49 protein-coding genes and 2 pseudogenes (1 of these 51 running past the window's edge) are annotated in these 57671 nt (G+C 72.2%); 17 read left to right on the top strand and 34 right to left on the bottom strand.

Translation table 11 applies throughout. The features are described from left to right. The 7 genes from ACFHWT_RS21755 to ACFHWT_RS21725 form a co-directional block, all read right to left on the bottom strand. Positions 1-850: the 5' portion of an FAD-dependent oxidoreductase gene (locus ACFHWT_RS21755; protein WP_416596510.1), read on the bottom strand. Its footprint begins 773 nt before the window's first position; only the first 850 of its 1623 coding nucleotides appear in the window; it begins with the start codon at positions 848-850; its stop codon lies off the left edge, out of view. A gap of 19 nt (positions 851-869) precedes the next feature. Continuing rightward, positions 870-1601 (bottom strand): hypothetical protein, encoded by a 732-nt coding sequence (locus ACFHWT_RS21750; RefSeq protein ID WP_416596509.1) that lies wholly within the window; start codon positions 1599-1601, stop codon positions 870-872. Beyond that, the gene (locus ACFHWT_RS21745) at positions 1594-1833 is read right to left on the bottom strand and encodes a 4Fe-4S dicluster domain-containing protein (RefSeq protein ID WP_416596508.1); all 240 of its coding nucleotides are present in this window, start codon (positions 1831-1833) and stop codon (positions 1594-1596) included. The genes ACFHWT_RS21750 and ACFHWT_RS21745 overlap by 8 nt, the downstream gene beginning before the upstream one ends. A 2-nt stretch (positions 1834-1835) precedes the next feature. Further along, positions 1836-3599: an FAD-dependent oxidoreductase gene (locus ACFHWT_RS21740; protein ID WP_416596507.1), complete on the bottom strand. Its 1764-nt coding sequence runs from the start codon at positions 3597-3599 to the stop codon at positions 1836-1838. A gap of 102 nt (positions 3600-3701) precedes the next feature. Further along, positions 3702-4496 (bottom strand): maleylpyruvate isomerase N-terminal domain-containing protein, encoded by a 795-nt coding sequence (locus ACFHWT_RS21735; RefSeq protein ID WP_416596506.1) that lies wholly within the window; start codon positions 4494-4496, stop codon positions 3702-3704. Continuing rightward, positions 4493-5323 carry a fumarylacetoacetate hydrolase family protein gene (locus ACFHWT_RS21730; RefSeq protein ID WP_416596505.1) on the bottom strand — a complete coding sequence of 277 codons (831 nt, stop codon included), beginning with the start codon at positions 5321-5323 and terminating at the stop codon, positions 4493-4495. The genes ACFHWT_RS21735 and ACFHWT_RS21730 overlap by 4 nt, the downstream gene beginning before the upstream one ends. Then, positions 5320-6411, bottom strand: a complete 1092-nt coding sequence (locus tag ACFHWT_RS21725; protein WP_416596504.1) for a cupin domain-containing protein — start codon at positions 6409-6411, stop codon at positions 5320-5322. Before ACFHWT_RS21725 ends, ACFHWT_RS21730 begins: the two co-directional genes overlap by 4 nt. A gap of 57 nt (positions 6412-6468) precedes the next feature. Between ACFHWT_RS21725 and ACFHWT_RS21720 the strand changes: the two genes are divergently transcribed. Then, positions 6469-7233: an IclR family transcriptional regulator gene (locus ACFHWT_RS21720; RefSeq protein ID WP_416596503.1), complete on the top strand. Its 765-nt coding sequence runs from the start codon at positions 6469-6471 to the stop codon at positions 7231-7233. Between the two features lie 217 nt (positions 7234-7450). Beyond that, positions 7451-9061, top strand: coding sequence for an ABC transporter substrate-binding protein (locus ACFHWT_RS21715; protein WP_416596502.1), 1611 nt, complete (start codon positions 7451-7453; stop codon positions 9059-9061). A 118-nt stretch (positions 9062-9179) separates the two neighbouring features. Here ACFHWT_RS21715 and ACFHWT_RS21710 read toward each other — a convergent pair whose 3' ends face one another. The 4 genes from ACFHWT_RS21710 to ACFHWT_RS21695 form a co-directional block, all read right to left on the bottom strand. Further along, positions 9180-9947: an SDR family NAD(P)-dependent oxidoreductase gene (locus ACFHWT_RS21710; RefSeq protein ID WP_416596501.1), complete on the bottom strand. Its 768-nt coding sequence runs from the start codon at positions 9945-9947 to the stop codon at positions 9180-9182. Then, the gene (locus tag ACFHWT_RS21705) at positions 9940-10869 is read right to left on the bottom strand and encodes an alpha/beta hydrolase (protein WP_416596500.1); all 930 of its coding nucleotides are present in this window, start codon (positions 10867-10869) and stop codon (positions 9940-9942) included. The genes ACFHWT_RS21710 and ACFHWT_RS21705 overlap by 8 nt, the downstream gene beginning before the upstream one ends. A gap of 3 nt (positions 10870-10872) precedes the next feature. Continuing rightward, positions 10873-12087, bottom strand: coding sequence for a flavin-containing monooxygenase (locus tag ACFHWT_RS21700; RefSeq protein ID WP_416596499.1), 1215 nt, complete (start codon positions 12085-12087; stop codon positions 10873-10875). Positions 12088-12280: 193 nt separating this feature from the next. Then, complete coding sequence (locus ACFHWT_RS21695) at positions 12281-12538, bottom strand: NAD(P)-binding protein (protein ID WP_416596498.1); 258 nt, start codon at positions 12536-12538, stop codon at positions 12281-12283. 180 nt (positions 12539-12718) lie between these two features. Between ACFHWT_RS21695 and ACFHWT_RS21690 the strand changes: the two genes are divergently transcribed. The 3 genes from ACFHWT_RS21690 to ACFHWT_RS21680 are packed head-to-tail and all read left to right on the top strand — an operon-like array spanning position 12719 to position 16730. Continuing rightward, positions 12719-13663 (top strand): ABC transporter permease, encoded by a 945-nt coding sequence (locus ACFHWT_RS21690; RefSeq protein WP_416596497.1) that lies wholly within the window; start codon positions 12719-12721, stop codon positions 13661-13663. A gap of 8 nt (positions 13664-13671) precedes the next feature. Further along, on the top strand, positions 13672-14604 hold the full coding sequence (locus ACFHWT_RS21685; RefSeq protein WP_416596496.1) for an ABC transporter permease: 933 nt from the start codon (positions 13672-13674) through the stop codon (positions 14602-14604). Beyond that, entirely contained in the window at positions 14601-16730 is a 2130-nt protein-coding gene (locus ACFHWT_RS21680) for a dipeptide ABC transporter ATP-binding protein (protein WP_416596495.1), read from the top strand. Before ACFHWT_RS21685 ends, ACFHWT_RS21680 begins: the two co-directional genes overlap by 4 nt. Before the next feature lie 30 nt (positions 16731-16760). Here ACFHWT_RS21680 and ACFHWT_RS21675 read toward each other — a convergent pair whose 3' ends face one another. The 19 genes from ACFHWT_RS21675 to ACFHWT_RS21585 all read right to left on the bottom strand — a co-directional run bounded on the left by ACFHWT_RS21675 (position 16761) and on the right by ACFHWT_RS21585 (position 36434). Beyond that, on the bottom strand, positions 16761-18134 hold the full coding sequence (locus ACFHWT_RS21675) for an FAD-dependent oxidoreductase (RefSeq protein WP_416596494.1): 1374 nt from the start codon (positions 18132-18134) through the stop codon (positions 16761-16763). Next, positions 18082-20172, bottom strand: coding sequence for an FAD-dependent oxidoreductase (locus tag ACFHWT_RS21670; protein WP_416596493.1), 2091 nt, complete (start codon positions 20170-20172; stop codon positions 18082-18084). Before ACFHWT_RS21670 ends, ACFHWT_RS21675 begins: the two co-directional genes overlap by 53 nt. Then, positions 20169-20936: an SDR family NAD(P)-dependent oxidoreductase gene (locus ACFHWT_RS21665; RefSeq protein WP_416596492.1), complete on the bottom strand. Its 768-nt coding sequence runs from the start codon at positions 20934-20936 to the stop codon at positions 20169-20171. The genes ACFHWT_RS21670 and ACFHWT_RS21665 overlap by 4 nt, the downstream gene beginning before the upstream one ends. 43 nt (positions 20937-20979) lie before the next feature. Then, positions 20980-22452 carry an aldehyde dehydrogenase family protein gene (locus tag ACFHWT_RS21660; RefSeq protein WP_416596491.1) on the bottom strand — a complete coding sequence of 491 codons (1473 nt, stop codon included), beginning with the start codon at positions 22450-22452 and terminating at the stop codon, positions 20980-20982. A gap of 117 nt (positions 22453-22569) precedes the next feature. Then, a complete protein-coding gene (locus ACFHWT_RS21655) occupies positions 22570-23172 on the bottom strand; it encodes an MBL fold metallo-hydrolase (protein WP_416596490.1) in 603 nt (200 codons plus the stop codon). Next, complete coding sequence (locus ACFHWT_RS21650; RefSeq protein WP_416596489.1) at positions 23169-23594, bottom strand: MBL fold metallo-hydrolase; 426 nt, start codon at positions 23592-23594, stop codon at positions 23169-23171. The genes ACFHWT_RS21655 and ACFHWT_RS21650 overlap by 4 nt, the downstream gene beginning before the upstream one ends. 120 nt (positions 23595-23714) lie before the next feature. Continuing rightward, a complete protein-coding gene (locus ACFHWT_RS21645) occupies positions 23715-25313 on the bottom strand; it encodes a polyamine aminopropyltransferase (protein ID WP_416596488.1) in 1599 nt (532 codons plus the stop codon). Between the two features lie 16 nt (positions 25314-25329). Next, positions 25330-25755 (bottom strand): DUF350 domain-containing protein, encoded by a 426-nt coding sequence (locus ACFHWT_RS21640; protein WP_123602248.1) that lies wholly within the window; start codon positions 25753-25755, stop codon positions 25330-25332. A 31-nt stretch (positions 25756-25786) separates the two neighbouring features. Next, the gene (locus tag ACFHWT_RS21635) at positions 25787-26212 is read right to left on the bottom strand and encodes a DUF4247 domain-containing protein (protein ID WP_416596487.1); all 426 of its coding nucleotides are present in this window, start codon (positions 26210-26212) and stop codon (positions 25787-25789) included. After that, positions 26209-26754, bottom strand: coding sequence for a DUF2617 family protein (locus ACFHWT_RS21630; RefSeq protein ID WP_416596486.1), 546 nt, complete (start codon positions 26752-26754; stop codon positions 26209-26211). Before ACFHWT_RS21630 ends, ACFHWT_RS21635 begins: the two co-directional genes overlap by 4 nt. 1 nt (position 26755) lies before the next feature. Further along, entirely contained in the window at positions 26756-27421 is a 666-nt protein-coding gene (locus ACFHWT_RS21625) for a DUF4178 domain-containing protein (RefSeq protein WP_416596520.1), read from the bottom strand. A gap of 110 nt (positions 27422-27531) precedes the next feature. Then, a complete protein-coding gene (locus ACFHWT_RS21620) occupies positions 27532-28119 on the bottom strand; it encodes a dienelactone hydrolase family protein (RefSeq protein ID WP_416596519.1) in 588 nt (195 codons plus the stop codon). Positions 28120-28278: 159 nt separating this feature from the next. Beyond that, positions 28279-30420: an aminodeoxychorismate synthase component I gene (pabB, locus tag ACFHWT_RS21615; protein ID WP_416596485.1), complete on the bottom strand. Its 2142-nt coding sequence runs from the start codon at positions 30418-30420 to the stop codon at positions 28279-28281. A 107-nt stretch (positions 30421-30527) separates the two neighbouring features. After that, the gene (locus ACFHWT_RS21610; protein ID WP_416596484.1) at positions 30528-30782 is read right to left on the bottom strand and encodes a hypothetical protein; all 255 of its coding nucleotides are present in this window, start codon (positions 30780-30782) and stop codon (positions 30528-30530) included. Positions 30783-30850: 68 nt separating this feature from the next. Further along, a complete protein-coding gene (locus tag ACFHWT_RS21605) occupies positions 30851-31801 on the bottom strand; it encodes a hypothetical protein (RefSeq protein ID WP_416596483.1) in 951 nt (316 codons plus the stop codon). After that, entirely contained in the window at positions 31801-33138 is a 1338-nt protein-coding gene (locus ACFHWT_RS21600; RefSeq protein WP_416596482.1) for a choice-of-anchor B family protein, read from the bottom strand. The genes ACFHWT_RS21605 and ACFHWT_RS21600 overlap by 1 nt, the downstream gene beginning before the upstream one ends. Positions 33139-33302: 164 nt before the next feature. Further along, positions 33303-34103, bottom strand: a complete 801-nt coding sequence (locus tag ACFHWT_RS21595) for an SAM-dependent methyltransferase (protein WP_416596481.1) — start codon at positions 34101-34103, stop codon at positions 33303-33305. A 115-nt stretch (positions 34104-34218) separates the two neighbouring features. Beyond that, on the bottom strand, positions 34219-34953 hold the full coding sequence (locus ACFHWT_RS21590) for a DJ-1/PfpI family protein (protein ID WP_416596480.1): 735 nt from the start codon (positions 34951-34953) through the stop codon (positions 34219-34221). A gap of 281 nt (positions 34954-35234) precedes the next feature. Then, complete coding sequence (locus ACFHWT_RS21585) at positions 35235-36434, bottom strand: helix-turn-helix domain-containing protein (protein ID WP_416596479.1); 1200 nt, start codon at positions 36432-36434, stop codon at positions 35235-35237. A gap of 195 nt (positions 36435-36629) precedes the next feature. Here ACFHWT_RS21585 and ACFHWT_RS21580 point away from each other — a divergent pair, with 195 nt between their 5' ends. From ACFHWT_RS21580 to ACFHWT_RS21560, 5 genes and pseudogenes are all read left to right on the top strand, one after another. After that, positions 36630-38894, top strand: a complete 2265-nt coding sequence (locus tag ACFHWT_RS21580; RefSeq protein WP_416596478.1) for an aminotransferase class III-fold pyridoxal phosphate-dependent enzyme — start codon at positions 36630-36632, stop codon at positions 38892-38894. Between the two features lie 4 nt (positions 38895-38898). Continuing rightward, positions 38899-40515 (top strand): xylulokinase, encoded by a 1617-nt coding sequence (locus ACFHWT_RS21575; protein WP_416596477.1) that lies wholly within the window; start codon positions 38899-38901, stop codon positions 40513-40515. A gap of 4 nt (positions 40516-40519) precedes the next feature. Then, positions 40520-41887, top strand: a complete 1368-nt coding sequence (locus ACFHWT_RS21570; RefSeq protein WP_416596476.1) for an NAD(P)/FAD-dependent oxidoreductase — start codon at positions 40520-40522, stop codon at positions 41885-41887. A 486-nt stretch (positions 41888-42373) separates the two neighbouring features. Next, positions 42374-42637, top strand: coding sequence for a hypothetical protein (locus tag ACFHWT_RS21565; protein WP_416596475.1), 264 nt, complete (start codon positions 42374-42376; stop codon positions 42635-42637). Between the two features lie 154 nt (positions 42638-42791). Then, a pseudogene (locus ACFHWT_RS21560) lies at positions 42792-43214 on the top strand (hypothetical protein); the annotation flags it as partial. 3 nt (positions 43215-43217) lie between these two features. Here the strand turns inward: ACFHWT_RS21560 and ACFHWT_RS21555 are convergent. Then, a complete protein-coding gene (locus tag ACFHWT_RS21555) occupies positions 43218-44600 on the bottom strand; it encodes an MFS transporter (protein ID WP_416596474.1) in 1383 nt (460 codons plus the stop codon). A gap of 280 nt (positions 44601-44880) precedes the next feature. Here ACFHWT_RS21555 and ACFHWT_RS21550 point away from each other — a divergent pair, with 280 nt between their 5' ends. The 6 genes and pseudogenes from ACFHWT_RS21550 (at position 44881) to ACFHWT_RS21525 (ending at position 53628) form a co-directional block, all read left to right on the top strand. After that, on the top strand, positions 44881-46380 hold the full coding sequence (locus ACFHWT_RS21550) for a pyridoxal phosphate-dependent decarboxylase family protein (RefSeq protein WP_416596473.1): 1500 nt from the start codon (positions 44881-44883) through the stop codon (positions 46378-46380). Further along, the gene (locus ACFHWT_RS21545) at positions 46367-47737 is read left to right on the top strand and encodes a lysine N(6)-hydroxylase/L-ornithine N(5)-oxygenase family protein (RefSeq protein WP_416596472.1); all 1371 of its coding nucleotides are present in this window, start codon (positions 46367-46369) and stop codon (positions 47735-47737) included. The genes ACFHWT_RS21550 and ACFHWT_RS21545 overlap by 14 nt, the downstream gene beginning before the upstream one ends. A gap of 47 nt (positions 47738-47784) precedes the next feature. Beyond that, a complete protein-coding gene (locus ACFHWT_RS21540; protein ID WP_416596518.1) occupies positions 47785-50166 on the top strand; it encodes a GNAT family N-acetyltransferase in 2382 nt (793 codons plus the stop codon). Between the two features lie 32 nt (positions 50167-50198). Beyond that, a pseudogene (locus ACFHWT_RS21535) lies at positions 50199-52196 on the top strand (penicillin acylase family protein); the annotation flags it as partial. 60 nt (positions 52197-52256) lie between these two features. Then, complete coding sequence (locus tag ACFHWT_RS21530) at positions 52257-52838, top strand: GNAT family N-acetyltransferase (protein WP_416596517.1); 582 nt, start codon at positions 52257-52259, stop codon at positions 52836-52838. Beyond that, positions 52825-53628: an FkbM family methyltransferase gene (locus tag ACFHWT_RS21525; RefSeq protein WP_416596471.1), complete on the top strand. Its 804-nt coding sequence runs from the start codon at positions 52825-52827 to the stop codon at positions 53626-53628. Before ACFHWT_RS21530 ends, ACFHWT_RS21525 begins: the two co-directional genes overlap by 14 nt. Here ACFHWT_RS21525 and ACFHWT_RS21520 read toward each other — a convergent pair. The 3 genes from ACFHWT_RS21520 to ctaD form a co-directional block, all read right to left on the bottom strand. Next, positions 53617-54330 carry a CDP-alcohol phosphatidyltransferase family protein gene (locus tag ACFHWT_RS21520; protein ID WP_416596470.1) on the bottom strand — a complete coding sequence of 238 codons (714 nt, stop codon included), beginning with the start codon at positions 54328-54330 and terminating at the stop codon, positions 53617-53619. The two genes, ACFHWT_RS21525 and ACFHWT_RS21520, sit on opposite strands and share 12 nt — an antisense overlap. A gap of 183 nt (positions 54331-54513) precedes the next feature. Then, complete coding sequence (locus ACFHWT_RS21515; RefSeq protein ID WP_416596469.1) at positions 54514-55023, bottom strand: hypothetical protein; 510 nt, start codon at positions 55021-55023, stop codon at positions 54514-54516. 124 nt (positions 55024-55147) lie between these two features. Continuing rightward, complete coding sequence (gene ctaD / locus ACFHWT_RS21510) at positions 55148-57145, bottom strand: cytochrome c oxidase subunit I (RefSeq protein ID WP_416596468.1); 1998 nt, start codon at positions 57143-57145, stop codon at positions 55148-55150. Positions 57146-57312: 167 nt separating this feature from the next. Between ctaD and ACFHWT_RS21505 the strand changes: the two genes are divergently transcribed. Then, on the top strand, positions 57313-57671 hold a 359-nt coding region (locus ACFHWT_RS21505; RefSeq protein WP_416596467.1), incomplete at its 3' end, for an RNA-guided endonuclease InsQ/TnpB family protein.

Below are 57671 nucleotides of genomic sequence, written 5' to 3'. Positions count from 1 at the left end.
ACCCGTCGCCGGCGTTCGCCGGTGGGCTGGCCGGTGCGTCCATCGGTACGCCGAGGAACTGCCCGACCATCGCCGGATCCCACTCGAACCCGCCGGAGGCGAGCACCACACCCCGCTGCGCGACGATCTCCACTTCGCCGTCGCCGGCGGCCACGGTGATCCCGTCGACCCGTCCGCCGGCGCGACGCAGCCGGACCGCCCGGGTGTCGGTGTGCACCGTGGCACCGAGCCGCAGGCAGCCGTACAGCAGCTCACCGACCAGTGCGGCGCCCATGCCGACCACGCCCTTCGCGGTGCGTTCGGCGATCAGCGCCCAGTCCCACCGGTCCAGGGTGTCCATCCCCCACTGGTCCAGTTCGAGCTTGGTCACCGGCACCGTCGAATGCGTCGGCCGCAGCTTGCCGCGCAGCTCACCGAGGACGGTTGCGTCGAACAGGTCGCTCTGCAGGGTGCGCCCGCCCGGATGTGCCCCGGGCAGGTCCGGCTGGTAGTCCGGGTGCTCCAGGTTCGGAGTGAAGCGCAGCCCGGTGCGCGCCACCACCAGGTCCAGCATCGGGTTGACCTGGTCGACGAAGGCCTCGATGACCCGATCCGGGACCCGGTCCAGGGCGAGCCGTCGCAGGTAGGTCAGCGCGTCGTCGCGGCTGTCCGGCACGCCCGCCTCGGCCAGCCAGCGGTTCGCCGGCGCCCAGATGGAGCCGCCGGAGACCACGGTGGTGCCGCCGATCACCGGCGCCTTCTCCAGGATGGTGACCTGCAGGCCGGCCGCGGCAGCGGTCAACGCCGCGGTCAACCCGGCGGCGCCGGTGCCGACCACCACCACATCGGTACGGCGTGGCAACTCGTGCATGGCTCGTCTGCTCCCCTCGTCAGGCGCTGGCCCGCCGGGCTTCGAGTGCCTGGCGGATGTTGCGCAGGAAGTCCTCGGCGGTCGGCTCCACCATCGGCCCCATCAACAGCTCGACCATCGGGGCCATCGGCCCGCCCGGGGTGAGCTGCAGATGGAAACGCAGCCGGGATCGGCCGGTCCGGGGCGGCCCGGCCGATGTCGGCCTGCCCGACACGTGATCGCTCGCCTCGGGAGGGTTGGCCGCCGCCGGCGGGTTGGCCGCCGAACCGGCCGACGGGTGGGTCGCCCGGCGGCGGTTCAACCAGCGCAGCAGCCGGCCGGCCACGGCGAACCTGATCCGGCGCAGCAGTCCGGGACGCGTCTGCTCGTCACCGGGCTCGGGACGTCGCTGCTGTCCCGAGGCCGGGGAACCGTCGGCCGGGCCGGCCGCGGTGGCGTCGCCCGGTCCCGACGGCGCGTCGATCGGCTCGATGTCGAAGCTGCCCTGCCCGGTGATCCGTTCGGTCAGCCCGGTGATGGTGAACTCCGCCCGCCGGCCCGGCTCCCAGACGGTGATGTCGGCCTGCAGGTCCACCTCGCGGGCGAGGACCCCGACGTCACCGCGCAGCGTCCAGATCGACCGTCGGTCGTCGACCAGGTCCAGCTTCTGGAAACCGACCAGGAAGTGCGCCCAGTTCGGGATCACCTCGACGAACGACCACACCTCGTCGACGCCGACGTCGATGTCCAGGGTGTAGCTCGCCTCAATCATGGTCGGGCCGACCTGGCAGGATGGAGATCGGCTGCTGCCGCATGCTCCAGGTGAACTCGATGTCGATCGCGCCGGCCGGGCACTCCACCCGGCAGACGTCGCAGTAGCTGCACTCGTCCGGGTAGCGGACCATCTCCGCCACGCCCCAATCGATGTGCAGGATGTCGCCCGGACAGACGTCCTGGCAGATCCCGCAGAGCGTGCAGAGGTTCTCGTTGATCCGTGGTGCCATGCCTATCCCACCTTTCCGGCGAGCCGTGCTCCCCGCTCACCGACCAGTTCCACGACCGACCGGTTCTCCAGTTGCGCCGCACGCCAGGACGGGGTCGGCACGGTGTGCTCCAGCACCGGCTGCTCGCCGTCGTGTCCGGCCAGGATCGACACGCCGAGCCACCGCTGGTCGTCGGCGCCCGGCCGGTCGGTGCGGTAGTGACCCATCAGGAAGCTGAACCGGCTCTCGTCGCGCTCCAGCGCGACGGCGGTCATCATCTCGTCGAACAGCCGCAGGTCGAACGCCTCGTGGGCGCGCATCAGCTCGTGACCGTTACCGGCGTGGACCTCGCCGGCCGCCGCCGCGTACCCGCGCAGGTACTCGGCGGCCTGCCGCAGCCCGATCTCGTTGCGGTCCATTCCGACGTACTTGGTCATCAGGTCCTGCAGCTGGTGCTCGTACTCACGCCAGCCGATCCCGCTGGTCCGGTTCAGCGGTGCCAGGGTCCGCCGACGTTCGGCGGCCACCGCCGAGGCGTCCAGCACCGGCGCGGCGGCGGACCGGGCGAACTCGGCGGCGGTCCGGCCGATGACGTACCCGCTGGCCAGCGAGCCGGCCAGGGCGTACGCCGGAGTGGCCAGGTCACCGGCGGCGAACAGGCCGGGGACCCGGGTCTGCCCGTCCGCGCCGACCACCACGCCCTTGGGCGACCCGGTGGCCGACCAGGCGCCGTTGAACAGCTCGAACTCGACCGGGTGCCGGGACAGGTCGATGCCGGACTGCTCCAGGAACTCCAGGAACAGCGGCGCGTCGTAGGAGATGTAGTCGCTGATCGCGGCGATCTCGGCGGGCGGCAGATGGGTGCAGTCGATGTACACCGGGCCACGGCCGGCGAGCACCTCACCGGCCGCCTTGCCGACGATGCCGAACCCGAACCGCCGCTCCCCCTCGACGTCCGGCAGGTCGGCGATGAGCTGACCATTGCCGTTGACCAGCCGGCCTCCGGCCTCCAGCAGGTTGCCCATCGCGCCGGTGGCGAAGCCGCGCGGGAAGAGGAAGGTCCCGAGGAACTCGATGTTGGCGGCCACCGCGCCGGCCCGGGCGGCCAGGGCGAACCCGGTGGTGGCGTGGTAGGGCCGGTGGTAGGTGTGGAACGCGTCGCGCCGGGGCGAGTTGAAGATGACCCGTTCGGCGTTGCCGGTGGCGACGATCACCGCGCCGGCGCGGAAGGTCAGGAACTCGCAGGACCGGATGTCGAAGCCGGTCGCGCCGACCGCGCGGCCGGTGTCGTCGAGCTGCACGCTGGTGGCGTGCACCCCGCCGATGATCCGGACCTGGTCGGTGGCCGCCGCCCGCTGCGCCAGTCGGGGCTTGATGTCGGCGCCGTCGAACTTGAGCACGATCGGACCGGGCGTCCACATCCGGCCGACCCGCTCGTAGTCGCCGTCGGCGTTGCGCAGTGGCACGCCGGACTCCTCCAGGAACCGGCAGACGGCCGGCAGCGGTTCGATGCCCAGCGGCCGGGCCACCTCCATGTCGACCAGCCCGAGGGCGATGTCGCAGTACCACTCGGCGAAGACCTCCGGGGTGTCCCAGGGCTCGCCCAGGTCCAGGTAGGTGGTGAGGAAGGCCAGTCCCCGGCCGGCGTCGCCGGAGCGCCGTACCGACCTGGTCTTGTCGACCAGGACCACCGAGGCGCCCGCCTCCGCGGCCCGCACGGCCGCCACGCAGCCGGCGATTCCCCCACCGATGACGAGTACGTCGGACTCGATCACGTTGCCGCCCACCGGTGCCTCCCTCCTATCGTCGGTGACTCGCCGTAATCGGCGGCCACCAGAAATCGATCATGTCATCGTGCCTGGTCAGCGGGGTCCGACGAGCGGACCGGGTCATATCCACGGCGGCGGTGGCGCGACCACGGCACCGGTCGGCCGGACCGTCAGACGGTCCGCCGGCACTCGCCCGATCAGCCAGCCGAGCAGCTGCCAACCGGCTCCGGACAGCTCCACCGGCCGGACCGGTGCGGTATCACCGGACCCGGCCGCACCGCTGGTCGCCGCGCTCCCCGTCCCGCTGGTCGCCACGGTTCCCGGACCGGTCCGCCAGACCCGCGACCGGTCGGTCGCCCGCAGTTCGACCGCCGCACCGGCGTCACGGCTGGTGAAGGTGGCGGTCACCTCGTCCAGCAGCGCGTCGGTGAGCGGACCGGGCAGATCGGCCAGGGTGCCGCCGAGGTCGAGGTCGGCCTGGTGCACCCAGACCTCCCGGACCCGCAGCCAGAGCACCTGGTCGGCGGGAACCTCGCGGCCCTGACCGGTACGGACGGTGGCCGACCAGGCGTCGTCGGGCATGACCCGGACGGCGTCGGCGAGCCGACCCGCCGCACCGGCCAGGTCGGCGCGCAGCTCGTCGGCGCCGCGCCCGGCGCCGGCGTCGATGTCCGTGCCGCGCTGGGCGGCGCTGGCGTACATCGGGGTCGGCGCCCCGGTCCGCGCCCAGGTCAACAGGTTCACCAGGGCGTCGGCGTTGCGGGCCAGGTGGGTGACCAGGTGGGCGCGGGTCCAGCCGGGCAGCCGGCTCGGCGCCGCCGCGTCGGCGTCGGTGAGCTGGTCGACCAGTTCCCGGCACCGCTGTTCCCCGGCGGTCAGCCAGCCCATGGTGGCGTCGGACCCCGCGCCGGTCACGGTTGCTCCGCGCGGCAGGTGTTGCGGCACTCGCCGACCCCACCGATCCGGGTGACCAGCACGTCACCGTCGGTCAGGTACCGGGGTGGTTTACGGGCGTGGCCCACGCCGCCGGGTGTCCCGGTGGCTATCACGTCGCCGGGCCGCAGGGTGCAGATGGTGGACAGGTACGCCACCAGTGCGGGCGGGTCGAAGACCAGCTCGGTGCTGTCGGAGCTCTGCACCACCTCGCCGTTGACCAGGCATTCGACGCTGAACCCGGCGTCGAGGTCGAGGTCGTCCGGGGTGACCAGACAGGGTCCGATCGGGGTGGTCGCCTCGAACGTCTTGCCGGCCAGCCACTGCGGGGTGCGGTACTGCCAGTCCCGGGCGGTGACGTCGTTGAGCACGGTGTAGCCGGCGATCGCGGCGGCGGCCTGCTCGGGGTCGGCGTGCCGGACGGTGGTGCCGACGACGACCGCGAGTTCGGCCTCCCAGTCCATCGCCGTCGCGGCGGCCGGCAGTACGACCGGGTCGGTGGCCCCGATCAGCGCCGGTGGGTACTTGGCGAAGATCGTCGGATGTTCCGGGAGCTGCCGGCCCATCTCCAGGATGTGCCGGCGGTAGTTCAGCCCGACGCAGATGATCTTCTCCGGTCGGCTGACCAGCGGAGCGTGGTCGAGTCCGTCGACCGGGTGCCGGGTGCCGTCGGCGGCGGCGGCGCGCTGCGCCCAACCGGGGTCGGTGAGCAGCTCGCCGAGGTCGACGGCGCCGACCTCGACCGCCGCGTCGGCGTCGACCCGGACCGCGGCGGTCCGATCGCCGGTACGGATGGTGGCCAGCCTCACGCCGGATCACCCACCTGGTGCCCGTCCAGGTGCAGCGCCTGGTAGCTGGGTGCGTCACTGAACCGGAACAGATCGGCGCCGTGCGGTGACCGCAGGCTCACCGGGCACCAGGACGGTACGGCGAACAGGTCCCCGGCGCCGACCTGGTGTTCCCGGCCGTCGAGCAGCACCGTGGCCTGCCCGCTGAACACCTGCCACACCGACGAGCCGACCTCCCGGCGGGTTGCCGTGGCGGCACCGGCGGCCAGCCGGTGCATCTCCAGGCGCAACGTCGCCAGGGCGTCGCGGCCGGTGGTCGGGTTGACGAACCGTACCGCCGCGTGGCCGGGCTCGACGAGCGCCGGATGTCCTTCGTCGGCGAGCTCCAGCTGCGCGGTGAGCGCGGCGTCGGTGTGCGTCCAGCGGTACGCCGGCAGCGGCGAGTGGACGGTGTCCGCGTCGGCCGACAGCGGGCGCAGCCCGGGGTGGGCCCAGAGCCGTTCGCCCCGCGAGACGGCCGGGGTCGACGTATCGGTGAGCTGGTCCGGGCCGAACTCGAAGAACCCGGCGTCGAGTTGGGCGTTCAGCGGAATGTCCAGTCCGTCCAGCCAGACCATCGCGGTGTCGGCGGTGTTGTGGTGTTCGTGCCACGCCCAGCCCGGGGTCAGCAGCAGGTCACCCCGGCGCATCGCGACCGGGTCGCCGTCGACGACCGTCCAGACGCCTTCCCCGTCGAGCACGAAGCGGAACGCGTTCTGGCTGTGCCGGTGGGCCGGGGCGACCTCGCGGGGCCCGAGGTACTGCACCGCTGCCCAGAGGGTGGCGGTGGCGAACGGGTCGCCGGGCAGGCCGGGGTTGGCCAGGGCGATGGCCCGTCGTTCGCCGCCGCGCCCGACCGGGACGAGGTCACCGGCGCGGGCGGCGAGCGGCAGCAGCCGGTCCCACGGCCAGACGTGGGGCACCGCCCGGGGCGTCGGGGCGACCGGCATCAGACCGTCCCGCACGGTCCACAGCGGTTTGAGTCCAGCGGCGTCGAAGTCGGTGTAGAGCTGCTGCAGAGCGCGGTCCTGCACCGTGCCGGCAGCGGCCTCGGAGTCCAGGTCAACCATGTCGCCAGGTTAGGAACCTTCTTTACGACGGAATGATCACGTGGTCATAATTCTCTGGTGCAGAACGCCGTGCCGTACCCCATCGAGTCCGTCGACAACGCCCTGCGCCTGATCCTGCTGCTGCGGGAGCGGTCCCGGCTCGGGGTGGCCGAGGCCGCCCGCCACCTCGGGGTGGCGCCGTCCACCGCGCACCGACTGCTCGGCATGTTGAAGCACCACGGCTTCGCCGTCCAGGACGGCCGCAGGGCGTACCTGCCCGGCCCGGTCTTCGCCGACCTGGGGCTGCTCGCCGGCCGGTCCGGCCCGGACCTGCGGACCGTGGTGCGGCCGCATCTGGAGCGGCTCAGCGGTGAGCTGCAGGAGACGGTGCACCTGGCGGTCCTGCAGGGCACCGCGGTCCGGTTCCTCGACGGAGTGGAGGCCACCCACGGTCTGCGCGTCGGTTCCCGGGCCGGGATGTCGATGCCGGCGCACTGCACCTCCGGCGGCAAGGTGCTGCTCGCCCAACTCAGTCCGGCGGAGCTGGAGGTGCTCTATCCCCGAGGGCTGCCGGCGGTGTACGGTCCTGCGGTCGAAGATCTAGCCACCCTGCGTCGCCAATTGACCACCGCACGTCGCCTCGGCTACGCGGTGAACCGCGAGGAGAGCGAGCGGGGCATCACCGGGATCGGGGTCTGCCTGCATGACTCGACGGGCCGGGTGCGCGGCGCGTTGGCGGCCGGGATGCCCACCGCGCGCTGCCCGAACACCCGGATTCCCGAGGTCGCGGCGGCGCTGCGGACCGCCGCCGGGCTGATCGCCGCCGAGCTGGGCGGGCACTGACCGCAGCGCCGGGCCGGCGAGGACCGCCGGACCGGACCGACCACTACATCGGGCTGCAACATCGGCGCAACATGCCGTTGACGAAGCAAGCGCTTTGTTGGTAGCTTCCTCGCCTACTCTCGCCGGCGCCGTGCCGTGCCGCACCGCTGGTAGAGCAACTGCCGCCTACCGAAGGTGGGACCGAAAAGTGAGATCCCTACACCACACACTCGCGCCGATGCTGGCGTTGTCCCTGCTGCCGCTCGCCGCTTGCAGCACCAGTTCCGACACCGACTCCGACACCACCGACGACCACGCCACCGCCGCGCCCGGCTGCCCGCCGGCGACGGCGGGCACGGTGGCCCACGACCCGACCGCGATCCTCAAGTACGGCAGCGTGCCGGCCAGCTCGCTCGACCCGATCCGGATGGTCGAGGCCAACGAGATCACCGTGCTGCAGACGATCTTCGACCCACTGGTCAAGCTCGACGCCACCGACCAACCCATCCCTGGCCTGGCCACCGAGTGGAACGTCGTCGACGACAACGTCATGGAGTTCAAACTCCGCGACGGCGTCGTCTTCTCCGACGGGACCCCGTTCGACGCCGAGGCGGTGCGCTTCAACATCGACCGGGCGATGAACGACGAGGAGTCGAACATCAAGGGTGACCTGGCCAACGTCCAGGCCATCGAGGTGGTCGACGACTACACCGTACGGTTCGAGCTGGATCCGCCGAACCCGGCCGCCTTCCCGATTGTCCTGTCCGACCGGCCCGGGCTGATGGCCTCGCCCACCGCGGTGCAGGCCGCCGGCTCCTCCACCGCGTTCAGCGACGCGCCGGTCGGTGCCGGCCCGTACGCCGTCGAGGGCCCCTGGTACGCCCGGGAGAAAGTCAGTGTCCGGGCCTGGGACGGCTACTGGAACGCGCAGGAGCGGCTGCTCGGCGGGATCGACTTCATCGAGACCTCCACCGACGCCAGCCTTGGCGCGCTGCAGGCCGGTGACCTGGACGTGCAGTACATCGAGGACGACAAGGTCGCCGCGGCCTGCGCCGACGACCGGCTGCGGGTGATGTCCTCGTCGACCAACGAGGTCCGCGCGTTGCTGATCAACCAGGCGATGGAGCCGTTCGACGATGTCCGGGTCCGGCAGGCCCTGCAGTACGCCCTGGACCGCGAGGCGATCACCGAGGCGCTGACCGACGGCCGGTCCGAGGCGGCCACCCAGTGGTTCCCGGAGGGCTCGGTACCCTACTCGCCCGAACTGGCCGACGCCTACCCGTACGATCCGCAACGGGCCCGGGAGCTGCTGGCCGAGGCCGGCTACCCGGACGGGGTGACGTTCACCGCCGAGATCGGCGGCACCTTCACCGCGTACGTCCGGATGGGTGAGCTGGTGCAGGCGCAGCTGGAGCAGGCCGGGTTCACCATGGACCTGCAGCTGATCGACCCGGCGCAGATGCTGGCCCGGCTGTACGGCACCGCCGACTCGCCGCCGCAGATCGCGGCCGCGCCGCTGGCCATGGCACCGGCCCGGTCACCGTCCAGCCGGTTCCGGGAACGGTTCTTCGAGGACGGCCGGTACAACCCGTCCGGCGAGACCATCCCCGGTCTGCGGGACCTCGTCGTCCAGGCGGACGCAGCGGTCGACCCCGACGAGCGGGCCGACCTGCTACGCCAGGCGGCCACCCTGGTCTCCGAGGAGGCCGCCGCCGGAGTGCCGCTGTTCTTCGTCGCCGGGCACACCGCGATGGGTGCCCACGTCGGTGGGGTGCAACGCGGCTCCACCCGATCGAACATGATCTTCGACGGGTTGTACATCACCGAGGGCCGGGTACCGGTCGGCTGACCACCCGGACCGCCCTTCGCGGGCGGACGCGACGGCGTCGCGGGATCCGGCGGACGGATCCCGCGACGCCGAGGTGTGCCGGCGGCACGGATGCCTGCGCGGCCGGGACGGTGGTGGGTCAGGCCTGCGCGCCGCCGTCGGCGCGCAGCACGCTGCCGGCGACGAACGACGCGTCCGGCGAGGCCAGGAACGCGATGGTACGGGCGATCTCGGCTGGTTCGGCCCGCCGACCGGTCGGCCGCGTCGGGGCCGGGCCGGTAGCCGCACCGCCGGTCGAAGCGATATCGCCGCCGCTGAGCGCGGCCCGCATCCCGTCGGCCAGCCGGGTCCGCACCGCGCCGGGGCAGAGCACGTTGATCCGTACGCCGGCCGGGCCGTACTCGGCCGCCAGCGAGCGCATCAGCGCGATCAGCCCGCCCTTGGACGCCGCGTACACCGCGCTGCCGGACCAGCCGCGCAGCCCGGCCACCGAGGAGACCGCCACGACGGTGCCGCCGGTGGCCACCAGGTGCGGCATCGCGGCCTGGGCCAGCAGGAACGGTGCCCGCAGGTTGACGTCGAGCACCCGGTCCCACTCGGCCACGGTGACCGCGTCGGACGGTCCGGCCTGGCCCACTCCGGCGACCAGGGCGAGCACGTCGATCCGGCCGTACCGCCGTAGGCAGGTCTCGACGACGGTGGCCGCCGCCGCAGGCCCGGCCAGGTCGGCGGTGAGCGTCCCGGCCCGGCCACCGGCGGCTCCCACCTGCTCGCGCAGCGCGGCGAGACCGTCGGGGTCGACGTCCACCCCGAGTACGGTGTCGCCGAGCGCGGCGAGGTGCTCGGCGGTGGCCCGGCCGATGCCGGCGGCGGCCCCGGTGACCACCGCGACCCGTGGCTCAGCCATCCAGCACCGCCCGCAGCACGGCGAACGCCTGCGCGGTCGCGGTCCGGCCGGTGTCCAACTGGTGCCACTGGGTGAAGAAGCCGTGCGCCACACCGGGGTGGCTGGCCAGGGTCACCGCGACCCCGGCGGCGCGCAGCCGGGCCGCGTACGCCTCGTTCTCGCTGCGCAGCGGGCAGTGCTCGGCGGTGACCAGGTAGGTCGGCGGCAGGCCGGCCAGGTCGCCGGCGCGCAGCGGGCAGGCCGCCGGCTGGTCCGGGTCGGCGTCGCCAAGGTACTGGTGCCAGTACCAGCGCAGGTGGTCGACGGTGACCGCGTACCCGCGGCCGTTGCTGCGGTAGGAGTCGGTGTCGAACCGGTGGTCGAGCATCGGGTAGACCAGCAGCTGGTACGCCAGGGCCGGCCCGCCGCGCGCGGCGGCGAGCTGGGCGGTGACCGCGGCGAGGTTGCCGCCGGCGCTGTCGCCGGCCACCGCGATCCGCGCCGGGTCAACGCCCAGCACATCGGCGTTGCCGGCGGTCCAGGCGGTCGCGGCGTAGGCGTCCTCGGCGGCGGCCGGGAACCGGTGCTCGGGGGCGAGCCGGTAGTCGACCGACACCACCACCGCGCCGCTGTCGCGGGCCATCAGCCGGCACAGCCCGTCGTGGGTGTCCAGCGAGCAGAGCGTGAAGCCGCCGCCGTGGCAGAACACCACCGCCGGCTGCGGCCGCCCGGTCGGCGCCGGGTGGTAGACCCGTACCCGCAGACCGGCCGGACCGGCGCGGTGCTCGGCGACCCGGTGCACCGGCGGGCCGGCCGGCGGGTTGCCCGGCCGGGTGGCGAGGATCCGCCGTGCCTCGGCGGCGTCGTGCACCTCGGTGCCGAGCGCCGGCATCCGCCGGGCGGCCGCCGCCACCGCGGCGGCGGACTGCGGATCGAGTGCCATGGGTCAGACCACCGGATCGTTCGCCGGGTACGGGTCGGGTGCCGGGTCGTCGAAGCGCAGACCCGGGTAGCCGGCCGCGGCGATCTCGTCGCACCGCCGCCGATAGCGGTCCAGCCCGCCGACGTACGGCAGGAAGACCCGGGGTTTGCCGGGTACGTTCGCGCCGATGAACCACGAGTCGGCCTGCGGGTAGAGGGTGGCCGCGGCGAGATCGGCGACGTGCGCGACCCACGCGTCCTGGTGGTCGGGGTCGGCCTCCACTCGGGTCACGCCCCGGGCGGGCAGGTACCCGAGCAGGTCGGCGAGCCATTCGACGTGCTGCTCGATAGCCATGATCACGTTGACCAGCACCGACGGGCTGCCCGGCCCGGTAACGGTGAACATGTTCGGAAAGCCGGCGACGACCAGTCCGAGGTAGCTGCGCGGCCCGTCGGCCCACACCTGGCGCAACGACCGCCCACCGCGGCCCCGGATGTCGATGCGGGTCAGCGCTCCGGTCATCGCGTCGTAGCCGGTGGCGAAGACGACCGCGTCGACCGGGTACTCCCGGCGGCTGGTCCGCACCCCGCCCCGGGTCAGCTCGACGATCGGCTCGGACCGTACGTCGACCAGGTCGACGTCGTCCCGGTTGAAGGTCTCGAAGTATCCGGTGTCGCGGCAGATCCGCTTCGTCCCGATCGGGTGGCCCTGCGGGCAGAGCAGTTCGGCGGTGGCCGGGTCGGTCACCGTGGCCCGGATCTTCTCCCGGACGAAGTCGGCGACCGCCCGGTTGGCGTCGGCGTCGGTCAGCACATCGGTGAACGCGGTCAGGAAGGACACCTCACCGTCGCGCCAGCGTTGTTCCAGTTCGGCCCGGCGGACCTGCTCGGGGACCTGCAGCACCCCCTTGCCGGTCCGCCGGTGCAGCGCCCGCGGGTTCTCCCGCATCATCGCCCGGATCTGCGGGTATCTGGCCTTGACGTCGGCCTGTTCGCCGGGTAGCAGCGGCCGGTTGCGGGCCGGCAGGCTGAAGTTGGCGGTCCGTTGGAAGACCGTCAGGTGTGCCGCCTGCTCGGCGATCGGCGGAATCACCTGGATGCCGGACGAACCGGTGCCGACGACCGCGACCCGCTGGCCGGTGAAGTCGACCTCGTGGTGCGGCCACTGTCCGGTGTGGTAGATCGGGCCGGTGAAGTCGCGCTGGCCGGGCCAGTCCGGGTCCGGGCGGCCGACAGGCATCCCACGGCGGTGATCAGGAACCGGCCGACGAAGGTACGCCCGCCATCTGCGCGCAGCCGCCACAGCCCGGTCTGTTCGTCGAAGTCGGCCGTCCGGATCCGGGTGTCGAAGGTGATGTCACGGCGCAGGTCGAACCGGTCGTCGACGTGTTCGGCGTACCGCAGGATCTCCGGCTGGGCGGCGAACCGCTCGGTCATTCCCACTCCTGCTGCAGCGGCTCGCAAAACGAGTAGGAGTACTCCAGGCTCGCCACGTCGCAGCGGGCACCGGGGTACCGATTCCAGTACCAGGTGCCGCCGACGCCGCCAGCCGCCTCGACCGCGTGCACGGTGAAGCCGAGCGCGCGCAGCTTGTGGATCAGGTACATCCCGGCGAACCCGGCCCCGACGACCAGCACGTCGTGCCGGTCCGCCGGACCGGCGGGGTCGTCGACTGCGGTGTCCGTCGTCATCCCGGCCGACGCTAGCCAACCGAGCGCTTGTTCGTCAACGCGGTGACCGGAGACGACCGACGGGCGGGGCGGATCACCGGCACCAACCGAGCGTTGACTAACAAGCGCTCGTTAGGTAGGTTGCCCGGACAGTCAGATGCTGGTCAGCCAGCGTTCCGGCGGCCAAAGGATCACCCACGAATGGTCACCCTCGTCCTCCGGCGCCTCCTGTCGGCGATCCCGCTCCTGCTGATCGTCTCGCTGGGCGCGTTCTCCCTGGTCGCGTTGCTCCCCGGCGACCAGGCGATGGCGATCGCCGGCGAACACGCCACCCCGGAGCAGCTGGCCGCGCTGCGCCAGCAGCTACGCCTCGACGACCCCTTCCTGGTCCGCTACGCGCACTGGCTCGGCGGCATCCTGCAGGGCGACCTCGGCGACTCGCTGGTGACCGGCCGGGCGATCAGCGACGAGATCCTGCGCCGCGCGCCGCTGACCGCGAGCATCGCCCTGGGCACCCTCGTCGTGGTGCTACTGATCGGCGTACCGACCGGCATCCTGCAGGGCGTCTACGCCGGCCGTGCCGTCGACCGGATCGGCCTGCTCGGCAGCGCCGCCGGCCTGGCCGTACCGAACTTCTGGCTGGCGACCATGCTGATCACCATCTTCGCGGTGCAGCTGCGCTGGCTGCCGGCCACCGGCTACACCCCGCTCAGCGAGGGCGTGCTGCCCTGGATGCAGCACCTGATCATGCCGTCGATCACCCTCGGCGTGTTCACCGCCGCCGAAATGGCCCGCCAACTGCGCACCGGCTTCCTCCACGCGTACTCCCAGCCCTACGTCCGGACCGCCTGGTCCAAGGGGTTGCCGGCGCGCACCGTGATCGGAAAACACGCACTCAAGAACGCGGCGGCGCCGGCGATCACCGTGCTCGGCATCCGGCTCGGGCACCTGCTGTCCGGCGCGGTGATCGTCGAGTCCATCTTCGGCATGCCAGGGCTCGGCAAGTTCGCCATCGACGCCATCCTCAACCGGGACTTCACCGTCGTACAGGCCGTCGTCCTGGTCTCCGCGGTGGTCGTGCTCACCGCGAACCTGCTCGTCGACATCGCCTACGGACTCCTCAACCCGAAGGTGCGGATCTCTTGAGCCGACCAGTGAGTACCGACGACACCGCGTCCACCGCCAACCCCACCGAGCCCGGCACCGGGCCGGAACCGGGCGGGCTCGACCGCCGCGACCGCGGCGACACTCTCGTCGCCCGGATCCGCAGCCAGCCGATGACCGTGGTCGCCCTCGGCTACCTGGTGCTGCTCAGCCTGTTGGCGGTCGCCGCACCGCTGGTCAGCCCGTACGACCCGTACGCCACCGACTTCCGGGCGATCCTCGACCCGCCGTCGACCGCGCACTGGCTCGGCACCGACGACCTCGGTCGGGACATGCTCAGCCGGCTGCTGTACGCCTCCCGCTCCTCCCTACTGGCCTGTCTGCAGGCGGTCGGGCTCGGCCTGCTCGGCGGAGTCCTGCTCGGGGTGACCGCCGGCTACTTCGGCGGCTGGGTGGACCGGCTGGTAATGACGCTGATCGACGCCGTGCTCAGCGTCCCCGGCCTGCTGCTGGCGATGTCCATCGTCGGCGTGCTCGGGCCCGGGCTGCGCAACGCCATGTTCGCCCTCGCGGTCATCTTCGTGCCGATCTTCGCCCGGTTGAGCCGCATCCAGGCGCTGGCGGTACGCGAGGAGACCTACCTCGAGGCGGCCCGCTCGATCGGGGTCTCCCACCTGCGGTCGGTGCTGCGGCACGTGCTGCCCAACATCGCCGGTCCGCTGGTCGTCCAGGTCTTCATCACGATGGCCGTGGCGATCGTCGCCGAAGGTGCGATGAGCTACCTCGGGCTCAGCATCCAGCCGCCGGAGGCGAGCTGGGGCAACCTGCTGCAGCGGGCGTTCTCGTCGGTCGCCTCGGCCCCCTGGTTGATCTTCATCCCCGGCCTGACCATCACCCTGACGGTCGTCGCCTTCCAGGTGCTCGGCGACGGACTCAGTCAGGCCCTGTCCGGTGGACACCAGCAGAAAGCAGGCAACCGATGACTGCCGCGAGCACCACGACCCGACCGCTGCTGGAGGTCGACGGCCTGACCGTCAGCGTGGGGTCCGGACGGGACACCGTGCACCTGGTCGAACAGGTCAATCTGACCGTCGCCGCTGGCGAGACCCTCGGCCTGGTCGGCGAGAGCGGCTCGGGTAAGAGCATCACCTGTCTCGCCCTGGCCGGGCTGCTGCCACCCGGCGCCCGGATCACCGGCGGTTCGATCCGCTTCGCCGGGGAGGAACTCACCGGCCGATCCCCCGCCGAGCTGACCCGGTTCCGCGGCAGCCGGGTCGGCATGGTCTTCCAGGAGGCGTTGAGCAGCCTGAACCCGGCGTTCACCGTCGGCAACCAGATCGTCGAGAGCCTGCTGCGACACACCAGAATGAACCGCCGGCAGGCCCGGGCCCGCGCGGTGGAGCTGCTCGACCTGGTCCGGATCCCGGACCCGCAACAGCGGGTGGCCAGCTATCCGCACGAACTGTCGGGCGGGATGGCCCAACGGGCGCTGATCGCGATGGCCATCGCCGGCGAACCGGAGCTGCTGATCGCCGACGAACCGACGACCGCCCTGGACGTGACGGTCCAGCTGCAGATCCTGCAGCTGCTCGGCGACCTGCGTGACGCGCTGGGAATGTCGTTGCTGCTGGTGTCGCACGATCTCGGCGTCATCGCCACGATGGCGCAACGGCTCAACGTCATGTACGCCGGTCAGGTCGTCGAGTCCGGTCCGGTCCGCGACGTGTTCGCCGCACCACGGCATCCGTACACCTCGGCGCTGATCTCGTCCAGCGCGGAGGTCGCCGAGAAGGCCACCCGGCTGCCGGTCATCCCCGGCCAGGTGCCGCGCCCGGGCCACTTCCCCGCCGCCGGCTGCCGGTTCGCCAACCGGTGCGCCCACGCGCAGCCGCAGTGGACTCGGACCGACCCGCCGTGGACGGTGCTGCACGGCGGCGACCGGGGCACCCGATGCGGCCGGCACGCCGAACTCGAACTGCCCGGCACCGGCCAGGTACCGGCCACTGGCCCGGCGCCCGCCACCGAATCCGACCCTCCGGCGGCGACCGACGCGGCGACCGAGGCGACCGTCGAGGATGCCGGCGCCGGTGATCCGATCGACGACGGCGATCCGACCGATGCCGGGGACATCGGAGACGCCGACGACGGGGCCGTGCTGCGACTACGCGGCCTCGGCAAACAGTTCCCGGTCCGGCGCGGGGTGCTCGGCCTGCGCCGAGTGGTGGTGCACGCGGTCGACGGCGTCGACCTGACGGTGGCCCGTGGCCGGACCCTCGGCCTGGTCGGTGAGAGCGGATCCGGCAAGTCGACCGTCGGCCGGCTCGCCCTGCGGTTGATCGAACCCAGCAGCGGGGAGGTCTCCTTCCTCGGGCGGGACCTCGCCGCGATGCGCCGGGGCGAGCTGCGGTCACACCGCCGCGGCATGCAGATGGTGTTCCAGGACCCGTACGCCTCGCTGGACCCGTCGATGACGGTCGGACAGAGCATCGCCGAACCGCTGGTGGTGCACTCCCGGCTGACCCCGGCCGAGCGCCGCCGCCGGATCGGCCAGCTGCTGGAACGGGTCGGTCTGGACCCGGCACTGGCCCGCCGGTCGCCGCGAGCCCTGTCCGGCGGCCAACGACAGCGGATCTCGTTCGCCCGGGCGCTGGCGCTCGAACCCCAGCTGATCATCTGTGACGAGCCGGTGAGCGCGCTGGACGTCTCCACCCGTTCACAGATCGTCAACCTGGTACAGGACATCCAGGACGCCGAGGGCATCGCCTTCCTGTTCATCGCCCACGACCTCGCGCTGGTCCACCACGTCAGCCACGAGCTGGCGGTGATGTACCTGGGGCGGGTGGTGGAAAGCGGTCCCGCCAGTCGGGTCTACGCCAGCCCTGCCCACCCGTACACCCAGGCGCTGCTGGCCTCGATGCTGACCCCGGCCAGTCACGGGCTCGCCGACCGGAGCACCCCGACCGGAGAGATCCCCAGCCCGATCGACCCACCGTCGGGTTGCCGGTTCCGCACCCGCTGCCCGCACGCGATGCCGGTGTGCGCCGAGGAGACCCCACGGCCGGCGTCGGTCGCCGGCGGCGGCTGGTCCGCCTGTCACCTCACCGGCTGAGCCGGCTGCCGGCCGGCCCGCCGCCGGCAATCACCGTGGCTGCCGGGCCGCTTGCGCACCGGCGACCAAGCCGAAGACCGCTGCCTCGAGCAGCCCGCCCATGGTCGCGCCGGCCGCGTACAGCCCGGTGATCGGCTGGCCGGCGGCGTCGCGCAGCCGGGCCCGGCCGTCGACCCGCAGCCCGCCGAGGGCGAACGTGACCCCGGCTACCAGCGGCACCGCCCGCAGCGGCGGTACGGCCAGCCGCAGTCGGCCGGTGCGCGACGGCGACGCCTCCTGCGGCGAGGCCCGCAACTGCGCCACCGTGGCGGACAACCCGGCCGGGTCGATGCCGGCTCGAGCCGCCAGGTCCGCCGGACCGGTTCCGGTCAGCACCGTCGCCCCGCAGTCGAGCAGGTACGGGTTGGGGGCCGGGTCGCCGATCCGCCCCTCGGTGCGCCACCCGTCGTCGTCGACGATCAGCCAGCATCCGTCCGGTGCCGGGCCGTGGGCCACCGCGTTGGTCGTGGTCACTCCGTGGTGGCTCTCGTCGACCAGCCGCCGACCGTCTCCGCCGACGACGATCCCGACCGCGGCCAGCGGGTCCAGGATCGGATACGGCCACAGTCGACTGTCCTGGCGCGCCTCGCGGACCAGCAGGTGGCCGTAGAAACCGGTATCCGGGACCAGCGCCGCGCCGGCCGAGCGGCCCATCCGCAGTCCGTCGCCGGTCGCGGTGCCGGCGCCGCGCAGCAGCACCCGGTCGGTGTCCAGCAGGTCACGGCGCAGGCCCGGGTCGGCCTGGAACCCGCCGTCGGCGAGGACCACGGCCCGGCTGGTGATCCACTCGGTGGCACCGCCCGGCAGGTCCAGCCCGACCTGCCAGGCCGCACCGGGCGCGGGCCGCAGCCGTCGGGCCCGGGCCGGCTGCCGCAGTGTGCCGCCGGCGGCGGTGAACTCGTCGGCGAGCCCGCGCAGGAAGGTCCAGACGCCGAAGCTGGCGTACCGCCGGCCCGGCTCGGTGCGGCGCACCGGGGCGAACACCCGCGCCCGGTGCGCGGCGTCGCCGTCGGTGACCAGTTGGGCACCGTGCTCGACGAGCCAGTGCAGGGTGGGTCGTAGGCGTTCGCTCCAGGTGCGCAGCACCGCCTCGTCGGCCCGACCGTCGGTCAACTCCCGCATCAGCGCCCGCAACTGGTCCGGCGGGGTCCTCGGATCGCGCAGCGCGGCGTGCAGGGCACCGCCGGACAGCACCGAGTTGCCCCAGCCGGGGCGCCGACGGGACCGTTCGACGACGACCACCGACGCGCCGGCCTGCTGGGCGCGAACCGCAGCGCACCAGCCGGCCAGGCCGGCGCCGACCACCAGCACGTCAGCTGACGGTTCGGGGCCATCGCCGGTCGGCGGCGGACAGTGCGTGTCCAAACCGGGCTCCTTCCAGCACGGCGTGCGTCAGCCGACGTGGCGCCAACGCGTCGCCGACCACCTGACATTTGAGGTCCGCCGGCAGCGCGGCGCGCGGCCCGTCGTTCGCGGTACGACCGTGCGCGACAATCACCGCACCGGCGTCGAGGATCGATTGGTGCCCGGTGAACAACTGCTCCACCTCGACGGCCCCGCCGGACCACCGGCGCACCCGGGTCATCGGGGCGAACCCCACCGCCCGGCCGTACAACCGACGCAGCACCGCCGGTCTGGTCCGCTGATCCAGATCGGGTCCGATGTCGACACATTCGGTGCACACCCGGACCGGCCAGCCCTCCCCGGCCAGCAGGTCGGCGGCGAGCAGCGGCTCGAGATGCCGCTCGGCACCGCCGACCACCAGCACCGGTGTGCCCGGCGGCGGTCGACGACCGACCAACAGATCCATCGTGGTCAGTACCGGTTGGTCGGTAGGGAAGCCAGCCGGGCCCGACCGGCCGCCGGTGGCCAGCACCACCAGGTCCGCGTCGAGCAGGTCGGGGTGCTCAGCGGTGGCGGTGGTGCCGGTACGCAGGACCACCCGCCCTCCGGCGGGAGACGGCCGGTCCAGCAGCGGGGCCAGCCGCCGCTCGAGCCGGTGCAGCAGCGGTGCCCAGTCGGCGAGCAGTGGCGTACCGACCAGGTGACGCAGTGCCCCGCCGACCATGTCGGCGGCTTCGATCAGGGTCACCTCGGCTCCGGCCGCCGCGGCACCGACCGCCACCTCCACCCCGGCCGACCCGGCACCGACGACGGCGATCCGTCGGCGGGCAGGACGGTGTCGGACGAGAGCCGGACCGGCCGGTGGTTCGGCGGGCAGCGGGTCGAACTCGGCTTCCCGGCCGGCGGCCGGGTTCGCCGGGCAGGAGAACGGCACCCGTACGCACTCGTTGCAGGCGACGCAGCGGACGATGCCGGCGTCGTCCCCGCGGACCGCGCGCCGGGGGAAAGTGGGGTCCGCGATCAGCGCCCGGGCCAGTCCCACCAGGTCGGCCGCGCCGTCAGCGATCAGGCCACGGGCGATCGCCGGATCGGTGATCCGGCCGGAGACCAGGACCGGCACGTCGACCACGGCGCGGACCTGCCGGGCGGTCGGTGCCGCCGGCGCCGGCGGCACCAGCCAGGATCCGGTGTACGCGGTAGCCGGCCGGCCGTCGCGCAGCCCGTCGTGGTTGCCCAGCGACAGGTTGACGTAGTCGACGAGATCGGCGATGCCGGCGGCGATCCCGGTCACTCCGGCGGCGTCGATCCCGCCCGGCACCTCCTCGCCAGCGGTGAGCCGGACGCCGAGCAGCGACCGGTCCCCCAGCTCGGCGCGCACCGCGCGCAGGATCCGGCGGATCAGCCGCAGCCGGCCGGCCGGGGAGCCGCCGTACCGGTCGGTGCGCCGGTTGTAGTGCGGGGACAGGAACCGGTTCAGCAGGTACCCGTGGCCGGCGTGCAGTTCGACGCCGTCGAACCCGGCGTCGACGATCGCCGTGGCGGTGGCGAGGTAGCCGGTCACCAGATCGTCGATCTCGGCGGCGGTGAGCGCGTGCGGGACGACTCCGGTGTCGTCGCCCCGTACCTGCGACGGGGCGAGGGCCGGTTGGAAGTTGTCCCAGCCGCGTTCGGCGCCGGGGTGGTGGATCTGGCCGACGGCGAGCGCCCCGCCGCCGTGCGCCGCGTCCGCCAGTCCAACCAGTTGCTCGTGGGCCGCCGCGAGCAGCACCTGACGGTGCCGGGGGTCACGCACGTGGAACGAGACCGCGTCGGGGTCGGCGTAGCCGTCCGGGTCACCGGGGCAGGCCTCCAGCGGGTAGACCGGGTTGGCGTACACCCCCTGGCCGGCGGGTAGCACGATCATCGCCACCCCGCCGGCGGCGCGCTCGGCCACGTAGCGCCGCAGCCGTCGGGGCGGCAGCCGGCCGAGGTGCGGGGTCATCACCATCCGGTTGCGCAGCCGGTGCCGGCCGACGGTCAGCGGTGCGGCCAGCGGGTCACCGCCCGGCCCGCCGGTCATGCCGGCAGCAGGGTCTGCAGCGCGACGTCCAGCCCGCCGTCGACGGCGATCACCTGACCGGTGACGTAGCGGGCGGCGTCGCCGAGCAGGAAGACCACGACCGGGGCGATGTCCGTCGCGGACCCGGTGCGACCCAGCGGTACGGCGGCACCACGGCGCTGCGCGGCCTGCGGGTCGCGGCTGCTGGCCGAGAAGTTGGTGCCGCTGACGATGCCGGGCGCGACCGCGTTCGCCCGGATCCCGTCCGGACCCCATTCCAGCGCCATCTGCCGGGTCAGTGCGATCACCGCGGCCTTGGCGGCGTTGTAGGCACCGGCGCCGGGCGCGACGTGGATGCCGCACAGCGACGAGATGTTGACGATCGCACCGCCCGACGTCATCGCGGGCAGTGCGGCCTGGCTGCAGTAGAGCGCGCTGGCGCAGTCGATCCGCATGATCGCGTTCCAGTCGTCCGGGCTGACCGACCGCAGTGCTCCGCTGCGTACCACGCCGACGTTGTTGACCAGGCCGGTGAGCCGGCCGAGCCGGTCGACGGCGGCGGCCACGACGGCCGCGGCGGCCCGTGGGTCCGCCACGTCCCCGGCGACGGGGTAGGCAGTGCCGCCGGCGGCGGCGACCGTGTCGACGGTGGTCTGGGCGGCGGCCGGGTCGAGGTCGTTGACGGCGACCGCCGCGCCGGCCGCCGCGACCTGCCGGGCGGTCGCCGCGCCGATCCCCGATCCGGCACCGGTGACCAGCACCGCTCCGTCCGCCAGTGTTGTCATCCCGACCCCTCTTCTCCGCCGCCCGACGGTCCGTCGGGCAAGCTCATTCGTCGATCGCCAGCAGTACGTTCTTGACCCGGCTGAACTCCAGCAGTCCGGCGAGCCCGCCGACCTTTCCGTAGCCGCTCTGTTTCACCCCGCCGAACGGCGCGAACGGCCCGGCGGGCGCGCCGGCCCCGTTGACCCCGACGTTGCCGACGGCCAGCGCCGAGGCGACCCGCATCGCCCGGTCGACGTCGCGGGTGTGCACGTAGCCGGCGAGCCCGTACCGGCTGGCGTTGGCCGCCTCGACCGCCTCGGCTTCGCTGGCGAACCGGCAGACCGACAGCACCGGGCCGAAGATCTCCTCGGTGGCGAGTTCGCTGTGCGGGTCGACGTCGGAGAAGACGGTCGGGGCGACGTAGTAGCCGTCGGCCAGCTCGCCGCCGAGCCGGTGCCCGCCGAGCACCAGGTCACCGGTGTTGTTCTCCCGGGCCCGGTCGATGGTCCCGACGACCCGCTCGCAGGCGGCCGCGTCGATCAGCGGCCCCATCTGGGCGGCCGGGTCGAACGGGTCGCCGACGGTGACCGCCCGCAGGCCGTCCAGCAGCCGGCCGAGCACCTCGTCGTACGCGTCGTCGTGAACGAACATCCGGGTCGGGATGGTGCAGCCCTGGCCGCTGTTGGCGGTGATCAGCAGCGCGAATCGGCAGGCCCGGTCGAGATCGGCGTCCGGGAAGACCAGCGACGCGCTCTTGCCGCCGAGCTCCAGCAGCAAGGGCTTGAGCGTCGGGGCGGCCGCCGCCTGGATCCGGGCAGCCGTCGCCGGACCGCCGACGAATCCGATCTTGTCGACCTCGGGGTGGCGGACCAGGGCGTCGCCGACCGCCGGGCCGCCGGGCAGGACGTTGACCACCCCGGGCGGCAGTCCGGCCTCGGCGCAGAGTCGACCGAACCGCAACGCCGCGAACGGGGCCTGCTCCGGCGGTTTGACGATGACCGTGCATCCGGCGGCCAGTGCCGGGGCGACGGTGGTCTGGATGTTGGCCAGCGGATGGTTCCAGGTGAGGATCGCGCCGACCACGCCGACCGGTTCCAGCAGGGTGAGGTCCAACGCTCCGGGCATCCGCAGCGCGTCACCGGCGGCCTTGTCCAGCCAGCCGGCGTAGTAGTCGAAGAAGGTTTGGCCGGTGGTGTAGCGGCCGTACGACAGGGCCGCCGGGGTGCCGACCTCGAGCGCGTTGATCGCGGCGAGGTCGGCGGCGTTGGCCCGGATCAGGTCGCCGAGGCGGGACAGTACCTGGCGGCGGCGGTCGATGGGCCAGCTCCGCCAGCCGCAGGCGGCGGCCCGGGCAGCGGCGACCGCCTCGTTGACCTCGGTGGCTCCGGCCAGGGCGAAGCTCTGCTGGACGCGGCCGGTGCCCGGGTCGACGTGGTCGCGCCGACCTTCGGTGCCGGTGTCGCGCCACTGTCCGTCGATCAGGATGCCGGGGCGTAGCAGGCCGGTCGGGTCCGCCGGTCGGTTGATCACCGTCATCGACGGCCGCCGGGGGCCGGGATCGGTGTCGGGTCGACTGACAGCATCACGATCACCTCACAAGCGCTTGCTTGGTGGCCGACATTACCGCATCCCGCACCGTCGCGAAACCCGTGGTCAGTCCGGCGGCCGGTACGCCGTCACGCCGTCCGCCCGGTGCGACACCACCCGGCTCTGCTCGGCCAGCAGGTCGAGATGCAACGCCGTCTCGTTGACCGCCAGCATCCGGTGGTACGGCGGTAGATCGTCGAGCGCCCGGCGACGTCGGGTCCAGGGCAGGGTCCGCGCCACCTGGTACGCGGTCCGCGCGCCGGCACCGACCGCGGCCGCCATCTCGGCCAACCGGTCCCGGTGGTGGGCCAGCAGTTCGTCCACCCGTCGGTGGACGCTGTCGCCCACCGGCCCGTGCGCCGGCAGCAGCAGCGCGTCCGGCAACGCGCGTACCGCCCGCAACGACTCCAGGTACCGGCCCAGCGGGCGGTGCGCCGCCACCGCCTCGAAGCCGACCGACGGGGTGATGCCCGGCAGCACGTGGTCACCGGCGAAGAGCAGCCCGGCCTGCGGGTCGCGGAAGACGTAGTGCCCCGCGGTGTGGCCCGGTGTCGGCAACGCCCGCAACCGGCGGCCGGGCAACGCCACCTCGCGCTCACCGGACAGCCACTCGTCCGGCGGTTGCCAGTCTAGTTCCGGCTGCTCCGCGTCGGCGGTCAGCCGCTTCACCTGGTCGGCGAGGTCGGCGGCACGGCGGCGCGCAACTGGGCCAGCGGGGCGGCGTACGGCTCGTCGGTGCCGGCCGCCATGAACTCCAGGCTGGGCCGCTCGCCCGCCCCGAGCGCGATCGGCACCCCGGTCTCCCGTCGGATCGCGACCGCCTGCGAATAGTGGTCCTGATGGATGTGGGTGACGAGGAACCGGCGGATCGCTGCGAGGTCGTGCCCACAATCACCGAGCGCTGCCTCGAGAGCCTTGCGGGCGGCCGGCACCGCCCAGCCGGCGTCGACCAGCACCAGCCCGGCGTCGTCCTCGATCGCGTAGACGTTGACCGCCCGCAGCGCGTCGTCGGGCATCGGCAGCGGAATCCGGTATACCCCGTCCGCGACCGGGTGCGCCCCCGGCGTCATCCAGTCCGACACCGTCGCCATCGGGCACCCCCTCGTGCTGACCAACCAGCCACCGACCATACCGGTCGATTGCTTGGCTACTGGTGGTACCGCTCACCCGCAGCCGGTGATCGTCCACACATCGAAGCCCGGCACAGTGAGTCAGTAGCCGCGCCACGCCGCCCGGCTGTAGGTGAGCACCCGGGGGTCCAGCAGCGTCGACGGCTCGACCGGCACCGGACCCCGGTCCGGTGGGAACACCTGCGCCGCCCGCAACACCTCGGGGCCCAGGAAGCGCAGCGCGGGGGCTTCCGCCGGCAGCTGCGGCGTCGGCCCCGAACCGTCGCCGTCGGCGACCGCGAGCAGGAAACCCCAGTCACCGAACGACGGAACATCGACGTGGTACGGCCGGGTCGTCCAGCCCGCATGCCGCACCGACGCCTCGATGCACCAGAAGGCACGCGGCGCGAAGTACGGGGACCCGGCCTGCACCACCATCCTGCCCTGCGGACCGAGTGCCTGCCGGACCAGCGAGTAGAACTCCACCGAGTAGAGCTTCGCCGTCGCGGTCTGGTCCGGGTCCGGCAGATCGACGACGACCGCGTCGAACACTCCTGGTGCACCGCGCAGCCAGGCGAACGCGTCGGCGTGCACCAGGCGTACCCGCGGATCGTCGAAGGCCGCGCCGTTGAGCGCCCGGATGTCCGGCTCGGTCCGGGCCAACGCGACCACCGCCGGGTCCAACTCGACGACCGTCACCGAGGCGACGTCGGGATAGCGCAGCACCTCGCGCAGCGCCAGCCCGTCCCCCCCGCCGAGCAGCAGCACCCGGTCCCGCCGCCCGGACAGCGCCGGATGGACCAACGCCTCGTGGTAGCGGTACTCGTCCACCGAGCTGAACTGCAGATCCCCGTCGAGGTACAGCCGCAGGTCGGAGCCGTCGACGACCGGCGACACCGCCCGGGTCAGGACGATCTCCTGGTAGCGGCTGCGTTCGGCGTGCACCACCGGATCCCGGTAGAGCTGCTGGCGCGCGGTCACCTCGAAGTCCGCCGCCACCAGATAGGCGCCGGCCAGCGTCGCCAGCACCACCGTGGCGGCGAGCGCGACCCCGGCCCGGCCCGGCCGGCCGAGATCGCTCCGGAAAACCGTGCCGACCAGCAGGATTCCGGCCAGCGCGTTCACCGCGCCGACCAGCAGCGCCCCACGCAGTTGGCCGAAGAACGGGATCAGCAGGAACGGGAAGGCCAGACCTCCCAGCAGGGCACCGACGTAGTCGGCCGCGAACAGGTCGGCGACCGCGCTACCGGCCGCCTGCGCCCGGATCCGCTGCAGCAGGACCATCAGCAGCGGAATCTCCGCCCCGATCAGCAGCCCCAGCACGAACGCGGTCGCCACCAGCGCGGGCGCGTAGAGGTCCAGCCAGGCGAAGGCGGCGTACAGGCCCAGCACCGACAGCCCGCCGAGCAGGGCCAGGATGAGCTCGACCGCGGCGAAGGCGACCACCGCGTGGTGCTGCAGCGGCTTGGCCGCCAACGCGCCGACGCCCATCGCGAAGACCATCACGCCCAGCACGATCGACGCCTGGCCGACCGTGTCGCCGATCAGGTAGCTGCCCAGGGCGACCAGCGCCAGCTCGTACACCAGGCCGCAGGCCGCGCAGACGAAGACCGCGACCAGGACCGCCGGGCGGGCCAGCCGGGCGTACCGGTGGCCGGTGCCGGCACCGTCGCCCGGTGCCGGCACCACGGCGGCCGACATCAGCTGACCGCCGACATCAACTGATCGCCGCGGCCACGATCGCGCCGGTGGCAAGGTGGATGGTGGCGCTGACCCAGACCGCCGGATGCGGCTCCCGGTCCACCAGGATGTCCCCGAGGCGGCCCGGCGTGACCGCGTCCAGCAACACGAACGACACCGCCATCACGAGCAGGCCGAGCAGCCCGTACCCGGCGGTGCCGACCAGCCCGGTGACGAAGCTGTTCTCCCCGGCGGCGATCGCGGCCACCACGATGGTGCCCACCGCGAACAGGTTCGAGGCGAGCAGCACGGTCGCGTTGCGGTTGCGCTGCGCCCAGATGAGTTCGTGCAGCTTACCCGGGGTGACCAGGTCGACCAGCAGGTAGCCGAGCGCCATCAGGACCAGACCGACCCCGGCGTACGCCAGGGTGAGCAGCAGATCGACGAACAGAGTGCGGAACATGTGCCAACTCCAGGTGGTGGGATGGGGGTGGTTACTTGCCGGTGCCGGGACCGCCGCCGCGGATCGTGCTGCCGCGCTGCCAGTTCCACGAGTTCCCGACGACGGAGCGGTACCGGGGGTACGCGGTCGTCATGCGTTCCAGCAGGATCAGCGAGCCGGCGGCGATCGGCAGGATGACCACCGAGTCGTCGCCGTAGCGCAGGTAGTAGCGGTCACCGACGGTGTACTGGTCGGCCGGGCTGAAGGTCCGGGTGAGCTGCTGCGCCACCTGGCGCGGTGGCAGATCGGAGCGGTACCCCTCGGCGTCGGAGCCGATGTCGTCGACCACCGAGCGGGCATAGCTGCGCTCGACGTAGCCGCGGGCGGAGAAGGTGCCGGCGGCCAGCCCGCAGCACGAGACGATCACGCCCACCAGAGCGAGGACCACGCCACCGACGATCCATTTGCGGGAAGTCACCGTACTGTCACCACCGTCTCGGTCTCGACCAACTCGGCTGTCTGCGGGTACGCATGCCAGGTGCGCCAGCTGATCCGCGCACGATCGATCCGGGCGTGCAGCGCGGTGAGCGCGTCCGGGCTGCCCGGGAAGACGCCGACCAGGGCGTGCGGGTCGCCGGTCAAATGCCGGCGGAGGCGGTCGGCCCGCCCGGCGAGCTCGCCCGCTGACAGCCGAAGCGCTCGCGCGGCGAACCGGTAGCCGTCGTCGGCGTCCACCACCGCCGGTAGGTCGGGTGGATGACCGGGCAGGCAGGCGAGCGTCTCGACCAGGTCATGACCGGCGGTACGCAGCACGACCTGGTGTGAGGCCCCGAGCAACCGCAGCCGCAGCAGCCCTGCCGGCTGCGAACCGGGCCGCTGCGAACGCGAGCGGGCGCCGCCGTCGGTGCCCGGCAGGGGCAGCTCGAGCACGTGCAGGGCAGGTCGCTCGGCCAGACCGAGCGCGAAGCTGAGCTCCGCCGCGCTGGTGTCGACGTACGGTGCGTCCAGGGCGACCAGCATGTCAGGCCTTCCCAGCGGTCGGTGCCTGACCGGCGGAGGGGTAGATCATCACCTCGGCGCGGTGCAGCACCTCGCCGAAGCCGATTTCCCAACGACCCGAGTCGCCGAAGCCCTCGAAGGACAGCCGGGCGTTGTCCGGGGCGGTGTAGTCGAAGTAGCGCACGAAGCCGCTGGGGATCAACCCGGTCGCCCCGACGCTGGTGAACCGGGCCTGGCCGGATTCGTCGAGCCGGTAACGGCGCCCGGCGACATCCACCACCGCCGGGCCGGGCTGCAGGTGTTGCAGGTCAGGCCCGGCCGCCCGCCACAGCACCAGCTCCAGGTCGGGGTCGGATTCGACGGAGAGCCACAGCTTGTCGCCCCGCGCGTCGTCGAGAAAGTGCTCGCTCCAGGTCCAGCTGCCCTCGGCGAAGTGCAGGCTGCCGCGGACCGCGTACGACTGTGCCCGGATCTCCACGATGTCACCGGGGCCGAGGCGACGCGGATCGCCACGCAACGCGTCGGTGTCACCGGTATGGAACGGGTCGACCGGTCCCCCACCGGACCCTTTCCGAGCGCCACCGGCGCGGGTCCGGGTCTGCCACACGGCGATCGCCGCCACCACCACACCAGCCGTCGCGATCAGGCATCCCAGCCCGGTCACCAGGTAAGCAATGGTCCCGTTCATCATCCCCGCGCCCTCCGTACGTCGCACCGGTCGACGACCGTAACAAGTGCGCGCACGTCACCCGCAGCTAGCGCGACTAAGTGACGGGTCAGCGACGGAACGCAGCGACTTCACCGCAGGTGGGTGTCGAACCATCCGGCGGCGTCGGCGGCGACCCGGTTCAGCGTGCCCGGCTCGGCGAACAGGTGACCGGCGCCCGGCACCACCCGCAGGTCGTACGGTGCCCGCAGGACGGCCGCAGCCGCCGCGTTGAGCTCCGCGACCTGCGCATCAAGCTCCCCGACCAGCAGCAGGGTCGGTGCCCGCACCTCGGCCAGGACGGTCCCGGCCAGGTCTGGCCGGCCGCCCCGCGACACCACGGCACCGACCCGTTCCGGCCGGGACGCGGCGGCGCTCAGCGCCGCCGCCGCGCCGGTGCTGGCACCGAACAGCCCTACCGGCAGGCCGTCGAGTTCCGGCTGTTCGACGGCCCAGTCCACCACCGCGGTCAACCGCCGGCTGAGCAGGGCGATGTCGAAGCGCAGTTGGGCGGTGGTGGCGTCGATCTGCTCCTCCTCCTTGGTCAGCAGATCGGCCAGGACGGTCGCCAGGCCGGTCGCGTGCAGCCGGCCGGCCACGGTCCGGTTGCGTGGACTGAGCCGGGAGCTGCCGCTGCCGTGGGCGAACAGCACCACCGCCCGGGTACGGGCGGGCACCATCACGTCCGCGTCGAGCGCGACGTCGACGGCGGGGACGCGGGTCGCAGTGTCCTGGGCCACCGGGGTCGGATACCCGGCCGATGACCGGTCATGCCTGCGACACGACGCTCAACCGTGGGCCGGCGGATCGCCCTGGCTGCCGGGGTCCAGCTCACCCGGTCACCGGACCGTCCTGGTGGCCGACCGGTACGCGACGAGCAGCGCCCGCGCCTTGAGCATCGTCTCGTCGTACTCGTCGGCCGGGTCGGAGTCCAGCACGATGGCACCGCCGGTGCCGACGGTGAATCCGTCGCCGGTCAGCACCGCGGTACGGATCACGATGCTGAGATCGGCACCGCCGCCGAGGCTGAAGTAGCCGAGGGCGCCGGAGTAGATCCCCCGGGCCCGCTGCTCCAACCGGTCGATGATCTCCATGGTGCGCAGCTTCGGCGCACCGGTCATCGACCCGCCGGGGAAACACGACCGTACGCAGTCGACCGCGCTGGTCGGCGGACGGAGCCGTCCTTCGACGGTGGACACCAGTTGGTGCAGGGTGGGGTAGGTCTCGGTGGCCAGGAACCGGGGAACGCGTACCGAGCCGACCTCGCAGACCCGGCCGAGATCGTTGCGGAGCAGGTCGACGATCATCAGGTTCTCGGCCCGGGTCTTGGGTGAGCTGGCCAGCGTACGACGTAGCCGGTCGTCCTCGTCGGTGTCGTCCGCGCGGGCCGCGGTGCCCTTCACCGGACTGCTGTCGACCCGGCCGTCCGGGCGGATGCGCAGGAACCGTTCCGGTGAGGAGCTGGCCACGACGACGTCGTCCAGCCGCAGGTACGCCGCGTAGGGCGCGGGGTTCATCCGACGCAGCGTCCGGTAGTAGGCGAGCGGATCCGCGACCGGCGGCAGCCGCAACTGGTTGGTCAGGCAGATCTCGTAGCTCTCGCCGCGTCGCAGCTGCGTGCGGGCCGCTTCGACGTCGGCGAGGTAGCGGCCGCGGTCGCGGGCTGGCGTTACCCAGCGCCGCGGGTCCGCCCCGGCGTCCGGTGCCGCCGGCTTGTCGGACGGGCCGGGCCGCGCCGACGGCACCGCCCGCAGCCGGGTCGCCGTCGCCGCCAGCCAGTCCCGGGCGGCGCGCTGCCCGGCGTCGTCTGCGCTCAGCGCCACCAGGTAGGTGCGCCGGTGCAGGTGGTCGACGGCGACCAGCCGGTCGGCGAAGATCCAGACCGCGTCGGGGGTGTCGGCCCGGCGGGCGGTGGTGGGCACGCAGTCGGCCTTCATCTCGTAGCCGAGATAGCCGACGTAGCCGCCGACGAAGTCGAACGGCAGCCCGGCTGGGGGCAGCCGCCGCCGTGCCAGCCGGTGGCGCAGTACGTCGAGTATGCCGCCGGGCTCCTGCCCGACCGGACGGTCCGGCCGGCGCACCTCGACCCGGCCACTGCCGACCCGGTAGCTGAGCACCTCGGCCAGCGGTCCGTCGGCGTCACCGAGGAAGGAGAACCGGGAACGCCCGGCTGCGACGTCGGCGCCGTCGAGCCAGTACGCGTACTGCGCGTCGGCGTAGAGCTCCAGGAAGGCCGCCTCGGTGTCGATCTCCGCGTCGACGACCGTCACGTCGCGCCGCCAGCCGGGGTCGGGGGCCGCAGGATCGGGGTCCGCCTGCCGGGGTGTCACCGACGCGTCGGCGTGTCGCGGCCCAGCCGCCACCGGACGCACGGCGGCGGTGGCAGTGGCGGCGGCGGGCCCGGCGGCCCGGGCCAGGGCCAGGAAGTTGCCGACCAGCTGGGCACCGTGTTCGGTGCCGATCGACTCCGGATGAAACTGCACACCCCACCGGGGCAACCGACGGTGCGTCAACGCCATCACGGTGCCGTCGGCGGCCCACGCGCTCACCATGAGGTCCGCCGGCACCGGTTCGGTCACCTGCAGCGAGTGGTACCGGACCGCCGCGAAACCCTGAGGCACACCGGCGAACAGTCCGGCACCGGTGTGCCGCACCCGGTCGATCTGGCCGTGCCGGGCCCGCCGCTGGTCGACCCGCGCGCCGGCGTGCAACGCGATCGCCTGGTGGCCGAGGCACACCCCGAGCACCGGCAGATCGCGACGGCGGTCGAGTAGTTCCCACCCCCAGCCGAGGTCGGTCACCCGGTGCGGCCGGCCTGGGCCGGGCGAGATCACTACGCACTGGGCGGCGATCTGGTCGACGGCGGCGAGCCGGGGGTCGTCGTTGGCCAGCACGGTCGGCTCGCTGCCGGCGACCGCCGCGAGCAGCTGGAAAAGGTTGTACGTGTAGGAGTCGTAGTTGTCGACCAGCAGGATCCGCACCCGCTACCTCCCACCGCGTCACGGCACCGGCCGATTGTCCTCCATCCGCCGGGGGCGTGTTTCGCGGTCGCCGACGGCCGCCGGCGTCAGCACCGAACCGGCACGGCTCACCTGTCGGGCCCCGGGGCGGTGTCCCGGATCAGTCGTTCGACGGTCGCCGGCGCGTACACCCGGGCTCGGCCGACCAGTGCGACGATCAGCGGAGCGACGACCGCGGCGAGGCCGAGGACCGCAGCCTGTTGTGCCTCAGTGAGCGGCAGACCGAACGCGGTCACCACGCCCAGTAGCGCGGTGACCGCAGCGGTGACGCCGCCCACCGACCACAGCGGTTCGGTACTGCGCGGATTGGGGGTGACGGCCACGGGAAACCTCCTGGTCGAGCGGACACCACGAAGACGCGGCACCGGGCCGGGAGGTTGACCGGGGATGGTCAGATCGCAGTCATACTGAACTCTGCGGTCCGCACCACTCCACGGTGCTGGAATTCGAAGAACAGCTGGTAGGTGCCGGCCGACGGGACCTGGATGGCGAACGCCACCACTGAGCTCGGGCCGGTCGCCGGGGCCGGATGCACGTGCAGGTAGCCGAGATCGCCGTGGCGCAGCGCGACGAGGTGGCCGTACGAGCCGAGATACGGCTCCAGGTCCGGCACCGGCTCGCCGTCGCGGCCGAGCCAGACCAGTACCTGGGAGGCCTGACCCGGGCGCAGTCCGCCGTCCAGGGTGACGGTGTAGCCGTCGACTAGGACGGTCGCCTCGTCCACCGGGGTGGCCGGACGGATCGCGTACCCGCCGGCGACCAGCAGGTCCGCGCCGAGCGTCAGCGGTGTGTCGACGCCAGCCGGGACGAAGTCGGCGATCATCCGGTAGGCACCACCCCTGGGCAGGGTGATGACCACCCGCCAGGTGCCGTCCGGGGCCCGCCGCGGGTGCAGGTGCTGGTAGCCGGCGAAGTCCCGGCCGACCACGACCAGGTGCAGATCCCGCTCGTGGTTACTCCGGTAGCCGGTCACCGGAGCCCCGTCCGGGCCGAGGATCCGAAAGGCCAGCTCGGCGGCGACTTCGGCGGTGGTCGGAGAGTCCAGTAGGAGCAGCTGGTATCCGTCCTGGCTGACGCCCAGGCCGCCCACCGCGTGTCCGGCGTGGGCGGCGGTGGCCCCGCCGGCCGTCGGCGTACCGGTAGCCGGGCCGCTCGCCCGGCCGGCGACGAATCCGGCGGCGGCGACCAGCAGAGCCAGCGTCGCCGCCGTGACGATCCGGCCGGCCGGTTGGCGCCCGGTCGGTGCCGGGGCGGCAGCCGGCAGCCCTGGCGGCGCGGCGGCCGGCGACCCCGCCGGTACGGCGGCCGGCGGGGTCGTGTGTCGGGTGGCGGAGGTCGTCATCAGGCCGGAATCCGGCGGTCGACGGTCACCGGCCGATCCGCGGCCGACGTGACGGCGGGCAGGTTCGGCCGGAGCACGAACAGCCCTTGCTCGATGCCGCTGACCACCACGGTTCCGCTGGCGAAGTACGGGTACACGCTCCACGCCCCGTTCATCGAGGCGGAGTCGCTCGACGGATAGACATCAAAGTACCCGGCTTCGGTCAGTGTCCCGCTGGCGATGCCGCGCAGGTCGAGGATGCGCAGTCCGGCTCGGTAGTTGGCCTGATAGCTGTAGTTGCCCTTGATGTACTGGTTGTGGTCGGTGGCCGCCGCCGAGGAGGTGTGGGTACCGATGTGCCGGGGGGCGTCCAGGTCGTACAGGTCGAAGACGAAGGTCTTCGTCCCGCCACCGGCACGGGTCTCGTCCAGCTCGTCGTCGAGGACGAAGTACCGGTGGTTGTCGGTGAGCCAACCCTGGTGGGTGTACTGCCGGCCGGAGTACGCGGCCCGGACGATCTGCCGAGGGCTGGCCTTGCTGGTCACGTCGACGATGGTGATAGTGTCCTCGTTGGAGCTGACGCAGATCTCGCGGCCGGTGTAGGCGCTGTCCGGGCCCTGGTAGACCACGCACTGGGTGTCGTGGGTGTAACCGTCCTGGTTGACGCATCCGGCGAACGTCGGCGACGTGGGCGTCCTGATGTCGATCATGTGCAGGCCGCCCCGGCAGGTATTCGATCCCACCGCGTACGCGTATCCGGTCTGCTCGTTGATCGCGATGTTGTGCGAGTTGCCGAACCGGTTGTAGTGCGCGTCCGCGGTGAAGGTCTGCGGGCTGCCCACGCTGCGCAGCCTGGTCAGGTCGAACACCTGCATGCCGTGCCCACGGACATCGGCGACGACGATGGCGTGGTTGCGGTAGACCTTGACGTCGCGCCAGATCGCGGTCCGGTTCTGGTAGGCCGGCAGGTTGCCGAGGTACACCGGCGCGGTGGGGTCGGAGATGTCGACGAACGAGGTGCCGTTGCGGCGCCCGACGATCGCGTACTCCCGGCCGGTGCCCGGGTCCGTCCAGCCCCAGATGTCGTTGGCCTGGCTGCCGCCGATCTGGCTCAGCGGCAAAAAGGACAGCAGGTCGACGTTGCGGCACGGGTAGCCGCCAGCCTGACCGTTGCTGCAGCTCACCTGCGCCAGCGCGGTGAGTTGCTGGGTCGGCTCACGCTGGGCCATGAAGGCCACGGCCGAGGACCGGCCGGCGGGTGTGTCGGGGTCGTGCGCCGACGACGCCCCAGGCATTCCGGCGAGCAGCCCGCCGACCAGGGCCAGTGTGACAGCTGCTGTCGTCCATCGGGTTCGCATCCGGGCCTCCCCTGCCGTCGCTGCGACCGCCGCCGTCGGACGCCCGTCAGGCGGCTCCTGGCCGGCCTTCGGACACCGGCGCTCGGCTCCTGCGCCAAGCGTGCGGCGTCCGAAGTGTCCGGTCAAGAGCCGGGGAGGATACCAAACCGCTCATACCGGATCGGTTATCCGACGCGGGCCATCCCGCCATAGCCGAGCTGCCGGGACGGAGTCTGTGCGTCCACATCAAGACCCGGGTCGGGCCGCCAGTCCGCCATCAGGGTCACGCCCGGCTCGACCAGCTCCATCCCGTCGAACCAGGAGGTGATGGTGGCCCTGTCCCGGACGTAGAGGTTCGCGCCGACGCCGGCCTGGTAGGCGGCGACCATCCGGTCCACCTGCCCGCGGGTGTCCTCGTCCGCCGTGTCCGCGCTGAGGTGCGACATCGCGATGTAGCTGCCCGGCGCCAGCGCGTCCCGGTAGGCCGCGACGAGCCCGGCCGGATCCTCCTCGTCCGGCACGAAAACGAGCAGCCCGCCGAGGACGATGCCCACCGGCTGCAGCGGGTCGATCAGCTCGCGGACCGCCGGATGCGACCACACCCGATCGGGGTACTTGCCGTCGACCTCGGCCATCGCCACCAGCGGCTCAGTGGCGAGGATGTGCTCACCGTGGACGGCAGCCGAATGGTCGTTGTCCACGTAGACCACTCGGGCCTGCGGGTCCAGGGCGTGCGCCACCTCGTGCGTGTTGCCGGCCGTCGGCAGTCCTGAGGCGATGTCGATGAACTGCCGCACGCCCTGGCCGACCAGGTAGCGCACCGAACGGCGCAGCCAGTCCCGGTTGCTGCGGGCGAGCAGGTCGACGCTGGACAGCATCAGCTTGATGCGGTCGGCCCGCTCGCGATCGATCGCGAAGTTGTAGAGTCCACCAAGGTAATAGTCGTAGATCCGCGCGATGTTGGCATTTTCCACATCGGCTCGCACATCGCCCGATTGTCCGATAGTTGCCGTCATTTCAACGACCCTCCAGCGATATGACGGACACACCGAATAGGCGCGCCCGCGAACACGAACGGTGGCACGGCAACTATAAATGGGATCATCGAGTCCAGACAGTGCCCCGGGCCTGATACTCCAACACCTCTTCGGCGCGGACCGCGATGTCGGCGCTGACCTTGCGCCGTACCAGGTGTAGGGCCAGCTCCAGTCCGGAGGTGATGCCGGCGGCGGTCACCAGGTCACCGTCGTCGACGACCCGGGCGTTCTTCACCACGCCGCCACGGGCCGCCAACTCCGCCTTGGCACCGTTGTGCGTGGTGCACGGACGCCCCGCGGTGAGCCCGGCCGCCGCCAGGATGATCGCACCGGTGCACAGCGACGAGATCACCAGACCGCGCCGTGCCGCACCGGCCAGCGCGGCCGGCAGCACCCCACGGTCGATCTCCGGCCAGATACCCGGCCCGTCCGGCCGGCGGAACCCACCGCCGGGCACGACGATGATGTCCGCCGACCGGGGCGACCAGTCCTGCTCGACGATCACCCTGGTGCCGAACGCGGCGGTCACCGTACGCGGTCCGTCGACGCTGACGTAGCTGGTCTCGACAGCACCGCCACTGAGCCCACCGACGAGGGAGAACACCTCGTACGGGCCGACGAAGTCCTGCTCCTCCACCCCGTCGAACAGGACGATCTGCACCCGCAGCGGGCGCTGCGGCGGGTGTCCGGGCGCACCGGCCGCAGGCGCGGCGGCGCGGACCGGCGCTGACCCGCCAACGGCGGCCAGCACACCAGCGCCAGCGGCGGTAGCGGCACCCAGCAGTTTCCGACGTTCCATGTCGGTCTCCCTCCGGACCGGCCGCCGTCGTGGTCGGCCACTACCGAGTTGGTCGACCTACATCGATATTCGGTTCCAGCCATCGGGCCAATTTCCGGATCTTCAGTCCGTATCAGGTAGCAGCCGTCCGGGCCGGCGACAGCTCGGCCGCCGCTCGGCGTCGATTTTCCGGCCCGCCACCCGCCGGCGGACTACCATCACCGCAGGTAAACAAGCGCACACCGAAGGGTCCGGATCGGTCCGGCCGGACGCAGGCACGGCGCGGGTCGGTGGCGCGCTGGTCAGCGCAGGTCGTCAGCGGCGAGCACCAGCAGCAGCTCGAACCGCCGGTCCGGGTCGTCCAGGTCGTCGCCGAGCAGCGTCCGCAGCCGCTTGAGCCGGTAGCTGACGGTCTGGGGATGGATGAACAGCTCGGCGGCGACCGCCGACCGGGACCCCCAGTGCCGCAGCCAGCTGTGCAGCGTACGCAGCAGTCCGTCGCGCTGGGCGGGCGGCAGCGCGGCGAAGGGCGCCAGCCGGCGGCCGGTCAGCACCGCCAGCGCGTCGGGTTGGCCGTGCAGCGCCAGCACGGTGAGGTGGTCCTCGGCGAAGACGGCGGTACGGTCGACGGGACCGCCCTGGTCTGCTCCGCCGGTCCGGGCGACGGTCGCCGCGAGCTCGGCAAGTCGTACCGCCTGGGGCACCTGCGGCCAGGGCAACGCCGGGCCCACCGTGGCTTGCCAGCCGCGCAGCGCGTCGGCCAGCACCGGTCGGGTGGTCCGGGGGCCGGCGCGCAGCAGCAGCACGGCGTCGCGGCCCCGGTCGACCACGATCCCGTCGGTACCGAACCGGAACCGTGCGTCGCGGGCCTGCCGGGCCGGCAGCACGACCGGCAGCACGGTGGCCAGGTCCCGCCAGCCGGCCCGGGCGGCGGCGGCCGTCACGGTGGCGGCACCGGCTCCGCCGACCAGCAGCAGTTCGCCGAGCTGCCGGCGGGCCCGGTCGCCCTCGCCGGACTGTTCGCGCAGCTGACGGGCGAACCCGTCGGTGCCGGCCGCAGCCAACTCGTCGACGAAGCCGGTGACCGCGTCGGCGCAGTCGGCGAGGGCCTCAGCGTCGACCGGGTGCACCGTGGCGAGTGCCTGACCGACCTGACGCAGCAGCAGCCGGCCGGCCACCCGCAGCGCGGCGAGCAACGCCTGGGGGCCACGGTCCTCCCGGGCCTCGGCCGCGCCGAGCGCGACGAAGACCTCCCGCACCCGGGGCGGCAACGCCGGCTCGGTGGTGCCGACCAGGTCCAGAAAACGCTGGAGGGCCACGTCGACCGCGGTCCGCACGTCGACCCGGAACTTCGGGTCGTCGATCCCGACGAACTCAGGAGTCAGCTCGGTCACCGCGGCGGCCACCGTGTCGACCACCGCCGCCAGCCGGGGCCGCATCGCCGGGGCCAGCTCGGCGGGCAGCCGCTGCCAGGGAGTGACGGTCACCGGGCGGGCGTGCACCCCGCCATCCTGTCACGTGATGACAATCCGGTCGGGGAATCCGGCCCAGGGCAGCGGGTCGACGGCGCGCGCGCAGCCGAAGTTTGTCATGTGGTGCCAATCCGGTCGCTGTTTTCCGCTGCCGGCGGGACGGTGTCCCAGCGCCGGTCGGCAGCGAGGATAGGTTTCTCGCCGCGTACCCCCGGAGGATCCGCCATGGACCATCACACTTCCCGCCGGCACGTCGTCGACATGTGTCGAACCATGCTGGACCGAGGCTATCTGAAGGCCACCGAGGGCAACGTGTCGGTCCGGGTTCCGGGGCACCGGCTGTACGCCGTCACGCCGAGCAACTACGACTACGACCGGATGCGGATCGAGGACATCTGCCTGGTCGACTTCGACGGTACGCACGTACCCGACGGCACCGGCGGTGACCTCGCGCCGTCGATCGAGGCCGGGATGCACGCCAACATCTACCGGCAGCGGCCCGACGTCAACGCGATCGTGCACACTCACCAGCCGTACGCCTCGGCTCTGGCGTTCCTGCGCCGGCCGATCCCGGCGCTCACCGACGAGCAGGTGCGCTTCCTCGGCCGTGGGGTGGCGATCGTCGACTACGCCCCGTCCGGCACCGGGATGCTGGCCCGCAACGTGCAGAAGAAGGTGGCCAACGGCGACAACGCGTTCATCATCGCCAACCATGGTGTCGTCGCGCTGGGTACCGACCCGGACCGCGCGGTGTTCAACATGGCGCTGCTGGAGAAGGTGTCGATCGCCTATCTCCTGGCGTTGACCAGCGAAACCGGCAAGGTCTACACCATTCCGACCGCGATCCGGGAGATCGCGTTCACCAAGCTGCGCGCCGACGAGAAGCGGATCGCCGCGCAGATCACCGAGGCGGTCCCGCCGGTGCGGGTGCCGGTCGAGGAGCAACTGCCCAGCGCGGACGCGGTGGCGGCGGCGATCGCCGCCGCCGGGCCACCGGTCGCCGACACCACCACCGCGCAGACGCCGGGTAGCGAGTCGGCGCGCCTCGGCTACGCGATCACCGAGTACCTCGACGTCGACGACACGATGCGCCGGCTCAAGGCCCTGGTCGCCCAGCCGGTACGCGGATTGCGCCACGACGCGATGCTCGACGTGCTCGGCTACTTCAACGACCGGTGCCGGGCCAGCAAGGAGATCACCGACCGGGCGAAACGCCGCATCCCGGGTGGGGTGCAGCACAATCTGGCCTTCAACTACCCGTTCCCGTTGGCGATCGACGCCGCCGACGGCGCCTACCTGGCCGACCGCGACGGCAACACCTACATCGACTTCCTGCAGGCTGGCGGCCCGACGATCCTGGGCAGCAACTACGGCCCGGTCAACGAGCAGGTCGCCGCGGTGGTGAAGGAGTCGGGGCCGGTGACCGGGCTGTTCCACGAGTACGAGCTGAAACTCGCCGAGATCATCCACCGGTACCTGCCGCACGTCGAGATGTACCGGTCGCTCGGCTCGGGCACCGAAGCGGTGATGGCAGCGGTACGCGGTGCCCGCGCCTTCACCGGCAAGCACATGGTGATCAAGGTCGGTGGGGCGTACCACGGCTGGTCCGACACGATGGTGTACGGGCTGCGGGTGCCCGGCACGTACCGGATGAACGCCAAGGGCATCCCGTTCGGCGCGACCGCCAACACCCGGGAGGCGTTCCCGCACGACCTCGGCCAGCTGCGCCGCAAACTGATCGAGAATCGGGTCCGCGGCGGTACGGCGGCGGTGATCGTCGAACCGCTCGGCCCGGAGTCCGGCACCCGCCCGGTGCCGCGTGACTTCAACGCCAAGGTCCGCGCGCTGTGCGACGAATTCGGCGCGCTGCTGATCTTCGACGAGGTGGTCACCGGGTTCCGGGTCGGGATCGGCGGAGCGGCCGGCTACTTCGGCGTCACCCCCGACCTGACCGTGTTCGGCAAGGCGGTCTCCGGCGGCTACCCGATGGCCGGCGGCGTCGGCGGCCGGTCCGACGTGATGGCCGTCTTCGGTGCCGGGCTGGACGGGCGTGGCGGGACGCACATCCAGGTCGGCGGCACCCTGTCGGCGAATCCGCTGTCCTGCGCGGCCGGCTACTTCGCGATCGCCGAGATGGCCCGGACCAACGCCCCGGTGATCGCCGGCCGGGCCGGCGACCGGCTCACCCGGGGACTGCAGCGGCTGATCGACCGGTACGGTCTGCCGTACGTGGCCTACAACCAGGGGTCGATCGTGCATCTGGAGTGCAGTGGCGTCATGCTGCTGGACATGCGCAACCCGATCAAGCTGCTGAAGGAGAACAAGCCCCGCAAGCGGCTGATGGAGCAGATGGGTGCGGCGTACACGGCGCACGGCGTCGTCACCCTGGCCGGCTCCCGGATGTACACCTCGATGGCCGACACCGACGAGGTGATCGACGCCGCGCTGGACCGGTTCGACCGGGTGTTCGCGCAGGTGGAAGGGGTCTGACCCGGTGTCGGCCGTCCCGCCGCAGGTGCTCGCGATCGACCTGGGCACCTCCGGAATGAAGGCCGCGCTGGTCGCCGCCGACGGTACGGTGACCGGCTGGGCGCAGCGGCCGGTGCCGCTGCTGGTGCTGCCCGGCGGCGGCGCCGAACAGGACCCACAGTCCTGGTGGACGGCGCTCGCCGAGGTGGTCGCCGACCTCGGCCGGGCCCATCCGGAGCAGCTGCGGGCGGTCACCACCGTCTGCTCGTCCACCCAGGGCGAGGGGACCGTCGCGGTGGACGCCGCCGGGACGCCGTTGACCCGCTGCATCACCTGGTTGGACATGCGCGGCGCGGCGCACCTGCGGCGGCAGTTCGGCGGCTTTCCGGCGTACGGCGGGATGTCGGTCCGCCGGATCCTCCGCTGGCTGCGGCTGACCGGCGGGATGCCCTCCACCACCGGCAAGGACCCGGCCGCGCACATGCTGCTGGTCCGCGACACGATGCCCGAGGTGTACGCGCGGACCGCGACCTTCCTCAACGCGCTGGACTGGATCAACCTCAAGCTGACCGGCCGTACGGTGGCCACGGTCGACTCGATCCTCACCTCGTGGGTGACGGACAACCGCCGACCCGACCGGGTCCGCTACTCGCCCGCCCTGGTCGCCGACTGCGGCATCGACGCGGACAAACTGCCGCCGATCGTGGCCTGTACCGAGGTGATCGGCACGCTGCACCCCGACGCCGCCGCCCACCTCGGTCTGCCGCCGACCGTCCAGGTGGTGGCCGGGGCGATCGACACCACGGCGGCGGCGATCGGCGCCGGCACCACCGCCGACAACGACCCGCACCTGTACCTGGGCACCTCGTCGTGGATCGCGGCGCACGTGCGCCGCAAGAAGACCGACCCGGTCGCGCAGATCGCCGCCGTGCCGTGCGCGATCGGCGACCGGTACCTGATGACCGCGCTGCAGGCCACCGCCGGGGCGAACCTGACCTGGCTGAAGGACAAGATCGTCGAGTACGAGGACCCGCTGGTCGGTGCCGGCCGCCTCGCCACCGACGAGACGTCGATCTTCGACGCGTTCGACGCGATCCTGCCGACCGTGCCGGCCGGCGCCAACGGCGTGCTCTACCTGCCGTGGCTGTACGGCGAACGCGCCCCGGTCGACGACCCGGACCTGCGCGCCGCGTTCGTCAACATCTCGCTCGACACCAACCGGTCCGATCTGCTGCGGGCCGTCTTCGAAGGCGTCGCCTTGAACACCCGGTGGCTGTCGGCGGCGGTCGACCGGTTCCTCGGCACCCCGGTGACCTCGTTGACCGTCACCGGTGGCGGCGCCCGGTCGACTGCCTGGTGCCAGATCTTCGCCGACGTGCTCGGCGTCGAGGTGCGTCGGGATCCGGACCCGGTCGCGGTCAACGCCCGTGGCGCCGGCTGGATCGGCGCGGTCGGCACCGGGCAGCTGACGTTCGGGCAGATCCCGGCGTTGCCGCGGGCCGACCGGGTGTTCACCCCGACGGCGGCGAACCGCGACCGCTACGCCGAACTCTTCGACGTCTACCGGGAGCTGCACCGCCGACTGGCCCCGGTGTACCGGCGGATGCCCGGTGGTGCACATCGGACCGATCAGCGAAGATAGCGGTATGGCCCGATCCGTTCCCGCCGCCCGGCACGCGGTCGTCATCGGCGGCAGTCTCGCCGGGCTGTGCGCGGCCCGCGCGCTCGCCGAACACGTCGAACGGGTGACCGTCGTCGACCGTGACCGGTTCCCCGACGCGCCGCAGGTCCGCGCCGGCGTCCCACAGGCACACCACCTGCACGTGCTGATCGCCGCCGGGCAGCGCGCGCTCGATCAGCTCTTCCCCGGCCTGATCGCCGAGCTGCACGCCGCCGGCGCGGTCCGAGTCGACGCGCCGACCGACATCCTGTACCTGGCGCCGACCGGGTGGCGGGAACGGTTCCCGGCGACCCACCAGCTGGTCGGGACCAGCCGGGAGCTGCTCGACTGGACGGTCCGCCAGCGGCTGGCCGCCGATCCACGGATCCGGTTCGAGCCGTCCCACGACGTGATCGGGCTGCTCGGCGCCGACGGCCGCGACGCGGTCACCGGCGTACGGATGCGTCCCCGCGCGGCGGGCGCCGCCGTCCGGAGCCTGCCGGCCGACCTGGTGGTGGACGCCAGCGGCCGCGGCTCGCGCGCGCCGGACTGGTTGGCTGAGCTCGGCTACGGCCGCCCCGCCGAGACCCGGGTCGACTCCGGTCTCGGCTACGCGAGTCGGCGCTACCTGCTGCCGCCGGGAGCCAGTGACGGGTGGAAGAACATCGTGGTGATGCCGCAGCCGCCACGGTCGGGCCGGGGCGGAGTGATCTACCCGATCGAGAACGGACGGTGGATGGTGACGCTCGGCGGCCTCGGTGGCGACCACCCGCCGACCGACGAGGCCGGTTTCCTGGAGTTCGCCCGTGGGCTGCGCAGCCCGCTGATCCACCAGGCGATCCGCGATGCCACGCCCGACTCGCCGATCCACGGGTTCCGCAACACCGCCAACCATCGCCGCCGGTACGAGGCGATGCCACGCTGGCCGGACGGGTTCGCGGTGGTCGGCGACGCGTCGTGCACCTTCAACCCGGTGTACGGCCAGGGAATGGCGGTGGCCGCCCGGACGGCGGTGGTGCTGGCCGAACAGCTGCGCGACAGCGGGGGCACGCTGGACCGCGCGGCGCAGGCCCGGGTGGCCGGCTGCAGCGAGACCGCCTGGCTGATCGCCACCGGCGCCGACCTGCGGTACCCGACGACGGTCGGGCCACGGCCCCGGCGCGGCGGCGTGCTGTCCCGCTGGTACCTGGACCGGGCGGCCGACGTCGCCAACCGGGATGCGTACGTGCAGCGCACCCTGACCGACGTGTTCCACCTGGTCGCACCGTTGTCCGCAGTGGTCCGGCCGGCCGTCGCGCTGCGGGTGCTGCGCGGTCGGCCCGGCCCGCAACTGGTCGCACCGCCATCGAGCTGACCGCGCAGACCGGATGAGACTCTCACGGAGCCGGTGGACGGTGCCGGCCACGATACTGGTGTGGCTGGTCACCCGGGCCGCGCTGATGGCGGTCTACGCACAGCTGATTCCCGGCTTGGATGCCGATCACCGCCCGGCCGCTGCGCGGGCTGCGCCCCATGTCGATTGGCTTCGCGACCGCGACGGCCGTGCTGGGAGCTGTGCTGACGGTCTCCTACGCCGGCGCCTGGTCCGGCTTCTCGGACAACCAGGCGGACCGTGGGCTGCAGGTCGAGTCGGTCGCCGCCACCCCGCTGGTCTGGCCCGGGTCACCGATCCGACGATCGTGGTGGAGTACAGCTACGGCGCGATGGAGTTCAGCCACCCGGTCGCCACCTCGGTCCCCACCGTGCTGCCCGGGTCGACCTCGCCGGCCTGGGTCTGCTCGGCTGGTGGTGGCTTTTCCGGGGACGCCGGATCGACTGGACCCCGACGGTCGGCTTCGATTTGGCGCTGCTGGCCGTCGGGGTGGCGGTGGTGACCAGCCGGGTGCTCTCCCCGCAGTACCTGCTCTGGCTGCTCGGGCTCGCCGCGGTCTGTCTGACCCGCCGGGACACCACACAGCGGCCGCCGGCCCTGCTGATCGTCGTGGCAACCGTACTGACCAGCGCCTACTTCCCGTGGTTCTATCCCGACGTGATCGGCGCGCCGGGCTGGCCGGGGCCGTGCTGCTGGCCGCCCGTAACGCGGTCCTGGTGGCCGCCACCGTGATCGGTCTGCGTCGGCTGTTGGGCGGATACCGGGTCGTGCCGCAGGCGCCCCGAGCGACGGTCGGCCACCGGCAGCCGGTCGGCGGGACCGCCGGCCTTGGCAGAACCCGAACATCCAGTTAGGTTAGGCTCACCTCATCGACGAAGGGAGTGGGATGGGCCTCGACCGCACGACGGATGCTGGCACCACGCGCCACCGGGTGGTGCTCACCGACCGGGTGCAGATCGACGATCTCGCGAAGGTGTACCGCCAGGTGCACGCCAAGGACCTGCACCTGACCGACCACACCGAGCCGTCGGTGGAGCAACGGCTGGAGTGGACGGCGCAGGCACCCGGATTCGCCGCCACGGTCGGCTACGTCGGCGACCAACTGGTGGGGACGGTGATGGGTTGTCCGCTGCCGCCGGAGACACTCTGGTGGCGCGACCTGCGGTCGGCCGCCGACCCGGACCTCGCCCGGGAGTGGCCGGGGCGGACCTTCGCCGTTTGCGAGGCGTTCGTGCTACCCGAGTTCCAACGCCAGCAGGTCGGCGTGCCGTTGTTCTCCCAGTTGCTGGCCAGCCGCACCGAGGAACGGGTGTCACTGGCGGTCGCCGATTCCAACACCCGGGTGCTGCGCAGCATGCGGGTGCTGGGCTGGCAGCACGTCGGCGACCTGGTGCCCTTCCCCGGCTGGCGCCAGCACGCCATGTTCGTCCGGCCGCTGCCCTGGTGACCCGGTCGGTTCCGGAGACGGCGCCGGACCGGTCGGCGGCCGGTACCGGCGCTGGTGGCGCACGCCGACGGCGACGCCAGCGAGGATCAGTACGATCGCGGCCACCGCGACCGCCGGGTAGCCGACCCGGGCCGCCGCCGTCAGGCCGAGCGCCGCGGCCAGGTAGGAGCAGACCAGCCCGAACGACGACAGCACCGTGAAATCCGTACCCCCGGTGCCGGGCCGGGAGTAGTCCATGTTCACCGTGTACAGCGCGACGTTCGCCACCGTGTACGCGGCCATGAAGCAGCACAACGCGACCGTGGTGAAGCCACCGGCCGCCCGTCCGGTGAGCATCGGCAGCAGCAGCACCGTGGCGACGGCCAGCGACCCGCCACCGGCCACCAGCACCCCGGCCCGCCCGATCCGGTCGACCAGGCCACCGGCCACCAGCCCGGCGACGACGGCCGGGACACTGGTGACGATCCCGGTGACGAAGCCGATCCGCTGCAACGACCAGCCGGCGTCGACCAGGGCCGGCGACACCAGCCCGTACGCCGCCCCGGCTCCCATGTAGAGCAGGGGCACCACGCCGAGCGCCCAGCGGCGGCAGCCGGGCTGGCCGAGGACGGACAGCAGCGCGCCGTACGCCTGACGCGCCCCGGCCGGTCGGGCGAGCCGCTCGGGCTCGCGGAACCGCCACACCACCAGCAGCCCGGCCGCGGTGAGCACGGCGAGCAGGCCGACCGCGGCCTGCCAGCCGAGCCGGTCGTAGACCACCACGCAGACGCCGCCGCCCAGAATGTTGCCGACGTAGCTCGCCGACACCTGAATTCCATTGCCGGTGCCCCGGACCGAGTCGGCCAGCATCCGCACCGCGACCGCGTCGGCGGCGATGTCCTGGGTAGCGGACAGGAACACGAACAGCGCGCAGATCAGCACGACCGGGCCGATCCGCCCGGTGGCCGGGTCGGCCGCGAGCAGGGCCAGCAGGGCCAGCACCATGCCGCTCTGCAGCACCAGCAGCCAGGAGCGGTAGTGGCCGCCGCGCCGTGGGCCGTACCGGTCCAGGATCGGGGCCCAGAGGAACTTGACCGGCCAGATCAGGCCGATCAGGTTGAGCAGCGCGAGAGTATCCAGCGAGGTGCCGCCGGCCCGCAGGATGCTGGCCAGCCCGACGGTGATGAACCCGAACCCCAGGTACTGGGTGACGTACAGCGCGGTCAGGGTCGACATGGTCCGCCCGCGGGCGGCGACGGCAGCAGTCATCGGGCCGCCCTCCCGCCGAGGCTGAGCGGCCACACCGGAATCCACCGGTTAATCCACCTGGTGGGACGCAGGTCACAAGCGTCCGCTCGACCTCCGCTGACGGCATGAATCCGCTGGTCACGACGCACGGCAGCGGTCCCGCCGAGGAGCGTGGGACCCGCCTGCCGGCCCCGTGCCCCGTGGAGAAGGGGTCCTGCCCAGTTCCGTTTCACCGGCCCTCCCAGTAGCCTCGCCTAAGTTAGGTTAGGTTACCCTTATGGAGGCGGTGTTGGAGAGACCAATGTACCCGCATCTGTTCGGCCGGCACACGGTGGACACCTACGTGTCCAGCATCGACCGGACCGCAGCGGTTCTCGCCGACCGCGTACGGGCGGTCCGCCAGCCGTACTCCGGCGACGCCGTGGCGCCACTGCAGGCCAAGGTCGACGACGTCGACCTGGACGCGCCGCTCGGCACCACCGACGCCGCACTGGACGAAATCGCCGGCCTGTACCTGGACCACGCGGTGTGGTTCCACGAACCCACCTACCTGGCCCACCTGAACTGCCCGGTGGCGATCCCCGCGCTCAACGCCGAGCTGCTGCTCGCCGCCGTCAACACCTCGGTCGACACCTGGGACCAGAGCACCACCGGCACGCTGATCGAACGGCGGCTGATCGCCTGGACGGCCGGGCGGATCGGTTTCGGTCCGACCGCCGACGGCGTCTTCACCAGCGGCGGCACCCAGTCGAACCTGCACGGCCTGCTGCTGGCCCGAGAGGACCGCCTGGCCCGCGCCGATGCCGACCGGGCAACGACGCTACCCCGGCTGCGGGTGCTGGCCACGGCGGAGAGCCACTTCAGCGTTGGCAAGTCCGCCGGTCTGCTCGGACTCGCCGCCGACGCGGTCGTCCCGGTCGCCACCGACAGCACCGGCCGGATGGACCCGGCGGCGCTCGACGCCGAGATCGACCGGCTGCTCGACCAGGATCTGGTGCCGATGGCGGTCGTCGCCACCGCCGGCACCACCGACCGCGGCTGCGTCGACCCGCTCGCCGCGATCGGCACCATCTGCCGCGACCGGGCGGTGTGGCTGCACGTCGACGCGGCGTACGGCTGCGGTCTGCTGGTCTCCACCCGCCACCGGCACCTGCTCGACGGCATCGCCGCCGCCGACTCGGTCACCGTCGACTTCCACAAGAGCTTCTTCCAGCCGATCAGCTCCAGCGCCATCATCGTCCGGAACGCGCCGACCATGCGGCGGGTCGCGGTGCACGCCGACTACCTGAACCCACGAACCGCGACCGTGCCGAACCAGGTCGACAAGAGCCTGCAGACCACCCGCCGGCTGGACGCGCTGAAGTTGTGGATGACGTTGCGGGCGATCGGCGCCGACCAGCTCGGCGAAATGTTCGATCGGGTCGTCGACCTGGCCCAGCAGGCTCACGGCCTGCTCCGCGAACTCGATGACTTCGAGCTGGCCATGCGGCCGGTGCTGAGCACCGTGCTGTTCCGCTACCGGCCGGACTGGCTACCGGTGCAGGACTGCGACCGGCTACTGCCCCGGCTGCGAGCCCGACTGTTCGCCGACGGCACCGCGATCATCGCCGGCACCGTCGTCGACGGACACTACTGGCTCAAGTTCACCCTGCTCAACCCGAACACCACCGTCGAGGACCTGCGTACCGTGATCGAGCTGATCCGCCGCACCGGCCAGGACCTGCTCGACGCCGAATGGGATCCGGCGCTGATCGCCCCGGAGCCGGTCACCCCGGAGGTGTGCGCCAATGCGAACGTATGACTTCGTCGCCGTCGGGCTCGGGCCGTTCAACCTCGGCCTGGCCTGTCTGACCGCGCCACTCGACGAGTTGGACGGGGTGTTCCTGGAGCAGCGTGACGAATTCGCCTGGCACCCCGGGCTGATGATCGAGGGGGTCACCATTCAGGTGCCGTTCCTGGCCGACCTGGTGACGATGGCCGACCCGACGTCACCGTACTCGTTCCTCAACTACCTGAAACAGACCGGCCGGCTGTACCGCTTCTACATCCGGGAGGACTTCTACCCACTGCGCGCCGAGTACGACGCGTACTGCCGCTGGGCGGCGGCCCAGTTGCCCAACGTCCGGTTCGGCAGCCGGGTCGACCGGGTCGAGCACGACGCCGCGACCGGCGACTACCTGGTGCGGGTCACCCGGCTGGGCACCGGGGCGACCACGACGATGCGGACCCGGCGGCTGGTGCTCGGCATCGGTACCGTGCCGTACCGCCCGGCGGTGGTCCGGGACCTGCCCGGCCCGGCCATCCACAGCGCCGACTACCTGGCGAACAAGGCCCGGCTGCAGCGCCTCGGGTCGGTCACCGTGGTCGGCAGCGGGCAGAGCGCCGCAGAGATCTACCTCGACCTGCTGGAGGAGATCGGCACCCACGGCTACCAGCTCAACTGGGTCACCCGGTCGCCCCGGTTCTTCCCGATGGAGTACACCAAACTCACCCTGGAGATGACCTCACCGGAGTACGTCCGCTACTTCCACGGGCTGCCGGCGGCCAGCCGGGACCGGCTCAACCGGGACCAGCGCAGTCTCTACAAAGGCATCAGCGGCGACCTGGTGAACACCATCTTCGACACGCTCTACCGTAAGGACGTCGCCGGCCCGGTACCGACCACCCTGCTCACCGGCACCGCGCTGACCCGCGCCGACTGGGACGCCGACGCCGGGCGGTACCGGCTCGGCCTGCACCACCAGGAGCAGGCCCGCGACTTCAGCCTCGATACCGAGGGCCTGGTCCTGGCCACCGGCTACCGGCCGGCCGTGCCGGCGTTCCTGGACCCGGTTCGTGACCGGATCCGGTGGGACGAGCGGGGCCGGTTCGACGTGGCGCTCGGCTACACCGTCGACCACGGCGACCGGGAGATCTTCGTGCAGAACGCCGAGGAGCACACCCACAGCCTCACCGCACCCGACCTGGGCATGGGCCCCTACCGCAACTCGGTGATCATCGCGAACATGCTCGGCCGCGAGGTCTACCCGATCGAGCGGAAGATCGCCTTCCAGCACTTCGGCGCGCCGCCGGACAGCGACACACCGCAGGCACCATCGGCGCCGTCGGCCGCGACCGGTCCGGTGGCCACGCAGCGGCAGGAGGCGCTCATCCGGTGACCGCCGCAACGACGACCATGTTCACCATCGACGACGCGCTCGGCCGGATGACCGTCGAACCGCTCGACGTCGCCGGTCACGCCGACCTGCTGCACGCCTGGATCACCCACCCCCGGTCGGTGTTCTGGGGGATGCCCGACGCCGACCTCGACACCGTACGGCGCGAGTACCAGCGCATCGACGCCAACCCGCATCATCACGCGTGGCTCGGCCGGCTCGACGGCGTACCGCTGTTCCTCACCGAGACCTACGAACCCGCGCACAGCGAACTCGCCGACCACTACCCCGTACAGCCCGGTGACGTCGGGATGCACGTGCTGGTCGCGCCGCCGGACGGCGAGCCCCGGCACGGGGTGACGTCGGCGGTGATGCGGACGGTGATGGCCTTCATCTTCACCGACCCGGCGCACCACCGGGTCGTCGTCGAACCCGACGTCCGCAACGAGGCGATCGCCGTGAAGAACGCCGAGGCCGGTTTCGTCGTCGACCGGCTCATTCAACTGTCCGACAAGCAGGCCCGGCTCAGCTTCTGTTCCCGGGCCGCGTTCACCGCCAGCCGGCTGGGCGGTGCCAGCGGCCCGGACGGCGTCCGCCCGACCGCGGGCGCGGCGGCCGGTGCCGACGGATCCGCCACGGAGAGCCCGATGACACCCCCCGCCCACCTAGCGCCGGGCCCGATCGCGGCCGCCCACCGCCAGCTGGTCGCCAAGGCCATCGCCGAGTTCAGCCACGAACGGCTGATCCAGCCCCGACCCGACGACACGCTCCCGGCCGACCCCGGCGGCGACGGGTACCGGCTGACGACCGACGACCGGGTCGCGTACCGGTTCCGGGCCCGTCGGTACGCCCTCGACCACTGGCTGATCGACACCGCGTCGCTGACCCGCGAGGTCGACGGCGCACCGGCGGAGCTGGACGCCCTCGACCTGATCGTCGAGCTGCGGGAGACGCTGGGCATCCCGGCCAAGCTGCTCGGCACCTACCTGGAAGAGATCAGCGCCACCCTGGCCGGTGCCGCCTGGAAGCACCATCACCGGCGGGAACGTGTCGCCGACCTGGTGCACGCCGACTTCCAGACCATCGAGTCGGCGATGGTTGAGGGGCACCCGCTGTTCGTCGCCAACAGCGGCCGGATCGGTTTCGGCCTGGCCGACCACGAGGCGTACGCGCCGGAGGCCGGCGCCCCGGTGCGGCTGGTCTGGCTGGCGGTCCGCCGCGACCTCAGTACCTTCACCGCCGGCCACGGCGTCGACGAGCAGAGCCACTACCTCGACGAGCTCGGTGCCGAGACGCTGCACCGGTTCGCCGACCAGCTGCGCGATCTCGGCCTCGACCCGAGCGGCTACCGGTACCTGCCGGTACATCCGTGGCAGTGGGAACACAAGGTCGGCATCACCTTCGCCGCCGACGTGGCGTCCCGGGCGATCGTCCCGGTCGGCACCAGCCCGGACCGGTACCGGGCGCAGCAGTCGATCCGCACCTTCTTCAACGTCGACCACCCGCGCCGGCACTACGTCAAGACCGCGCTGTCCATCCAGAACATGGGCTTCATGCGCGGGCTGTCCCCGGCGTACATGCGGGCCACCCCGCCGATCAACGACTGGGTCGCCGACCTGGTCGCCGCAGACGACACGTTGCGCGACTGCGGGTTCGAGGTGCTGCGGGAACTGGCGTCGGTCGGCTACACCGGGGACGCGTACCACCGCAGCGGGGCACCGGTCTCGGCGTACCAGCGGATGCTCGCCGCGCTGTGGCGGGAGAGCCCGGTGCCGCGGATCGCGCCCGGGCAGCGGCTGGCCACCATGGCCAGCCTGCTGCACCGCGACCGCGACGGCACGCATCTGGCCACCGCCTTGATCGCGGCGTCCGGCCTGCCGGCCGCCGACTGGCTGGCCCGCTACCTGCGGGCCTATCTGCGCCCGCTGTTGCACTGCCTGCTCGGCCACGACCTGGCTTTCATGCCGCACGGGGAGAACCTGATCCTCGTGCTGGCGGATCACGTACCGGTCCGGGTGTTCATGAAGGACATCGGCGAGGAGGTCGTCGCCATGCACGACCGGGAACTGCCGGCCACGGTCGAACGGATCCGGATGCCGGTCGACGACGACTTCCGGGCGCTGGCCGTGTTCACCGACGTCTTCGACGGGTTCCTGCGCTTCCTCGCCGCGATCCTGGACGCCGACGGCGTGCTGCCGGCGGACCGGTTCTGGCAGCTGGTCGCCGAGTGCGTCCGCCGACACGGCGACGACCACCCGCAGCTGCGGGACCGGTTGGACTTCTTCGCGCCCACCTTCCGGCACTCCTGTCTGAACCGGTTGCAGCTGCGCAACACGCTGCAGATGGTCGACCTGACCGACCAGGCCGGATCGTTGATCTTCGTCGGCGTGCAGGAGAACCCGATCGCCGCCGCAGCGGCGCCGGCCTCGTGACGGCCCGGTCTGTCGTCGGCCGGTCCGGGCGGGTGCACCGGGACGGGTACGGCGTACCGCACCTGTGGGCGGCCGACGTCGACGACCTCGCCTACCTGCAGGGGCACACCGCCGCCACCGACCGGGCCTGGCAGATCGAGGTCGAACGGTGGCGCTCGGAGGGCGCGCTGGCCAGCCGGCTCGGCCCGGCCGAGGTCGGCTGGGACCGGTTCGCCCGTCGGGTCCGGCTCGACGACACCGCCGAAAGCTGCTTCCACCGGCTCGATCCGGCGACCCGCCGCTGGGTGGGCGCGTACGTCGACGGCGTCAACGACGGTCTCGCCGAGGGCGCCGGCGCGGCACCCGAGTTCGCCGCCACCGGCACCGCCGCCGGCAGCTGGCAGCCGTGGACCCCGCTCGGCGTGTTCCTGGTGCAGCACGTGCTGTTCGGCACCTTCGGCAGCAAGCTGTGGCGGGCGCACGTCACCGCCACCGTCGGACCGGGCGCGGTCGACCTGTTCGCCATGGAACCGCCCGCGTCGTCGGGCAGCAACGCTTGGGCGGTGACCGGACGGCACAGCGGCACCGGATTCCCGGTCGTCGCCGGCGACCCGCACCGAATCCTGGAGCTGCCCAACGTCTACCAGCAAGTGCAGCTGAGCTGCCCCGAGTTCGACGTCTTCGGGTTCGCCTTCCCCGGCGTACCGGGGCTGCCGCACTTCGGCCACTCCGGCGAGGTCGCCTGGGCGATCACCAACGCCATGGCCGACTACCAGGACCTGTACCGCGAACAGCTGCGCCGGGTCGACGGGCAGGTCCTGGTCCGCCAGGCCGGCGGCTGGGCCCCGGTGCCGGCGCACACCGAACTGATCGAGGTACGCGACGCCGACCCGGTCCCGGTCGAGGTGATCGAGACCCCACGCGGGCCGGTGATCGACGTGGACCGGCGCACCGGTGAGGCGATCAGCCTGCGTACGCCGAGCCGGGTCGACGGGGCACTGGGCTTCGACGCGCTGCTGCCGCTGCTGCGCGCCCGCCGGGTCGGCGACGTCGAACGGGCACTGCGGCACTGGGTGGAACCGGTCAACAGTGTGCTGGTAGCCGACCGCTCCGGCACGGTGCGCCGGCTGGTCGCCGGCCGGGTGCCAGTGCGTGACGACCGGTGTCGGCAGGTGCCGGTGCCCGGCTGGGCACCCCGGTACGCCTGGCGACCCGGCTACGCCGCCCTGCCCGCCGCCGAGGTGTCCGATCTGGTGGTCAATGCCAACGATCGGCGCGGCGGCGACACCGCTGACCTCGGCGTCGACTTCGCCGCACCGCACCGGGCCCGGCGGATCCGCGAGCTCCTCGACAGCGGAGCCGCGCCCGAGTCGGTGCACATGGACACCCAGGTGCCGACGGCCGGGCTGCGCCGGCTGCTGCGTGGCCTGGACCTGACCGACCAGCCCGGGCCGGTCCGTCAGCTACGCGAGAAGCTGCTCGGCTGGGACGGTCGGATGGCGGCCGACAGCGCCGACGCCGGGCTGTTCGCCGCCTGGCGGGCCGCGCTGGTCCACCGGCTGTCCGCCGAGCCCTGCCTGCGGCCGCTGCACGCCGAACCCGGCTTCGACGAACTGTTCGCCCCGTGGACCGATCCGGTGGGCCGGATCGGGCTGGCGCTGGACCGGATTATCGACGGGCTGCCCCGGCTGGGTGGCGACCCGGGCCGCTGCGCGGCGGCCGCGCTGGTCGAGGTGGCCGACGGGCCGCCGCCGGGTCGGTGGGGCGACCGGCACCTGCTGCACCCGGTACGGGTGCTGCTGCCCAGCACCGCCGACCCGGCCGTCGGCGCACTCGGCGGCCCAGTCCCGCTCGACGGCGACACCGGCAGCGTCCTGGCCACCTCCAGCGTGCCCGGTGTCGCCGACGCGTGCTGGCGCGGGCCGGTCGCCCGCTACGTCTGGGATCTCGCCGACCCGGCGGCGAGCCGCTGGGTGGTGCCGTTCGGCGCCTCGGGTCGGCCCGGCGACCGGCACTTCGCCGACCAGTTGCCCCGGTGGGCGGCCGGCCAACTGGTCCCGGTCGCGCCGGTGCGCTGGAGCACCGGCCCCGGCGGGACGGCACGGCCGAGCGTGTACGTCGAACAGCTGCCCGGCATCGGCCGGTTCAGCCTGCTGGTGCTGGACCCCACCGAGGACCTCGACCTGCTGTACGGCTGGGTCACCGAGCCACGGGCCCGGTTCTGGGGAATGACCGGGCACACCCGGGAACAGGTGGGCGACATCTACCGGTTCCTCGACGGTCTTGACTCGCACCACGCGTACCTGATGACCGTCGACGACGAGCCGGTCGGCATCTTCCAGACCTACCTGCCAGCGGAGGACCCGCTCGGCGAGCACTACCCGGTACGTGACGGTGACATCGGGATCCATCTGTTCCTCGCTCCGGCCCGGCGGCCGGTCGCCGGGTTCACCGACGCGGTGGCGGCCGCGTTCACCCGCTACCTGTTCGCCGACCCGGGCCGGCGACGGATCGTCATCGAGCCGGACGTCCGCAATGACCGGGCGCTGCGTCGCTGGAAGCGGCTGGGCTTCGAGTTCGACGTGGAGCTGGCATTGGCCGACAAGCGCGCGCAGTTGGCGTTCCTGACCCGGGAGGCGTTCACCGCCAGGCAACCCACCGGCGGCGTACCATCGACCGGTGACCGCCGCTGACCAGCCACGCACCGCTGTGCCGTCCCGGGTGCTGGCCGCCGATCCGCAGCTCGCCGGGTTGCGCCGGTCACTGGAGTTCTACTACGGCGATCCGGACCGGGACGCCGCGATGGACCTGCTCTACCGACGGTTCGTCGTACCGGGCGATCTGGTCTTCGACATCGGCGCGCACGTCGGCGACCGGGTGGGCAGCTTCCGGCGGTTGGGCGCGCGGGTGGTGGCGGTCGAGCCGCAGCCGTTGTGTGCCCGCGCGGTACGGCTCGTCTACGCCGACGATCCGGCGGTGACCGTGCTGCCGGCGGCGTGCGGGGACACCGCCGGCCCGGTGCGGATGTACATCAATTCGGCCAATCCCACGGTCTCCACCGCGTCGGCCGGCTTCGTCGGTGCCGCCGACGGCGCCGACGGCTGGTCGGACCAGGTCTGGGACGGCGAGATCGAGGTGCCGGCGACGACCCTCGACCAACTGGTCGCCGAATACGGCCGACCGGCGTTCGTCAAGATCGACGTCGAGGGGTTCGAGGAGTCCGTGCTCGCCGGGCTGTCCGGGCCGCTGCCCGCGCTGTCCTTCGAGTTCACCACGATCCAGCGGGACACGGCGCTGCGCTGCCTGCGGCGGCTGTCCGGGCTCGGCGACTACCGGTTCGACGTCGCCCTGGGTGAGAGCCAGCGGCTGACCTTCGGCCGGTGGGTGTCGGATGCGGAGATGGCCCCTCATCTGCGGGCGCTGCCGCACGCGGCCAACTCGGGCGACGTCTACGCGGTGCTGGCGGGCGGGTCAGCCGGCTAGCTCCGCCCGCCACCGGTCGATCTGCGGTCCGCGGCCGCGCCACAGCCAGTGGACGTCCCGTCCGAACGACCAGAGCAGCGCGGTCAGCACGCCAGCGAGCAACGCGGTGACCAACGCCGCCGACACGATCCCGGCGGCGGCCAGCACCAGTACGGTGCCCTGGGCGGCGGCCACCGTCTTGCGGCTGAACCGGGGCGGGAGTGGCGCCCGCAGCCAGGGCAGCAACCGGGCGGCGACACCGAACACGTAGCGGAACACCCCGATCGCCAGCACCCACCAGCCGACCGACGCGGCCACGTACACGCTGAGCGCCAGGACCAGCGCCGAGTCGGTCTCCATGTCGAACCGGGCACCGAGCCGCGAGCAGGTACCGGTGCGGCGGGCCACCTGGCCGTCGACGCCGTCGAGCGCCAGGGCCACCGCCGCCAGCGTCACCAGCAGCGCGACCGGAGCCGAGCCGACAAACGAGTCGGCCACCAGCGCGGTCACCGCGCCGACCAGGGTGCCCCGGGCCAGGGTGACGCTGTCCGCCGGACCCCAGCCAGCCACCTCGGGCTGCTGCATCGCCCGGATGAGCAGCGCCCAGGTCACCAGGCCGTAGACCAGTCCGGCCGACCAGCCGGCCACGCCGAGGCCACTGGTCGCCGCCAGGATCAGCAGGACCGTGATCTGGGCGAGCAGCCCGATACTCGGCGCATGCACCGACCGAACAGCTTCACTACGTGCACTTACCGTCACTTTTCCTCCGTCACCGAATGGCCACCGGCGTGGTACGCCCCGGTGCCCATATCCCCACCAACGGCGATTCGGTGCGAAGAGTTCACTGGCCGGGCCGGAATTTCATGTCGGCATCCGGACACCGTGACGGCCGACGCTCGGTGACGATCAGTAGCCGGTCCAGACGGCTTTCGCCCCCGAGTCGCCGGCCCGCACCACGAAGTAGAGGCTTACCCCGGCCGCGACGATGACCAAACCCTTCACCACCAGGACCAGCACCCCGTTGCCGCGCGCGCCGGTGACGGTCGCGCTGTCCGCAGCGGCGGCGACCCGGGGACCGACCAGGTAGACCAGGGCCAGGGTGGCGAGCGCCAGCAAGATCGACGCGATCAGGGTCAGGTTCCCCAGCTGTTCGTGTTCCTCGATCACCGGCCGGAAGCTCTCGGTGATCCGGCCGGCCGTGTCCATCCGGTTGAGGAACGCGTCGCCGGACAGCTTGGTGACCAGTGCGGCAATCGGCGTGACAACGGCCAGCACAGCCAGCACCCACCGGGTGTGCGCCCGGATGAACGGGACCAGCGCGTACCCGACCGCCAGCAGCGCCAGCAGCGGGACGAAGACCACCGCCGCGTGCAGCAGCAGTGGATGGGCGGGGATTCCCGCGACTTCCTCGAACATGTCTACGCCTCCTCGGCGGTTCCACGGCAGTCATGGCGACCAGGGATCGGAGGCTAACCCACCAGGAAACCGGTACGGCAGCAGCCACCCGGCGACCGCCGGGCACCGCGTACCGCGGAGCCGATCAGGAGTCGTCGTCCTCGTCCGCCGACGGAAGCCGCCACCGTCGTTCCTGCGGACCACGTTGGGCGCCGAGGGTGTCCTCCGGCTCGGTGGTCTGTTCGAAACTGGGCCGACGGACCTGTTCCGGCCGGGGCACCTGGACGGCCCGGGCACCGGACACCGGGTCCGGCACGAAGGTGGCGACGTCGGTCGGACCCTGCGCCGGCCCGCGCGGGACGATCCGGTGGGCGGCCGGGTCACGGTGTAGTTCGTCAACGAGGTGCTGCGGCGGCTCGGTGTCCCGCTGCGGCAGGTCACGACCGAGATCCGCGACGAACAGGCCGTACTTGGCCTCGAACGCCGGGCGTTCGGACCTGATCCGGGGCAACCGGTCGAAGTTGCGCAGCGGCGGCGGGCAGGTGGTCGCCCACTCCAACGAGTTGCCGAACCCCCACGGGTCGTGCACCCTCACCTGCTCACCGAACCGGTACGACTTCCACACGTTCCAGATGAAGAACAGCGTGGACGCTCCGAGGATGAACGATCCGATGGTGGCGATGGTGTTCAGCAGGGTGAAGCCGTCGGTCGGCAGATAGTCGGCGTACCGGCGGGGAAAACCCTCGTTGCCGAGCCAGTGCTGGACCAGAAAGGTGGCATGAAAGCCGATGAACATCGTCCAGAAATGCGCCTTTCCGAGCCCTTCGTCGAGCAGTCGGCCGGTCATTTTCGGAAACCAGAAATAGATGCCGGCGAACGCCGCGAAGACGATGGTACCGAACAGGACGTAGTGGAAGTGGGCCACGACGAAGTAGCTGTCGGTGACGTGAAAGTCGACCGGCGGGCTGGCCAGCAGCACCCCGGTCAGCCCGCCGAGCAGGAAGGTCACCAGGAAGCCGACCGCGAACAGCATCGGCGTCTCGAATGTCAATTGCCCCTTCCACATGGTGCCGACCCAGTTGAAGAACTTGATCCCGGTGGGCACCGCGATCAGGAAGCTGAGCATGGCGAAGAACGGCAGCAGCACCTGCCCGGTGCCGTACATGTGGTGCGCCCAGACGCTCATCGACAACGCGGCGATCGCGATCGTCGCGGCCACCAGCCCCTTGTAGCCGAAGATCGGTTTGCGGGCGAAGACCGGAATGACCTCGCTGATGATGCCGAAGAACGGCAGCGCGACGATGTAAACCTCGGGATGGCCGAAGAACCAGAACAGATGCTGCCACAGCATCGGACCGCCGGTCTGCGGCGAGTACACGTGCGCGCCGAGCAGTCGGTCCGCCAGCAGCGCCAGCAGCGCCGCCGCCAGCAGCGGGAACACCAGGACCACCAGCAGGGCGGTGATCAGGATGTTCCAGGTGAAGATCGGCATCCGGAACATGGTCATACCCGGCGCGCGCAGGGTGATGATGGTGGCGATCAGGTTGACCGAGCCGAGGATGGTGCCGAGGCCGGAGACGACCAGGCCGACGATCCACATGTTGGCGCCGACGCCCGGGGTGTGCTCCATCCGGCTCAACGGGGTGTAGGCGAACCAGCCGAAGTCGGGAGCGCCGCCGGGCGTCAGGAATCCCCCCATGACCAGCAGCCCGCCGAGCAGATAGAGCCAGTACGCCAGCGCGTTGAGCCGGGGAAACGACACGTCGGGGGCGCCGATCTGCAGTGGTACCAGGTAGTTGGCGAACCCGAACACCAGCGGGGTGGCGAACAGCAGCATCATGATCGTGCCGTGCATGGTGAACAGTTGGTTGTACTGCTCCGGCGAGAGGAACTGCATGCCGGGCCGGGCCAACTCGGCACGCATCAGCAGGGCCATGATGCCGCCCGCCACGAAGTAGCCGAAGGACGTGCCGAGGTACAACAGTCCGATCTGCTTGGCGTCGGTGGTCCGCAGCAGCCGGGCCAGTGAGTTGCCCGGTACCGCCGGGCGGACCGGGCCGGGGGTGGCGCCGTCGACTCCCAACTCCACCGGACGCGGCGGGGCCGTCTGTGCCGTACCCACCGTCGTGGTCTGCTCCGTCATCGGATTCCTTCCGTGGATACTCCGGCGGTGCGGCCGGGGAGGAAATGGAACTCCTGCGGAGCAGGACAGGGAAAGCCGATCCGCCGCCGAGGCGGATCGGCGCCCACCCCACACGGCACCCCACGGCTCACGACCGAACCGATAGACTGCGGACTGTTTCCAGGACCGTGAAGCGGGCATTCAAATACCGCCGCTACCCCACCCCGGAGCAGGCGGCCGAGCTTGCCCGGACGTTCGGTTGTGTCCGGCTGGTCTACAACAAGGCCCTGGCCACCCGCAGCGAGGCGTGGACCCGACGCCAGCAACGGATCACCTACAACGCCACGTCGGCGATGCTCACCGGGTGGAAGAAGACCGACGACCTCGCGTTCCTCAACGACGTCTCCTGCGTGCCGTTGCAGCAGGCGCTGCGGCACCTGCAGACCGCGTTCACCAACTTCTGGGCAAAACGGGCCCGGTACCCGACGTTCAAGTCGAGGAAGCGGTCGCGGCGGTCGGCGGAGTACACCGCCAGCGCGTTCCGGTG

Source organism: Micromonospora sp. LOL_021 (genome assembly GCF_048060215.1).
Classification (GTDB): Bacteria; Actinomycetota; Actinomycetes; order Mycobacteriales; family Micromonosporaceae; genus Micromonospora_E.
The sequence above is the reverse complement of the archived record's forward strand: the minus strand, read 5'-3'. Positions and strand labels throughout refer to the sequence as shown.

Coding starts and splice junctions, on each gene's coding strand:
- ACFHWT_RS21750 (WP_416596509.1), bottom strand. CDS start 1,601: ATGATTGAGGCGAGCTACACCCTGGACATCGACGTCGGCGTCGACGAG.
- ACFHWT_RS21745 (WP_416596508.1), bottom strand. CDS start 1,833: ATGGCACCACGGATCAACGAGAACCTCTGCACGCTCTGCGGGATCTGC.
- ACFHWT_RS21725 (WP_416596504.1), bottom strand. CDS start 6,411: ATGGTTGACCTGGACTCCGAGGCCGCTGCCGGCACGGTGCAGGACCGC.
- ACFHWT_RS21715 (WP_416596502.1), top strand. CDS start 7,451: ATGCTGGCGTTGTCCCTGCTGCCGCTCGCCGCTTGCAGCACCAGTTCC.
- ACFHWT_RS21710 (WP_416596501.1), bottom strand. CDS start 9,947: ATGGCTGAGCCACGGGTCGCGGTGGTCACCGGGGCCGCCGCCGGCATC.
- ACFHWT_RS21705 (WP_416596500.1), bottom strand. CDS start 10,869: ATGGCACTCGATCCGCAGTCCGCCGCCGCGGTGGCGGCGGCCGCCCGG.
- ACFHWT_RS21700 (WP_416596499.1), bottom strand. CDS start 12,087: ATGCCTGTCGGCCGCCCGGACCCGGACTGGCCCGGCCAGCGCGACTTC.
- ACFHWT_RS21695 (WP_416596498.1), bottom strand. CDS start 12,538: ATGACGACGGACACCGCAGTCGACGACCCCGCCGGTCCGGCGGACCGG.
- ACFHWT_RS21690 (WP_416596497.1), top strand. CDS start 12,719: ATGGTCACCCTCGTCCTCCGGCGCCTCCTGTCGGCGATCCCGCTCCTG.
- ACFHWT_RS21680 (WP_416596495.1), top strand. CDS start 14,601: ATGACTGCCGCGAGCACCACGACCCGACCGCTGCTGGAGGTCGACGGC.
- ACFHWT_RS21670 (WP_416596493.1), bottom strand. CDS start 20,172: ATGACCGGCGGGCCGGGCGGTGACCCGCTGGCCGCACCGCTGACCGTC.
- ACFHWT_RS21665 (WP_416596492.1), bottom strand. CDS start 20,936: ATGACAACACTGGCGGACGGAGCGGTGCTGGTCACCGGTGCCGGATCG.
- ACFHWT_RS21660 (WP_416596491.1), bottom strand. CDS start 22,452: ATGACGGTGATCAACCGACCGGCGGACCCGACCGGCCTGCTACGCCCC.
- ACFHWT_RS21650 (WP_416596489.1), bottom strand. CDS start 23,594: ATGGCGACGGTGTCGGACTGGATGACGCCGGGGGCGCACCCGGTCGCG.
- ACFHWT_RS21645 (WP_416596488.1), bottom strand. CDS start 25,313: ATGTCGGCCGCCGTGGTGCCGGCACCGGGCGACGGTGCCGGCACCGGC.
- ACFHWT_RS21640 (WP_123602248.1), bottom strand. CDS start 25,755: ATGTTCCGCACTCTGTTCGTCGATCTGCTGCTCACCCTGGCGTACGCC.
- ACFHWT_RS21630 (WP_416596486.1), bottom strand. CDS start 26,754: ATGCTGGTCGCCCTGGACGCACCGTACGTCGACACCAGCGCGGCGGAG.
- ACFHWT_RS21625 (WP_416596520.1), bottom strand. CDS start 27,421: ATGAACGGGACCATTGCTTACCTGGTGACCGGGCTGGGATGCCTGATC.
- ACFHWT_RS21620 (WP_416596519.1), bottom strand. CDS start 28,119: ATGGTGCCCGCCCGTACCCGGGCGGTGGTGCTGTTCGCCCACGGCAGC.
- ACFHWT_RS21605 (WP_416596483.1), bottom strand. CDS start 31,801: ATGACGACCTCCGCCACCCGACACACGACCCCGCCGGCCGCCGTACCG.
- ACFHWT_RS21600 (WP_416596482.1), bottom strand. CDS start 33,138: ATGCGAACCCGATGGACGACAGCAGCTGTCACACTGGCCCTGGTCGGC.
- ACFHWT_RS21590 (WP_416596480.1), bottom strand. CDS start 34,953: ATGGAACGTCGGAAACTGCTGGGTGCCGCTACCGCCGCTGGCGCTGGT.
- ACFHWT_RS21580 (WP_416596478.1), top strand. CDS start 36,630: ATGGACCATCACACTTCCCGCCGGCACGTCGTCGACATGTGTCGAACC.
- ACFHWT_RS21570 (WP_416596476.1), top strand. CDS start 40,520: ATGGCCCGATCCGTTCCCGCCGCCCGGCACGCGGTCGTCATCGGCGGC.
- ACFHWT_RS21555 (WP_416596474.1), bottom strand. CDS start 44,600: ATGACTGCTGCCGTCGCCGCCCGCGGGCGGACCATGTCGACCCTGACC.
- ACFHWT_RS21550 (WP_416596473.1), top strand. CDS start 44,881: ATGTACCCGCATCTGTTCGGCCGGCACACGGTGGACACCTACGTGTCC.
- ACFHWT_RS21545 (WP_416596472.1), top strand. CDS start 46,367: ATGCGAACGTATGACTTCGTCGCCGTCGGGCTCGGGCCGTTCAACCTC.
- ACFHWT_RS21540 (WP_416596518.1), top strand. CDS start 47,785: ATGACCGTCGAACCGCTCGACGTCGCCGGTCACGCCGACCTGCTGCAC.
- ACFHWT_RS21515 (WP_416596469.1), bottom strand. CDS start 55,023: ATGTTCGAGGAAGTCGCGGGAATCCCCGCCCATCCACTGCTGCTGCAC.
- ctaD (WP_416596468.1), bottom strand. CDS start 57,145: ATGACGGAGCAGACCACGACGGTGGGTACGGCACAGACGGCCCCGCCG.